The organism is Streptomyces sp. GLSS-08, from assembly GCF_056387915.1.
Window position 1 is genome coordinate 1 of record NZ_JBWJAQ010000021.1, and the last position, 56,275, is coordinate 56,275.

Consider the following 56,275-nt stretch of genomic DNA (forward strand, 5'->3'; position numbering starts at 1 on the left):
CCTCGACCACCGCGTCCCGCGGGGCGCGCAGCGCGGTGTGCAGCACCGCCCGGTCCTCGGTGACGTTGATCTTCTCACCGCGGAACATGGCGTCCCGCTGCCCGAACACGCCGGTGGCCGCGGCCAGTTCCTGGAGCAGCGCCAGGGTCTCGTCCGTGATCAGGTGCTTGGAGTAGTCGATGCGCAGGTCGCCGACGCGCACGGTGTAGCGGTCCGCACGTCCGGGATCCGCGGCGAACAGCTCACGCAGCTGCGGGTGGAGCAACTCCTGGGCGCGGTGGTCCTCCAGCGCCGTCCACTGCGGACGGTGCGTGAGCTTGGGAAAGTCAGACATGGGTGGGAATCTCCTCGGTGCCCTCGCCCCGCAGGGCGACGGCGTACATCTCGTCCGCGTCGAGGCGCCGCAGTTCCTCGGCGATCAGTTCGGAGGTGCTGCGCACCTTCAGCGCGAGGGTGCGCGGGGGCTGGCCGGGCAGTGTCAGGGTGGCCATCGGGCCCTCGGGCCGGTCGATGACAATCTCGCCGCTGTCGGTGCCCAGGCGGACGGCGGTGACGACGGGGCCCGCGCTGACGACACGCTCGACGGAGACCGCGAGGCGGGCCTCGAGCCAGCGGGCGAGCAGCTCGGCGCTCGGGTTCTCGGCCTCGCTCTCGACGGTGGCCGAGGTCACCTTCGTCCGGGCCTGGTCGAGCGCGGCGGCCAGCATCGAGCGCCACGGCGTCAGCCGGGTCCACGCCAGGTCGGTGTCGCCGGGCGCGTACGCGGCGGCACGGGCCTCCAGCGCGGTGAGCGGTGTCTCGACCGCGTACATGTCGGTGATCCGGCGCGCGGCGAGGGCGCCCAGCGGGTCCTTGACGGGGATCTGGGGCGCGTCCACCGGCCACCAGACGACGACCGGCGCGTCGGGCAGCAGCAGCGGCAGGACCACCGAGTCGGCGTGGTCGGACACCTCGCCGTACAGACGCAGCACGATGGTCTCGCCGGTGCCGGCGTCGGCGCCCACGCGGACCTCGGCGTCCAGGTGCGAGTTGGTGCGGTCGCGCGGCGTCCTGGCGTGCCGCTTGATGACGACCAGGGTGCGCGAGGGGTGCTCGCGCGACGCCTCCTCGGCCGCCTTGATGGAGTCGTAGGCGTTCTCCTCGTCGGTCACGATGACCATCGTGAGGACCATGCCCACGGCCGGGGTGCCGATGGCGCGGCGACCCTGCACGAGTGCCTTGTTGATCTTGCTTGCCGTGGTGTCGGTCAGGTCGATCTTCATGGCCTGCGCCAGCTCCGTCCGTCTCGTGCGAGCATCTCGTCGGCTTCCTTCGGGCCCCAGGTGCCCGAGGCGTACTGTGCGGGCCTGCCGTGCGTGGCCCAGTAGCCCTCGATCGGGTCGAGGATCTTCCAGGACTCCTCCACCTCCTGATGGCGGGGGAAGAGGTTGGCGTCGCCGAGCAGGACGTCCAGGATCAGCCGTTCGTACGCCTCCGGGCTGGACTCCGTGAAGGACTCGCCGTAGGCGAAGTCCATCGACACGTCCCGGATCTCCATCGACGTACCCGGCACCTTCGATCCGAAGCGCACCGTCATGCCCTCGTCGGGCTGGACGCGGAAGACGATCGCGTTCGCGCCGAGTTCCTCGGTGGCCGTCGAGTCGAACGGGGAGTGCGGGGCGCGCTGGAAGACCACCGCGATCTCCGTCACCCGGCGGCCGAGCCGTTTGCCGGTCCTGAGGTAGAAGGGGACGCCCGCCCAACGGCGGTTGTCGACCTGGAGTTTGACGGCCGCGTAGGTGTCGGTCGTCGACTTCGGGTCGATGCCGTCCTCCTGCAGATAGCCGGGCACCCGCTCACCGCCCTGCCAGCTGGCCGCGTACTGACCGCGCACGGTGTGCTCGCCCAGGTTTTCCGGCAGCTTGACGGCCCGAAGGACCTTCAGCTTCTCGGCGAGCAGCGACTCGGCGTCGAAGGCGGCCGGCTCCTCCATGGCGGTCAGCGCCATCAGCTGGAGCAGGTGGTTCTGGATCACGTCGCGGGCGGAGCCGATGCCGTCGTAGTAGCCGGCCCGTCCGCCGATGCCGATGTCCTCGGCCATCGTGATCTGCACGTGGTCGACGTAGCTGCGGTTCCAGACCGGCTCGTACATCTGGTTGGCGAAGCGCAGCGCCAGGATGTTCTGGACGGTCTCCTTGCCCAGGTAGTGGTCGATACGGAACACCTGGTCCGGGTCGAACACCTCGTGCACGATCGCGTTCAGCTCACGCGCGCTCGCCAGGTCGTGGCCGAACGGCTTCTCGATGACCGCGCGCCGCCAGGAACCCTCGGGTGCGTCCGCGAGCCCGTGCTTCTTCAGCTGCTTGACGACCTTCGGGAAGAACTTCGGCGGTACGGAGAGATAGAACGCGTAGTTGCCGCTGGTGCCGCGGGAGGCGTCCAACTCCGCGACGGCGGAGCGCAGTTGCTTGAACGCCGTGTCGTCGTCGAAGTCGCCCGGGATGAAGCGCATGCCCTCGGCGAGCTGCTGCCAGACCTCCTCGCGGAACTCCGTACGGGCGTGTTCACGCACGGAGTCGTGCACCACCTGCGCGAAGTCCTGGTCCTCCCACTCGCGCCGGGCGAACCCGAGGAGCGAGAAACCCGGCGGCAGCAGACCGCGGTTGGCGAGGTCGTAGACGGCCGGCATCAGCTTCTTGCGGGAGAGGTCGCCGGTGACGCCGAAGATGACCAGACCCGAAGGACCGGCGATGCGGGGCAGCCGGCGGTCCTGGGGATGGCGCAGCGGGTTCTCCCAGTCGGACTCGGCGCCGGACACGCCGAGGGCCCCGGCGAGGTCCGCCGACGCGTCGCCGTCGCCCCCGGCCCCGTCCGCGGCGGTCCCGTCCTTCGGCTTCGCCGTCGCGGCCCCGGCCCGCTTCGCCGGGGCATCCGGCTTCGCCGCGCCGCTCTTCGCGTCGTCGGCGGGAGAGGGCGACGTCCCGTCGGCCTCCCGGTCCGCCGTGCTACCGGTGGGCTTCTCGCTCATGACTTCTCAACTCCCCTGCGGTCCAGCGACGTCGCCACGGCCTCCAGCAGGTCCTGCCAGGCGGCCTCGAACTTCGCGACGCCCTCGTCCTCCAGCTGCCCGACGACCTCGTCGTAGGAGATGCCGAGGTTCTCGACGGCCGCCAGGTCGGCGCGCGCCCGGTCGTAGCCGCCGGTCACCGTGTCGCCGTGGATGTCACCGTGGTCGCCGGCCGCCCTGAGCGTGGCCTCCGGCATGGTGTTGACCGTGCCCGGCGCGACCAGCTCGTCGACGTACAGCGTGTCCTTGTACGCCGGGTCCTTGACCCCGGTCGAGGCCCACAGGGGGCGCTGCCTGTTGGCCCCCGCGGAGTCGAGAGCGGTCCAGCGGCCGCCGCCGAACACCTCCTCGTACGCCTCGTAGGCGAGACGCGCGTTGGCGAGCGCCGCCCGGCCCTTGAGGGCCAGGGCCTCGTCCGTGCCGACCTTCGCCAGCCGCTTGTCGATCTCGCTGTCCACGCGGGACACGAAGAAGGAGGCCACGGAGTGGATGCCGGACAGGTCGATGCCCGCGTCCCGCGCCTTCTCCAGGCCGGCCAGGTAGGCGTCCATGACCTTGCGGTAGCGCTCCAGAGAGAAGATCAGCGTCACGTTCACGCTGATGCCGAGGCCGATGACCTCGGTGATCGCCGGGAGGCCGGCCTCGGTCGCCGGAATCTTGATCATGACGTTCGGGCGGTCGACCAGCCAGGCGAGCTGCTTGGCCTCGGCGACGGTCGCCTCGGTGCGGTGCGCGAGGCGGGGGTCGACCTCGATGGACACCCGTCCGTCGCGGCCACCCGTCGCGTCGTACACGGGCCGCAGGACGTCGGCGGCGGCGCGTACGTCCTGCGTGGTCATCATGCGGACGGCCTCTTCGACCGTGACGCCGCGCACGGCGAGGTCGGCGAGCTGCTCCTCGTATCCCTCTCCGGAGCCGATGGCGGCCTGGAAGATCGAGGGGTTGGTGGTGACGCCCACCACATGCTGGTGTGCCACGAGTTCGGCGAGGTTGCCGGACGTGATCCGCTTGCGCGACAGGTCGTCCAGCCAGATGGAGACGCCCTCGCCGGAGAGGCGCTCCAGGGCTCCCGCGGCTGCGGTTGCTTCGGTCACAGTGATCATCTTCTTTCTTGCGCTCGGATCAACCACGCGCTGCGGCGAGGGATTCCCGCGCGGCGGAGGCGACGTTCTCGGCGGTGAAGCCGTACTCGGCGAAGAGGGTCTCGGCGTCGGCGGAGGCGCCGAAGTGCTCCAGGGAGACGATGCGTCCCGCGTCACCCACGTACCGGTACCAGGTCAGGCCGATGCCGGCCTCGACCGCCACGCGGGCCTTCACCGAGGGCGGCAGGACCCGCTCGCGGTACTCCGCGGGCTGCTCCTGGAACCACTCGACGCACGGCATCGACACCACCCGGGTGCCCACGCCCTCGGCCTCCAGCCGCTCGCGCGCCTCGACGGCCACGTGCACCTCGGACCCGGTGGCGATCAGGATGACGTCCGGCGTCCCCGTGGACGACTCCCGCAGGACGTAGCCGCCCCTGGCGGTGTCCTCGTCGGGCTCGTACACCGGCACGCCCTGGCGGGTGAGGGCGAGGCCGTGCGGGGCGGGACCGGTGGCGTGCCGCCTGAGGATCTCGCGCCAGGCGATCGTGGTCTCGTTGGCGTCCGCCGGGCGGACGACGTTCAGGCCGGGGATCGCGCGCAGCGACGCCAGGTGCTCGACCGGCTGGTGGGTGGGGCCGTCCTCGCCGAGGCCGATGGAGTCGTGCGTCCACACGTACGTCACCGGAAGCTGCATGAGGGCGGACAGGCGTACGGCGTTGCGCATGTAGTCGGAGAACACCAGGAAGGTGCCGCCGTAGACGCGGGTGTTGCCGTGCAGCGCGATGCCGTTCATCTCCGCGGCCATGGAGTGCTCGCGGATGCCGAAGTGCACCGTGCGGCCGTAGGGGTCGGCCTCCGGCAGCGGGTTGCCCGCCGGCAGGAAGGAACTGGTCTTGTCTATCGTGGTGTTGTTCGAGCCGGCGAGGTCGGCGGAGCCGCCCCACAGCTCGGGGATGACCGGGCCGAGTGCCTGGAGCACCTTGCCGGACGCGGCACGCGTGGCGACGGACGTGCCGGCCTCGAAGACCGGCAGCGCGCTCTCCCAGTCCTCGGGGAGCTGGCCCGAAAGGACCCGGTCGAAGAGCCTGGCGCGCTCGGGCTGCGCCCTACGCCATTCGGCGATCTGCTTGTCCCAGGCGGCGTGGGCCTCGGCGCCCCGGTCCAGGGCCTGACGGGCGTGGGCCAGGACCTCCGGTTCCACCTGGAACGTCTGCTCCGGGTCGAAGCCGAGGACGCGCTTGGTGGCCGCGACCTCCTCGGCGCCGAGCGCCGAGCCGTGCGCGGCCTCGGTGTTCTGCGCGTTCGGGGCGGGCCAGGCGATGATCGTGCGCATCGCGATGATCGAGGGGCGCCCGGTCTCGGCCTGCGCCTCCTCGAGCGCCGTGTGCAGCGCGTGGACGTCGATGTCGCCGTCCGCGCCGGGCTCGATCCGCCGCACGTGCCAGCCGTACGCCTCGTACCGCTTGAGGACGTCCTCGGAGAAGGCCGTGGCGGTGTCACCCTCGATCGAGATGTGGTTGTCGTCGTAGACGAAGACCAGATTGCCGAGCTTCTGGTGGCCCGCCAGGGATGACGCCTCCGCGGAGATGCCCTCCTGGAGGTCGCCGTCCGAGACGATCGCCCAGACGGTGTGGTCGAAGGGGGACTCGCCCTCCGGGGCCTCGGGGTCGAACAGTCCGCGCTCGTAGCGGGCGGCCATCGCCATGCCCACGGCGTTCGCGACACCCTGGCCGAGGGGGCCGGTGGTGGTCTCGACACCCGCCGTGTGCCCGTACTCCGGGTGACCGGGCGTCTTCGAACCGTGCGTGCGGAAGGCCTTCAGGTCGTCGAGGCCGAGCTCGTAGCCCGAGAGGAAGAGCTGGGTGTACAGGGTCAGCGACGTGTGACCGGGGGAGAGCACGAAGCGGTCGCGGCCCGTCCACTCCGGGTCGGCGGGGTCATGCCGCATCACCTTCTGAAAGAGGGTGTACGCCGCCGGAGCCAGGCTCATCGCGGTGCCGGGGTGTCCGTTTCCGACCTGCTGTACGGCATCGGCCGCCAGAATGCGGGCGGTGTCGACGGCACGCCGGTCGAGTTCGGTCCATTCGAGACTGTCGAACGTCTGCGTGCTCATCTTCAAGAAGTCCTTTGATGGGCGGAAAAACTGCTCGGACGTGTTCAACCTTAAAAGTCTGACTTTTGCTGGGGAAGGTGCCTCTGTGTCAGCCTTCGGTGAAAGTGGGACAGCGAGTGCGGGACCGAGTCGACGTGAGAGGGACATGGCGGACAGAACATCCCAGGGCGGCAGCCGGGGGCAGGAGGGGATCAAGACCTTTCCTTTCCCCGTCGACCTGAGCGTCTCCGGTGTCGGTATGCAGGTGGGACCGATGGGCACCTCTCGCACCTGGCACGCGGACGCACCGCTGGACCGCGTGCACCGCATCGATTTCCACGTCGTCATGCTGTTCCACGAAGGTCCCGTCCGACACATGATCGACTTCGCCGAGTACGAGGCCGCCGCGGGTGAGCTGCTCTGGATCCGTCCCGGCCAGGTCCACCGCTTCTCCCGTACCAACGGGTACCGCGGGACCGTGCTGACCATGCAACCGGGTTTTCTGCCGCGCGCCACGGTCGAGGCCACCGGGCTCTACCGCTACGACCAGCCCCCGCTGCTGCGGCCCGACGCGGCGCGGTTCGCCGCCCTTGAGCACTCCCTCGCCCAGCTGGAGCGCGAGTACGTCGACACCGTCACCCTGCCGCCTGGCCTGCGTACTTCGGTGCTGCGGCACTCCCTGACGGCGTTCCTGCTCCGGCTGGCCCACCTGGCGGAGACCTCGGCCGGGGCGGCGCAGGAGCGGGGCGACACCACGTTCACCCGGTTCCGGGACGCGGTGGAGCGGGGCTTCGCCACCAATCACAGCGTCAGCGCGTACGCCGACGCGCTCGGTTACTCCCGCCGCACCCTGGTGCGCGCGGTGCGGGCGGCGACCGGCGAGACACCGAAGGGCTTCATCGACAAGCGGGTGACGCTGGAGGCCAAGCGGCTCCTCGCCCACACGGACATGCCGATCGGCCGCGTCGGCGCCGCCGTCGGTTTCCCGGACGCCGCCAACTTCTCCAAGTTCTTCCACCAGCACACGGACCTGACCCCGGCGCAGTTCCGGCTGGAGCTGCGCTGAAGGGGCGGGCCTGCCGGCCCGCCCCTTCCCTGTCCGCCGGTGGTCTCCTCCCGTCAGTGGCCGAAGTCGAACCAGTTGACGTTCACGAAGTCGGCCGGCTGGCCGCTGCTGAAGGTCAGATAGACGTCGTGGGTGCCGGTGACGCCGGTGATGTTCGCCGGGACCGTCCGCCAGCTCTGCCAGCCGCCCGTGCTGCCCACCGCGAAGCTGCCGACGGGAGCGCTCGTACGGCTGTCCAGGCGCACCTCGACCAGGCCGCTGACGCCGCCCGCCGCACCGCTCGCCACCCGGCCGTAGAACTGCCTGGCCGCCGTGGAGCCGAAGTTGACTCCCTTGAAGAGCGCCCAGTCGCCGTTGCCGATCGCGCTGATGTTCTGCCCGCCGCCCGAGTCGGTGGTCGACTCGGTGCTCACGCCGCCCTGGCCGTCGTAGGACTCGGCCTGGATCGCGCTGTACGCGTCACGGCTGCCGGACGGCGGCGGCGTCGTGCCGCCCCCGCCCGCGGCCCGGAGGACCTGCACGTAGTCGACGACCATCGGGTGGCCCGGCTCGGTTCCGCCGTCCGGGCCGCCTCCGAAGGCGTCGGGGAAGCCGCCGCCCATGGCCACGTTCAGGATGATGAAGTAGCCGTGGTTCGTGGCGTTCGTCCAGGTCGTGGCGTCGACCTGATTCGCCTTGACCGTGTGGAAGTTGACGCCGTCGAGGTAGAAGCGCATCTCCTCGACGCTCGCGGACCTGTCCCACTCGACGGCGTACGTGTGGAACCCCGCCTGGCAGGTCGCCCCCGTGCACGGGGTGTTGCCGCCGATGCCCGAGGTCTCGTTGCACGGGCCGCCCGGCGAGGTGCCGCAGTGCATCGTGGCCCACTCGGTGTTGAGCCCCTGGACGTTCTCCATGATGTCCAGCTCGCCGACGCCCGGCCAGTTCCAGTAGTTGCCCCGGAAGGGGGAGCCGAGCATCCAGAACGCCGGCCAGTAACCCTTGGCGGCAGGGCCGGTCACGTTCGGCATCTGAATGCGGGCCTCGACACGCAGCTTGCCGCCCGCGGGCGGCTGGAAGTCGGTGCGTCTGGTCTCGACGCGGCCCGACGTCCAGTGGCCGGACGCGTCGCGCCGCGGGGTGATCCGCAGATTGCCGGAGCCGTCGAGCGAGACGTTGTCGGTGCTGCTGGTCATCGTCTCGATCTCGCCGGTACCGAAGTTGGCGGGACCGCCGGGGTAGCTGGTGCCCGTCGTGTACTGCCAGTCGGTCGTGTTGACGCCGCTGCCGGCGGGGCCGGTGAAGTCGTCGACGAAGACCTGGGACCAGCCGGAGGGGGGCGGCGGAGCGGACGCGTTCGCGGGAAGGGTGGCGGCCGTGGCGGCGGCGGCCGCCAGGCTGAGGGTGCTGAACACGGCGATGAGAGCGCGCCGCAGTGGGGCGCGTCTGCCGGGTGTGCCGGACGTTTCACTCATGGGGGTGCCCTCTTCGGGTGCGGAGTGAGGTGTGCGGGTGGTTTTTGAGAGCGCTCTCACAGCAGCTGCGCGGCCAATGTGCTCTCCGGCACCCCGGCCGTCAAGAGGTCAAGCCGAGAAAGTCCGTGCGGGGACCGGGAGTTCAGGGTGTGAAGGCGGAGGCCCGCCCGGCGGCGACGCGGTGCGCGGGAGGCGGGTTCAGTCCTTGTAGAGACCTTCCAGCGCCGCCGCGTACCTGTCGCGGATGACACGGCGGCGCATCTTCAAGGACGGGGTCAGCTCACCGGTCGCAGGACCCCACTCCTCGGCGAGCAGTTCGTACCGTTTGACCTGCTCGGTCCGGTTCAGGCGGGAGTTGGCGGCGGCGACCGCGCGGTCCACCTCGGCGCGCACGGCGGGATGTCCGGCGAGGGCGGCCGGGTCCGTCCCGGTGCCGATGCCGTGGGCCGCCGCCCAGGCCGGCGCCGCCTCCGGGTCCAGCACGAGCAGGGCCACCAGGTAGGAGTGGTGGTCGCCGTGCACGAGGGCCTGCCCGATCAACGGGTGCTCCTTGAGGGCGTTCTCCACCAGTGCGGGTGAGACGTTCTTCCCCGTCGAGGTGATGATCATCTCCTTCTTGCGGTCCGTGATCCAGACGTATCCGTCCTCGTCGACGCGGCCTATGTCACCGGTGCGCAGCCAGCCCTCGTCGTCCACGGCGGGCGCCACCGCCCCGTCCTCCCGGAGGTAGCCGGCGAAGACGGACTCCCCGCGCACCTCCAGCTCGCCGTCCTCGGCGACCCTGACCTCCACCGAAGGCACGGGGCGCCCCACGGAGCCCAGCCGGAAGCCGCTGTGCGGGCTGTTCGCGGTGGCCACGCCCGCCGTCTCGGTCATCCCCCAGGCGTCCATGACGACGATGCCGAAACCCGCCCAGAAACGCACCACGTCGATCGGCATGGGTGCCGAGGCGCTGGCCGCCCAGGTGACCCGGTCAAGACCGCCGGCGGCCAGCAGCGGCACCAGTACCCGCTCGCGGGCCTGCGCGTAGGCCGCGGCGAGTCCGGCGGGCGGCTCCTCGCCGCGCTCCCGGCAGGCGACGTGGTCCCGCGCCACCCGCATGGCCTGTGCGACGGCGTCCTGCTGCTCGCCGGGCAGGGCCGCGAGCCCGGTCCGCACGGTCGTGGCCAGCTTCTCCCAGATCCTCGGCACCCCGAAGAACTGGGCGGGACGCACCGCGCGCACGGCCTCGGCGACGCGCTGCGGATCGGGGCACAGGTAGACGTGGGAGACCCGGTGACAGGGCACGTAGATGCTCAGCATCCGTTCCGCGATGTGGGCGAACGGCAGATAGCTGATGTGCTCGACGTACGGCGGGAGTTCGACGACCCCGTCGATGGCGCGGGCGTTCGCCAGCACCTGCCGGTGGGTGAGCACCACGCCCTTGGGTTCGCCGGTGGTGCCGGAGGTGTACACGACGGTGACCGGGTCGTCGAGGCGCGACGCGTCGAGCGACGTGCCGAAGTGCTCCGGCGCCGGCTCCTCGGACAGGGCGGAGTACGGCAGGTGGGCGCCCTCGCCCCCGGGCTCCACCACGACCAGCCGGGTGAGCGGTGTGTCCTCGTCGTCCAGCAGCGCCGTCCACCGGGCGGCCTCGGCGGCGCCCTCCACGACGGCCACGGAGGCACGGCAGTTGCGGGCGATGTGCGCCAGCTGGGGCTCCGCGGAGGTGCCGTAGACCGTGACCGGCACCGCGCCCAGGCGCACCAGCGCGAGGTCGGACAGCCAGTGCTCGGGCCGGTTGGCCATCATCAGCAGCACGTGGTCGCCCCGGCCGACGCCCAGCGCGGCGTATCCCGCCGCGAGGCGCGTGGTGCGCTCCCGTACCCCGGCCCAGTCCAGGGTGTTCCACTCGTCGGCGCCGGGCTCCCGCCAGGACAGGGCCGGCCGGCCCGGATGGAGCCGGGCGTTGCGTTCCACGAGTTGGGGCAGGGTCCGCGGCTCGGCAGGATCCCCGGCTGCGGCTGCGGCTGTGCGCGTGGCGTGCGTCATGACGGCCTCCTGGCAGGCTGCGGCGGATCGTCGGCAACTCACTTGGCGCTCGCTCGGACAGTAGGAGCGGCGTCGGGGGCGGTCAACGAGCGGGGGGCCGAACCGCGTGGGGGAGAGGCCGGATGACGCCGGTCCCCGCCGCGCATTCCAGCGGGCGTCGTGTGTTCCGTGGCCGGGGCGGCGCAGAGGCCGGCCGGGTGTGTCCGGGGTGTCGCTGCGGGGCAGGGCCCGCGTGCTGTCACGCGCCGCGCGTTCCGCGGCCGGGGTGCGCGGGTCAGGGGCGTGTGTCCGGGACGGAGTGCCGCCCCAACGCCTCCTGGAAGGTCGTCGCCGTGCGCGAGGAGCGCGAGCCCGGCGCCCGTCGCGTGCAGCGGCCGGCGGGCGCCCACCCGAATGCGTACACCGACCGCGGAGCGTCCCGAGATCCTCTCGATCTGCACGACCTCCGAGCCGTCCCGGACTGGCGGCTGGACGTTCTCGTGCCTCGCTTCGTACAGGTCCCTCCGGCACCGTGCGCGGCGCGCGGCACCGCCCGCCCTGCGGTCCTGTGCCCGGCTGCCCCTGCCCGCCGACCAGTCACGTTCGCTGCGACGGACCGTGAGAAGCTCCGGGACCGGGAGGCGTCCGGCGTGATAGAGACGAACACGCCGGCCGACGCACCGACGCGGTACGCCGCGGCGACAGCGGGCGTACGGGAGATCGTGGCAGGACAGCCGGGGAAGGCAGGAGTGGCGTGAAGCTGACGATTCTGGGTGGCGGCGGGTTCCGGGTGCCGCTCGTGTACGGGGCGCTCCTCGCAGACCGGGCCGAGGGCCGCGTCACCCATGTCGTGCTGCACGACGTGGACGCGGAACGGCTCTCGGCGGTGGCCCGGGTCCTCGCCGAGCAGGCGGCAGGGCAGCCGGGCGCCCCCGTGGTGACCGTCACCACCGACCTCGACGACGCCCTGCGCGGCGCCGACTTCGTCTTCTCCGCGATCCGCGTCGGCGGCCTCGAAGGGCGGGCGGCGGACGAACGCGTCGCCCTCGGGGAGGGAGTCCTCGGCCAGGAGACGGTGGGCGCCGGGGGCATCGCGTACGGCCTGCGCACCGTGCCGGTCGCGGCCGACATCGCGCGGCGCGTGGCCCGGCTCGCCCCCGACGCCTGGGTCATCAACTTCACCAACCCCGCGGGACTGGTCACGGAGGCCATGTCACGGCACCTCGGCGACCGGGTGATCGGCATCTGCGACTCCCCGGTCGGCCTCGGCCGCCGTATCGCCCGCGTGCTCGGCGCGAACCCCCGCGAGGCCTGGATCGACTACGTCGGCCTCAACCACCTGGGCTGGGTACGGGGTCTGCGCGTCGCGGGCCGGGACGAGCTCCCGCGCCTGCTCGCCGACCCCGGGCTGCTCGGTTCCTTCGAGGAGGGCAGGCTCTTCGGCGCCGACTGGCTCCGGTCCCTGGGCGCCGTCCCGAACGAGTACCTGCACTACTACTACTTCAACCGCGAGACCGTACGGGCCTACCAGGCGGCGAAGAAGACCCGCGGCGCCTTCCTGCGCGACCAGCAGGCCGCCTTCTACGAGGAGATGCGGCGCCCCGGTGCCGCGGCGCTGACGGCCTGGGACCGCACGCGCGCCGAGCGCGAGGCGACGTACATGGCGGAGAACCGGGACGCGGCGGGCGCCGGCGAGCGCGAGGCGGACGACCTGTCGGGCGGCTACGAGAAGGTCGCCCTCGCCCTGATGCGGGCCGTCGCCCGCGACGAGCGCACCACGCTGATCCTGAACGTCCGCAACCGCGGCACCCTCGCCGTCCTGGACGCCGAGGCCGTCATCGAGGTGCCGTGCCTGGTCGACGCCAACGGCGCGCACCCCGTCGCCGTGGACCCGCTCCCGTACCACGCCACCGGTCTGGTGTGCGCGGTCAAGGCGGTCGAGCGCGAGGTCCTCGCCGCCGCGGAGTCGGGCTCCCGCACCACCGCCGTCAAGGCCTTCGCCCTGCACCCCCTGGTCGACTCGGTGAACGTCGCCCACCGGCTGGTCACGGGCTACACGGCGGCGCATCCGGGGCTCGCCTACCTGAAGTAGCCGTGGCCGGACGTGCGCGTGGGGGTACCGGCCGGCGGCTCGGTACCCCCACGAGGGGAGCGTCAGCCGGTGAACCCGGCCGTGATGGAGGTGAACTGCCAGTCGGTCTGGCTGATGCCCGAGCAGTTGCTCGTCACGCCGCCGCCGGGGCAGGGGCGGTCGCGGTTGACCGACCAGAAGGCGAGGCGGGCGATGTGGTGCGAGTTCGCCCAGTCGCGGATCTGACTCCACATCGCCGGAGTGGTGTTCTCCTGCTGGTCGCTCAGGCCGTTCATCCCGGAGATGCCGATGTGGGAGTAGGCCGTCGCGTCGTCCCAGCCGAAGGTCGACCTGAGCTTGGTCTTCAGGCCTTCGGCCGCGCCCACCGTGCTGCCGTACATGTCGGATCCGCCGCCGAAGTCGAACGGCATGATCGTGAAGACGTCGATCCCGGCGTCGAGCGCCTTGGCCTGCTCGATGAGCCGGTTGCCCCAGTACGTCGGACCGGTCGTCGTGGTGCCGAACGTGATGATCGTGCGCAGGCCCGGGTTGTTCGCCTTGACGGTCTTCAGGGCGGTGAGGATGCGGTCCTGGACAGCGGCGTTCTCGAACTCGTCGGTGTTCTCGATGTCCATGTCGATCGCCTTGAGGCTGTAGGCGTCGATCACCTTCTGCAGCGCCGCGGCGAGCGCGCTCGCCGAGGAGCAGTTGGCGCCGAGCTTGCTGCCCGACCAGCCGCCGAACGACGGGACGATGTCACCGCCCGCGGACCGGATGGAGTTGATGACGCTCTGGTCGTTGCCCCCGGTGAGGGGACGGCTGCCGTCCCAGGCGGGGTTGCAGCCGCCCTGGTCGAGCACGAACGCCATCGTGTACCACTTGATGCCCGTCGAGCTCATCACGGAGGTCGCGCTCGGCGGATCGCCCCAGCCGAGGTAGAGGTAGGGCGCCGCCTGCTTGAAGCCGGTGCCGCCGCCCCCGCCCGCGTCGGTCGTCACGCTCACCGCGTTGGACGCGCCCGAGGTGTTCCCCGCCGCGTCGCGCGCCTTGACCGTGAAGGTGTAGGCCGTGCTGGGCGAGAGCCCGCTGACCGTCGCGCTGGTGCCGGAGACGGTGAGCACCTGGTTCGAGCCGCTGTAGACGTCGTACGCCGTCACGCCGACGTTGTCCGTCGACGCGCTCCAGGCGAGGGACACGCTCGACGAGGTCTTGCCCGTGGACCGCAGGCTCGCCGGAGCCGACGGCGCCTGCGCGTCCGAGCCGCCGCCGCCGGGGCCGTCCAGGCTGATGTCGTCGGCGTAGTAGGTGCCCTGGCCGTACCAGCCGTGGGTGTAGATCTTGGCGCTGGTCTGCGAGGCGCCGGTGGTGAAGGACAGGGCCAGCTGGCTGTAGCCGGCGGCGGAGGACGTCCACGTCGAGGCGCCGCCGTCCACACCCAGATAGACGTAGCTGCCGCGCACCCACGCCGAGAGGCTGTACGTGGTGTTCGGCTGGACGGAGACGGTCTGGGTGCACTTGGCGTTGTCGCTCGAACTCGCGGCCCCCGCAAGGGCCTTGGAGCCGCCGTGCACGGGACTGGAGACGACCGAACCCAGGTTGCCCGTGCAGGTCCAGGGGGAGAGGCCGCCCGACTCGAAGCCGGGATTGGTCAGGACGTTGGCCGCCTGGGCCGTACCGGGCAGAGCGACCGCCCCGGTCATGGCCAGGGCGGCGGTGCCGAGCAGGGCGAGGAGGCGGCGTCTGGAACGCCGGAACAGTGTGATGCGCACGCGATCTCCCTGGGGAAATGGGGGTGTTCGGGAGTGCAGGGTGGTGCAGGGGAGTGCGCAACCAAGTTGGTATGGACCAATGCGACTGTCAAGGGGTGGGCCCGGAATTGGTCCAGACCGGTTGTTGCGGTTCGGTTTCGGTGCTGCCGGTTTCAGGACCAGGCGATCGCCCCGTGACGGGAAACGAGGCGTCCGGTGCCGGCGCCGGGCTCCTCGGTGGCGAGGGCGACGATCGCGTCCGTGCCCTCGGTGACGTCTGGGGGCCGCTGTGACCGTTGAGGTCGGTCGCGGTGAGCCGGCCCACGCGCCTCGATGATCTGGATCGAGGACCTCACCCGGACCACCCAAGGAGCACAACCACATACCTGCCTAGGCGGGCGCCGTCGCGGTGGTCGCCGCGTCCTGCGGGGCAGCCGGGGAGCCCAGGGAGGCCGGGGGCACCTGAGACGTCGGCGAAGGCACCGCGGGCAGTGGCTGAGCCGGGGTGTTCGTCCGCTGCCGCGGCAGCGAGAGCGGGCGCAACGGCCGCGGACCCGAGACCACCGTGTAGTCCTGCGCGAGCCGCGCGGGCATCAGGTCGCCCGGCTCCTCGCCGAGCGCCAACTGCACGGCCGCCCAGGGGGCGTTGACACCACACTGCGCGAGCTGGTGCAGCCCGCCCGCCGGACGTGTGTTGACGTCCATGAGGACGGGCTCGTCCCCGAACATCCGGAACTGGATGTTCGTCAGGTAGTGCAGTTCGAACGCCTCGGCGACCCGCCGGGCCGGTCCGGTCCACGACGGGTGGAGCGTGAAGCCGCGGCGCCGCCCGTTCTTGGTGCGGCCCACGGCCATCCGTACCCGGCCGTCGGGTCCGGTGAGGCAGTCCACGGACACCTCCGGCTCCCCCAGGAGCGGCATCACCAGCCAGTCCACCGGCTGCTCGGCCCGCCGCACCGCCTCCACGACCATGTCGAGCGGCACGTGCGCGCCGGGGAAGCCGTCGAGGTGCCTGAGCGAGAACGGTTCGCGGGTGACGACGCGGAAGCCCACCCCGCCCGCGCCCACCGCGGGCTTGAAGCACGCCTGGTGGCCGTCGGCCTCCAACGAGTCGACCGCCGCGAGGAGTTCCTCCGCCGTGCGCACCCGCCACCACGGCGGCACCGGCACCCCCTGCGCCTGTACGGCCTCGTACGCCGTCACCTTGTCGTGGAAGACGGACACGGCCTCGGCGGGCGGCGCGAGCAGGGCCGTACCGAGCGCCGCGAACTCCGCGCGGTGCGCCACGATCTCCGCCTGGTGCAGGACGGGCACGAACACGTCGATGCCGTGCCGCGCGCACTGGTCCAGCGCGTACTCGACGTACGCGGCCCGGGAGAGTCCCTCCGGCTCCAGCGCGGCGGTGTCGGCCGCGGCCAGGAGAGGGGAGTCGGCGTCGCCGTGCGTGACACGGATCTCGACCGGCCGGTCGTGCGGATTGCGCCGCAACTGATCCATGAAGAACACGTTCTCCGCGTACGTGCGGTTGAGCCAGACGCGTACGCGAGAGGCCATGCAGGCCACCTTTCAGGGTGCGCGGGCACGGCGGAGCGGGCCGGGCCCGGCCGAGGGTAGAGGGAGGTACACCGAGCGCCGTACGCCGAAGAGGCTCGTGGCAGTGGTGTTGGCCCGATCATAGGGGGCGCGGGGCCTCCGTGGCGCCACGGGCATGTTACGGATTGGCAGGCGGCCCGCGCGGCCCGCCCGCGCGGACTCCCGGAACGTGGACTCGGAACCCGGTCGAGCCGCTCTTGTCGGTGCCCGGCGGATGTGTTCTTGTGGTCCACAAGGATCTAGGAGGGAGCGGGAGTGGACGCGACGGCCGGCCGTGCCGGGCAACTGCTGGCCATCAGCGATCTGCACGTCGGATACGCCGAGAACCGCGCCCTGGTCGAGCGGATGCGCCCCACGACCGACGACGACTGGCTCCTGGTGGCCGGAGACGTCGCGGAGACCGTGGCCGACATCCGGTGGGTCCTCGAAACCCTCGCCGGACGCTTCCGCAAGGTGATCTGGACCCCCGGCAACCACGAGCTGTGGACCCACCCGAAGGACACCGTCACCCTGCGCGGCGTCGCCCGCTACGAACACCTCGTCGCGCTGTGCCGCGAGATCGGTGTCCTCACCCCCGAGGACCCCTACCCCGTGTGGGAGGGCCAGGGCGGCCCCGCGGTCGTGGCGCCCCTCTTCCTGCTCTACGACTACTCGTTCCTGCCGCAGGGCTGCGAGACCAAGGCGCAGGGTCTCGACTACGCGGAGTCGACCGGCATCGTCTGCACCGACGAGCATCTCCTGCACCCCGACCCGTACCCCAGCCGCGACGCCTGGTGCCGGGCCCGGGTCGCCGAGACCGAGAGCAGACTCGCCGAGCTGCCCGAAGAGCTCCCCACGGTGCTGGTCAACCACTACCCGCTGGACCGGCACCCGACGGACATCCTGCACTATCCCGAATTCGCGATGTGGTGCGGCACCGGGCTGACCGCCGACTGGCACCGCAGGTTCCGCACGGCCGTCATGGTCTACGGTCATCTCCACATCCCGCGGACCACCTATCACCAGGGCGTCCGCTTCGAAGAGGTGTCGGTGGGCTACCCCCGCGAGTGGAGCAGACGTCCGGGACCGCACGGTACGCTGCGCCGCATTCTGCCGATGGAGGGTCGGAGCCGGTGATCGAGGAAGTGCTCCCGGAGCCGGTCGTGGCCGTGGAGACGTTCGGTGACGACGAGGCCGGGCGCGCCGCGCTGTACCCCGAGGAAGAGGCGCTGATAGCGCGCGCCGTGGCGAAGCGCCGCCGGGAGTTCACCGCCGTGCGCGCGTGCGCCCGCCGCGCCATGGAGAAGCTCGGCGTGCCCCCGCGGGCGATCCTGCCCGGCGAGCGTGGAGCCCCCCGCTGGCCACAGGGCCTGACGGGCAGCATGACGCACTGCGAGGGCTACGGCGCCGCCGCGCTGGTCCGCACCGCCGACCTCGCCTCCCTCGGCATCGACGCCGAGCCCCATCTGGAACTCCCCGAGGGTGTCCTCGACGCCATCGCCCTGCCCACGGAGCGGGAGCGGCTGCGCCGGCTGGCGGCGGCCGTCCCCTCCGTCCACTGGGACCGGTTGCTGTTCAGCGCCAAGGAGTCCGTCTACAAGGCGTGGTTCCCCCTGACCGGGCAGTGGCTGGACTTCTCCGAGGCGGACATCGACCTCCTCCCGGATCCGCAGGCCGGGGACGCCGCGCCGCGCACCGGCCGCCTCCGCGCCGAACTCCTCGTGCCGGGGCCGCTGGTGGACGGCGCGCGCGTCCAGGTCTTCGAGGGACGCTGGACCGTCCAGCGGGGCCTGCTGGCGACGGCGCTCACCGTGCCGCGCTCCTGAAGGACCACCGCTCGGATCCGTCCCTGCCGGTCTCACCCCGATTGCGGGCACCAGCTGTGCAGCAGCCCGAAGAACTCCGCCTCGTTGCCCGCGAGGCCGGCCGCCGCCAGCGCGCGCTCCGCCTCGGCGAGCGCGGCCGGCGGCACCACGGGTGGGCGCCCGGCGTCCGGCAGGCCGTCGAACGCGGCGCGAACGGTCTGGAGGAGACGCAGATAGGCCTGCACGGCGGCGCGTTCGTGGTCGGTCAGTACGGCGGTCGGCATCGGACGGCTCTCCCCGGGTCGGCTGGTCGAAGCGGTACGTGACTCCAGCTTGCCGTCCCCCACTGACAATCCGGCTTCCGCAGCCGCGGGTTCGCCCGCCCGGCGGACGTGGGACATTCCGAATTCCCTGGCCGGACAACGGTCAGCGGGAGCGTTCTCCGGGGTCGGGGGTCTGCCCGGTCGTGGCCCGCCGCCGGACGGCCGCGACCACGGGTGACCGGCGCAGGGCGACCGACATCCGCACGAGGTCGCGGGGACCGTCGGCCGCCGCGGCCGCAGCCTCCGACGGCGCGGGGGCGCCGGAGGCCGCCGCCGAGCTGATGACCCTGCCCTCCGGGTCGGCGGCCCTCGCCCGTACGGCCGCCGACACCATCGCCGCGTCCGCCTCGGCCCGCGCCTGTGCGGGTTCCGCACCCGCCGCCACGGCGGCGTCGTAGGCGAAGGAGCGCACCTCGGGGTCGAAGTAGGGGTACAGGCCGAGCATCCCGTCGTGGATGTCGGACTCCCGCTGGGTGACCTGGAGTTCGGCGGGGGACCACCAGGCGATCCGCACCGCCCGTTCCCCGTGCCCGGCGACCGAGTTCAGCTCCCGCCACAGCGGCCCGAGCCTGCGGTACGTCGACCAGGTGCCCCAGATGTCCCCGACGCGCCGCCCGGCCAGCGGGAGGCAGAAGCCGACCGCGCTCAGCTGCGCCCCGAGCGAGGCGAGCACGGGTGCCACGTAGGTGCTCAGGCCGTCCAGGTCGCCGCCGTTCCACCGGGCGGCCACGGCGGTCAGTTTGGCCGCCGCGTACGGGATGTTGCACAGGAAGCCGGTCGCGATGGTGAGCAGCCCGGCACGCAGCCAGCCGCGCACCTGGAGCGCCCAGCGCCAGCACATGACGTTCACCGCGACGCCCGCGACCGTGAGCGCCACCAGATAGAGCACGATCATCTCGCGGACGAAGGGCGTGTTGGCATAGTGGGTGTCGAAGTCCCGCAGCCGTTCCTCGGGGGTTTCGCCGAGTACGAACAGGACGACCAGCGCCACGCTCACCACGGTGTACCCGGCCGTCCAGCGCCGGGAGACGCGGCGCGTCGACTCGGGGGGCCCGCCGCGCCAGTTGACGATCAGTACGAGGCAGGAGGCGCTGAAGGCGCTCAGCAGGCAGTAGACCAGCGGCGCCGAGATGTTCGGGACGCCGGTGAGTTCGTTGACCTCGGCGATGGTGGGCGGTGCGGCGAAGAGGAAGACGAGACCGGCCAGGGCGAGGAGCACGCCCACGGACCGCAGCAGCGGGTCACGCCAGCCCCGCACGAGCGCGGGCGCCTTCACGGCGAGGGAGACGCCCATGGCGACGGCGGGGATGTAGTAGCTGGATCCGTCCATGGTCCTCGGGGTCTTCCGGGGTGCTCAGTCCTGCGGCCCGCGGTAGCCCAGGGAGGCCTCGATCCGGCCCGCCAGGTCGTCCCGCCGCACCGGCCCGCGCAGCGGCGAACCTGTCAGCCACCTACGGCACTTGCTGGCGAGGAGCAGGCCGAAGCTCTCGGCGTCCTGCTCGTCGCCGAGGTCGAACCGGGTGCGGGCCGCCACCCTGAGCACGGTGGCCTGGAGGTCCGCGTCGTCGCGGAGCAGCCGGGCCGCGACGGCCGCGCCCTGCACATGATGGCCGCAGTGCCCGGCCTTCATGTGCCACAGCTCGTGCCCAAGGATCACCAACTGGTGGTCGGGCGCTGTGCGTTGCTCGATGACGACGAGGTCCTGGTCGGCCATGTCGAGCCACAGCCCGCTCGCGGTGCCGGGCGGGAAGGCGGCCGTGCGGTACTGGACGGGACGGCCGCGGCGCCTGCTCATGGCGTCGCACAGGGCGCCGTACAGGTCGGCGGGCTCCGCCGGCGCGGGCAGCGAGAGTTCCGCGACCAGCTCGCCGCACAAGCGGCGCATCTCCCTGCCAATGCCCACTGTTCTCCCCCGGATCACGACTCGGGCCGCTTGACGCTTTCCAGGAGCATGTCCAGCCATTCCGCGACCTTGTCCCGGTGCTGGTCCGTGGGCAGCTGCGCGGCCCGCCAGGCGATGCCGCGGACGCCGTGGTCCTGGAGCAGCCGCTCCAGCGGGTCGTCGGCGGCGAGGGCCGCCGCGCGTTCACGATCGGCGAGCTGCTGGAGGAGTTCCTGTTCGCAGCACTGGAGCGCGCTCGCGAGCGCCTCGGGATCCTCGGCCGTGAGGAATCCGGCGTGCACCCGGAAGAAGCGCTGGATCGCGTCGCAGTGCTCCATGGTGGGCCGCCGGTCGCCGTTGATGAGGGCTCCGGCCTGCTGCCGCGACATGCCCGCGCCGTCGGCGATCTCCTGCTGGGTGTACTTGCGCCCGTTGGGCTTGAGCCGCGTGCGGCGCAGCAGGTCGAACCGCTGCAGGAACCGCGTCTGCAGGTCGGGTTCGCCGGCGGGCCGGCCGCTCAGCAGGGCCCTGACCACCGGTTCGGGGACGCCGGACTCGGCCGACAGGCGTCGCACGTCGAAGATCTCGCCGTGCGGCACACCGAGCCGGTCGGCGAGTGCGGTGACCCGGGCCACGACGGCGGGCAGCAGAACCGTCGCCACGGCGCCCGGAACCTCGAAGCCATCCGTCACCGACAGATCTCCTACGTCTCTCTCAGGTCTCTCACAAGATACTCAGGAACCCCCCGGAGAGTAGCCGCTTGTTCGAACCCACAGCCAGGTCTCGCCACAACTGTGGCGAGATTCAGCCGTCAACAGGCGCCAAATGCCACGATAGTTGACACGACTCCGCTCCGGGCAGCAGGATCGGGGCGCCGCGTGAAGGCCGCATAGGCAAGAGGGGTGACCTCCCGATGGCGTACCAGGCAGGAGGGCAGCGGTCCCAGCCGCGGCCCGTCCCCGAGAGTCTCGAGGCTCAGGCGTATCTCCAGGACTACGCCACGCTTCTGGATGCTCTCCCCTTTCCGTCGGTCGTGCTCGACCACCGATGGGACGTCGTCCTGTCCAACGCCGCGTTCGAGAGGCTTTTCCGTGGTGTCGGCCCGCATCCGACGGCGATGCCGGGCGACAACTTCCTGCGGTTCGTCCTGTTCCACCCCGATGCGGCCATGGTCCTCGGTGAGCACGAGTCGAGCTGGTGCCTGCCGATGCTGGCCCACTTCGCGGCCGCCGTGGAGCTGCACGCGCAGGACCGCGGTCTGCAGTCGATCCGCCGGGACATCGCCCAGGACCCCCTCATGGAGGCCGCCTACCGGCAGGGGCTGCCGCACTGGATCCGGGCCGTGGGCCCGCAGGGCGTGGAGCAGGACGGAGCGGTGCGCCCGCTCGTGCACCCCGACCCGCGCTGGGGCCGTACGGACTGCCGGGTCGTCGGTGAGACCCCCAAGACCCTTCAGGACATGGGCTATACGCGCCTGACCCTGGTCCTGCGCGAGGCGCGCCGCGCGCCGCTGGTCCCGCGCAGGACCCGCGTGGTCCGGCACGGCGCCGCACACCTCCGCGTCGTGTAGCGGCTCCCGGCCCCCTCCCGCGTCACCGACGCCTCCCCGCCAGGCCCCGTTCGCCGCTCGGGCCGGACCCGAGCGACGGCACCCACGGGAGCCTGGTGGTCAGCGTCCCCGTCAGGACCGACGGCAAGGCCGTCGACGCCTCGGGCGCCCCTCATCGTCCTGGCGAACGCGATGGCAGGCCGGACTCCGACGTCGACCCGGGCGACTTCATCGAGTGGGTGGCCAGGTCACGGGCCACAAGAGGTGACCGTGGGAGGCGCATGCCATCGCACCGCGCGTGACATCGCACCGCCCCGCCCCACCCGTACGAGGAGGTCGCCCCGCGGCGCCGGGCGCCGTCGGCAGGCACCTCCGGACGACGACCTGCCCCCCCCCCGGGGGCGACGCTTCACAGCGCGCATCCAGGTCCTGGCGAGTTCACCCGTCAACGCAAGCCGCTTGCATATCTTGCGCTATTCTTGCGCGCATGACGCGACGACTTGCTCAGGTGGCCAAGAAGGTCGGGGTCAGCGAGGCCACGGTCAGCCGGGTGCTCAACGGCAAGCCCGGGGTCTCCGACGCCACCCGGCAGGCGGTGCTCTCGGCACTCGACGTCCTCGGTTACGAGAGGCCCACGCAACTGCGCGGCGAACGTGCGCGCCTGGTGGGCCTGGTACTGCCCGAGCTGCAGAACCCGATCTTCCCTGCCTTCGCCGAGGTGATCGGCGGGGCGCTCGCCCAGCTCGGACTGACGCCCGTCCTGTGCACGCAGACCAAGGGCGGTGTCTCCGAGGCCGACTACGTGGAACTGCTGCTCCAGCAGCAGGTTTCCGGCGTGGTCTTCGCGGGCGGCCTGTACGCGCAGGCCGACGCGCCGCACGACCACTACCGCCGGCTCGCGGACCGCAGGATCCCGGTGGTCCTGGTCAACGCGTCCATCGAGCACCTCGGGTTCCCCGGCGTCTCCTGCGACGACGCCGTCGCCACCGAACAGGCCTGGCGGCACCTCGCCTCACTGGGGCACGAGCGGATCGGGCTCGTGCTCGGCCCCGCCGACCACATGCCCTCGCAGCGCAAACTGGCGGCGGCCCGCGCCTTCGGCGCCGACCTGCCCGACGAGCACATCGCCCGCGCCATGTTCTCCCTGGAGGGCGGACAGGCCGCCGCCACCCGGCTGCTGGACCGCGGGGTCACCGGCATCATCTGCGCCAGCGACCCGCTCGCCCTCGGCGCCGTGCGCGCGGCCCGGCGCAAGGGGCTTGCCGTCCCCGCGCAGATCTCCGTCGTCGGCTACGACGACTCCGCGTTCATGAACTGCACCGAACCCCCGCTGACCACCGTCCGCCAGCCCATCGAGGCCATGGGCCGGGCCGCCGTCGAACTGCTGAACGCCCAGATCGGCGGCAGCTCCGTACCGGCCGAGGAGCTCCTGTTCGAGCCGGAACTGGTGGTGCGCGGCTCGACCGCGCAGGCGCCGCGCGGCTGACAGCGGCACCCCTGCGAACCCCGGGGCGCGACATCCCGCGCACCCGGGGCGCCCGGCCGCTCGCCGCGTTCCGCAAACGCCGACGCACCGCTGTGCAAGCGCGACACCGGCCTCCGAAGACCCGGTGCAAGCGACGCGCCGCCGCGATCCACGTGTCTGTCAAATAATTACGGATTCTGCGCGAGATATTGCGGAGCGATGTCGGCGGTGCTTGAGTGTGCGGCGCCAGACACGGCCGCACGCCGCCCGGTGTGCCGCCGTGGGCCTTCCACGCACCTGCCCAAAGGGGTCCACCGATGAGAAGCACCGGGTTCCGCCGTACCTGCACCGCACTCGTGGCTTCGGCCCTCACGCTCAGCGCCGTGAGTGCCTGCGGTTCCGACGACGACAACGCCGCGGGCGGCAAGACCCGCATCACGGTCAACTGCATGCCGCCCAAGAGCGCCAAGGTCGACCGCTCGTTCTTCGAGGCCGACATCAAGGCCTTCGAGAAGCAGAACCCGGACATCGACGTCGTCGCCCATGACGCCTTCCCCTGCCAGGACCCCAAGACCTTCGACGCCAAACTCGCCGGCGGTCAGATGGAGGACGTGTTCTACACGTACTTCACGGACGCCAAGCACGTCGTGGACATCAACCAGGCCGCCGACCTCACGCCGTACGTGAAGGACCTCGACAGCTACGACACCATCCAGCAGCAGCTGCGCGACATCTACACCGTCGACGGCAAGATCTACGGCATCCCGCGCACCGGCTACTCGATGGGCCTGATCTACAACAAGAAGCTCTTCGAGAAGGCCGGTCTCGACCCCGACAAGCCCCCGGCGACCTGGGCGGAACTGCGTGCCGCGGCCAGGAGGATAGCCGCCCTCGGCGACGGCACCGTCGGCTACGCCGACTACAGCGCCCAGAACCAGGGCGGCTGGCACTTCACCGCCGAGATGTACTCCCAGGGCGGGAACGTGGTCAGCGAGGACGGCAAGAAGGCCGCCGTCGACACCCCCGAGGGCAAGGCCGTCCTGCAGAACCTCAAGGACATGCGCTGGAGCGACGACTCCATGGGCAGCAAGCAGCTCCTCGTCATCAACGACGTCCAGCAGCTGATGGGCTCCGGCAAACTCGGCATGTACCTCTCCGCGCCCGACAACATCCCGATCCTCGTGAAGGAGAAGGGCGGCGACTACAAGGACCTCGCGCTCGCCCCGATGCCCGGCGGCAAGGGCACGCTCATCGGCGGCGACGGCTACATGTTCAACAAGAAGGCCACCCCGGAACAGATCAGGGCCGGCCTCAAGTGGCTGGACGACATGTTCCTGACGCCCGGAGACGGCTTCCTCGGCGACTACGCCCGCGCCAAGAAGCACGACGCCCCGGTCGGCCTGCCCGAGCCCCGGCTCTTCACCGGCGCCGCCGACGCCAGGGACCAGGAGATCAAGAAGACCAACGCCAACGTGCCGGTGCGCAACTACCAGCCCTTCCTCGACGGCAACCAGAGCCTGGAGATGAAGATCGAGCCGCCGCACGCCCAGCAGATCTACTCGGTCCTGGACGGCGCCGTCTCCGCCGTGCTCACCAAGAAGGACGCCGACGTCGACCAGCTCCTGAAGGACGCCTCCGGCAAGATCGACTCCATTCTGGCCCGAGGCTGACACCGTTCATGAAGACCGCATCGAAGCCCCCCGCCCCGCCTCCGGCCACCGTCGGCATGCCGACGGCGGCGCGGCGGCCGGCCGGGCGCCGGACGGGGAGCCCGTGGCGCCGCCGCCTCGCCGACCAGTCACGCGCGTACGCCTTCCTGGCCGGCGGCGTGCTCTGCTTCGCGCTGTTCTCCTGGTACCCGGCGATCCGCGCCGTCGTGATCGCCTTCCAGAAGTACACGCCGGGGGCGGGCGCGGAGTGGGTCGGCACCGACAACTTCACCCGGGTCTTCCACGACCCCGAGTTCTCCGCAGCCTGGCGCAACACGCTCACCTTCACCGTGATCGCCCTGCTCATCGGCTTCGCCGTCCCGTTCGTCCTGGCGCTCGTCCTGAACGAACTGCGCCACGCCAAGGCCTTCTTCAGGGTCGTCGTCTACCTGCCGGTGATGATCCCGCCGGTGGTCAGCGCGCTGCTGTGGAAGTGGTTCTACGATCCCGGAGCGGGCCTCGCCAACGAGGCACTGCGCTTCCTGCACCTGCCGACCTCGAACTGGTCCAACGGCGCCGACACCGCGCTCGTCTCCCTGGTCGTCGTCGCCACCTGGGCCAACATGGGCGGCACCGTCCTGATCTACCTGGCCGCGCTCCAGGGCATCCCCGGCGAGCTGTACGAGGCCGCCGAACTCGACGGCGCCGGGCTCCTCCAGCGGATCCGGCACGTGACGATCCCGCAGACCCGCTTCATCATCCTCATGCTGATGCTGCTGCAGATCATCGCCACGATGCAGGTCTTCACCGAACCCTTCGTGATCACGGGCGGCGGCCCCGAGAACGCGACCGTCACCGTGCTGTACCTCATCTACAAGTACGCCTTCCTCTACAACGACTTCGGCGGCGCCTGCGCGCTCAGCGTCATGCTGCTCGTGCTGCTCAGCGTCTTCTCCGCCCTGTATCTGCGGCTCACCCGCTCGGGAGGCGAGGACGCATGAGCACCCGCACACTCATCTCCCCCCTGACGCTCGCCCGCCCCCGCGGCAGGGCCGTCTACTGGACCGTCTTCACGGGCGTGGTGCTGCTGTTCGCGGTCGCCTTCCTCTTCCCCGTCTACTGGATGGTGTCCGGCGCCATGAAGTCGCCGGACGAGGTCGTGCGCACCCCGCCCACGCTCGTGCCCGACCACTGGAGACTCAGCGGGTACACGGACGCCTGGGACCTGATGGACCTGCCCACCCACCTGTGGAACACCGTCGTCCAGGCCACCGGCGCCTGGGTGCTGCAACTCGTGTTCTGCACCGCCGCCGCCTACGCGCTCTCCAAACTGAAACCGGCCTTCGGCAACGTGATCCTCGGCGGCATCCTCGCCACGCTGATGGTCCCGGCGCAGGCACTGGTCGTACCGAAGTACCTCACCGTCGCCGACCTGCCGCTGATCCACACCAGCCTGCTCAACGACCCGCTCGGCATCTGGCTGCCCGCCGTGGCCAACGCCTTCAACCTGTATCTGCTCAAGCGCTTCTTCGACCAGATCCCGCGGGACGTCCTGGAGGCCGCCGAGATCGACGGCGCCGGCCGGCTGCGCACCCTCCGGTCGATCGTGCTGCCGATGTCCCGGCCGGTGCTGGGAGTCGTGTCGATCTTCGCCCTGGTGGCCGTCTGGCAGGACTTCCTCTGGCCGCTGATGGTCTTCTCCGACACCGACAAGCAGCCCATCAGCGTGGCCCTCGTCCAGCTGTCGCAGAACATCCCGCTGACCGTGCTGATCGCCTCCATGGTGATCGCCAGCATCCCCATGGTCGTGATGTTCCTGGTGTTCCAGCGGCACATCATCGCCGGGATCAGCGCGGGCAGCACCAAGGGCTGACGCCACCCCCTGAACGGCTTCACAGAAAGGTAGGCACAGTGGGACAGCCTTCCCCTGCCCGCACGCAGGACCAGTGGTGGCGCTCCGCCGTCATCTACCAGGTGTACGTCCGCAGCTTCGCGGACGGCGACGGCGACGGCACCGGCGACCTCGCGGGCGTCCGCGCCAGACTCCCGTACCTCGCCGAACTCGGCGTGGACGCCCTGTGGTTCAACCCCTGGTACCTGTCACCCCTGGCCGACGGCGGCTACGACGTCGCCGACTACCGGGTGATCGACCCCGCCTTCGGGACGCTCGCCGAGGCCGAGAAACTCATCGCCGAGGCACGCGAGCTGGGCATCCGCACCCTCGTCGACATCGTGCCCAACCACGTGTCCGACCAGCACCCCTGGTTCCGGGCCGCGCTCGCCGCCGGACCCGGCAGCCCCGAACGGGAGCTGTTCCACTTCCGGCCCGGCCGGGGGGACCGCGGCGAACTTCCGCCCAACGACTGGCCGTCCCAGTTCGCGGGCTCCGCCGAACCCGTGTGGACCCGGCTGCCCGACGGCGACTGGTACCTCCACCTGTTCACGCCCGAGCAGCCCGACCTCAACTGGGCGCACCCCGCCGTCCGCCAGGAGCACGAGGACGTCCTGCGCTTCTGGTTCGAACGGGGCGTCGAGGGCGTACGCATCGACTCGGCGGCGCTGCTCGCCAAGGACCCCGCGCTGCCCGACCACGTCGAGGGCCGGGAGCCGCACCCCTATGTCGACCGCGACGAACTCCACGACATCTACCGCTCCTGGCGCGCCGTCGCCGACGAGTACGGCGGCATCTTCGTGGGCGAGGTCTGGCTCCCCGACAGCGAGCGCTTCGCCCGTTACCTGCGCCCCGACGAACTGCACACCGCCTTCAACTTCTCTTTCCTCTCCTGCCCCTGGGACCCCGGACGGCTGCGCACCGCCATCGACGAGACCCTCGCCGAACACGCCCCGGTCGGCGCCCCCGCCACCTGGGTGCTGTGCAACCACGACGTGACCCGCACGGTCACCCGCTACGGCCGCGCCGACACCGGATTCGACTTCACCGCCAAGGCCTTCGGCACGCCCACCGACCTGGCACTCGGCACCCGCCGCGCCCGCGCCGCCGCCCTGCTCTCGCTCGCCCTGCCCGGTGCCGTCTACGTCTACCAGGGCGAGGAACTCGGCCTGCCCGAGGCGGAGATACCGCGCGAGCGGATCCAGGACCCGATGCACCACCGCTCCGGCGGGACGGACCCCGGCCGTGACGGGTGCCGCGTACCACTGCCGTGGACGGCCGACGGGCCCCACGCGGGATTCGGCGGCGAGCCCTGGCTCCCGCAGCCGTCCGGCTGGCCCGCGTACGCCGCCGACCGCCAGGCGGAGGACCCCGCCTCGATGCTGAGCCTGTACCGCGGAGCGCTGCGCATCCGCCGCGCCCGGCCCGGCTTCGGCGACGGCCCGCTCGCCTGGCTGCCCGCACCCGACGGCGTCCTCGCCTTCGCCCGCGCGGACGGCCCGCTCTGCGTGGTCAACCTCCGCGCCGCTCCGGCCGAACTCCCGTCGCACAGCGAGCTGTTGCTCACCAGCGGCCCGCTGGACGCCGACGGACGCCTTCCCCGGGACACGGCGGCCTGGCTGCGCGCCTGACGCCGCAGCCCGGCCGCCGCACCACCCGCTGTCCCGGCACCCCCACCACGAAAGGGATCAGCACATGTCCAGATCTGTCAGGCGCATGCCCGCCGCGGCGGCCGCCACGGCGGTCGCCCTCGCGGCAGGCCTGCTCAGCGCCACCACAGCGCAGTCCGCGGCCTCGGCCGCGGGCGCCGACCTGCCCTTCACCTCGGTCGAGGCCGAGTCCGCCCCCTCCACAGGCACGAAGATCGGCCCCGACCACACCCAGGGCACCCTCGCCTCCGAGGCGTCCGGGCGCCAGGCCGTACGCCTGGCCGCGGGACAGCGCGTCGAGCTCACCGTGCCCCGCGCGGCCAACGCCGTGAACGTCGCCTACAGCGTGCCCGACGGCCAGTCCGGCACCCTCGACGTCTACGTCAACGGCACCAGGCTCGCCAAGTCGATCCCCGTCACCTCCAAGTACTCCTACGTCGACACCTCCTGGATCGCCGGCGCCAAGACCCACCACTTCTACGACAACGCCCGGCTCCTCCTCGGCCGCGGCGTGCAGGCCGGTGACAAGGTCGCCCTCCGGGCCACGTCCACCCAAGTCACGGTGGACGTCGCCGACTTCGAGCAGGTGTCCGCGGCCGGCACACGGCCGGCCGGATCGGTGTCCGTCACCGACAAGGGCGCCGACCCCGGCGGCCAGGGCGACTCCACGCAGGCCTTCCGGGACGCGATCTCCGCCGCGCACGGCGGAGTCGTATGGATCCCGCCGGGCGACTACCGGATCACGTCCTCGCTCCAAGGCGTCGCCAACGTCACTCTGCAGGGTGCGGGCAGCTGGTACTCCGTCGTGCACACCTCGCGCTTCATCGACCAGAGCAACTCCTCCGGAGGGGTCCGCCTGAAGGACTTCGCGGTCCTCGGCGAGGTCACCGAACGGGTCGACTCCAACCCGGACAACTTCGTCAACGGCTCACTCGGACCCAACTCCAGCGTCTCCGGGATGTGGATCCAGCACCTCAAGGTCGGCCTCTGGCTGACCGGCAACAACGACAACCTCGTCGTCGAGAACAACCGCATCCTCGACACCACCGCCGACGGCCTCAACCTCAACGGGAACGCGCGCGGTGTCCGCGTCCGCAACAACTTCCTGCGCAACAACGGCGACGACGCACTCGCCATGTGGTCGCTGTACGCCCCCGACACCAACAGCAGCTTCGAGAACAACACCATCACCCAGCCGAACCTCGCCAACGGCATCGCCGTCTACGGCGGCACCGACATCGCGGTGAAGAACAACCTGATCGCCGACACCAACGCCCTCGGCAGCGGCATCGCCATCTCCAACCAGAAGTTCCTCGACCCCTTCTCGCCGCTCGCCGGGACCATCACCGTCTCCGGGAACACCCTCGTGCGCACCGGCGCGCTGAACCCCAACTGGGGCCATCCGATGGGCGCGCTGCGCGTCGACTCCTACGACAGCGCGATCGAGGCGACCGTCGGCATCACCAACACGACGATCACCGACAGCCCCTACAGCGCCTTCGAGTTCGTGTCGGGCGGCGGACGCGGCCACACCACCCGGAACATCACGGTCGACGGCGCCACGGTCGACAGGGTCGGCACGGTCGTGGTCCAGGCGGAGACACCGGGCGCGGCCCGCTTCAGCAACGTCCGGGCCACCGGGGTCGGCGCGGCGGGCGTCTACAACTGCCCCTACCCGGCGGGCTCCGGCACCTTCACGCTCACCGACGGCGGCGGCAACTCCGGCTGGGACAGCACCTGGTCCAACTGCAACGCCTGGCCGCAGCCCGGCTCCGGCAACCCCGATCCCGACCCGGCCCGCAACCTCGCCAAGGGCCGCACCGCCACCGCGAGCGGCTCCCAGGACGTCTACACACCGGGCAGAGCCGTCGACGGGGACGCGAACACCTACTGGGAGTCGTCCAACAACGCCTTCCCGCAGAACTGGACGGTCGACCTCGGCTCGACGCAGCCGGCCCGCCGGGTCGTGCTGAAGCTGCCGCCCGCCGCCGCCTGGCAGGCGCGCACCCAGACCCTGTCGGTCCAGGGCAGTACCGACGGCAGCAGCTACTCGACGGTGGTGGCGTCCAAGGACTACCGCTTCGACCCGGCGAGCGGGAACACGGTCACCGTGACCCTGCCCGGCGGCACGAACCTGCGCCACCTGCGACTTCACGTCACCGCCAACACCGGCTGGCCCGCCGCCCAGTTCAGCGAGGTGGAGGTGTACCTGTCCTGACCTTCGCCGGTGCCCCGCGCTTCACCGTCTGGATCCGCTCGTACACATGGGCCGGGTCCGCGACCCGGCGAAGCGCGGGGCGACCCGTGCGCATGGGGGTTCCCGTCCCTGTCGGCGGGACGGCGAATTCCCTGGCCGGGCCAAGTCGTCGCATCCTTGGAACGGGACAGCAGCTCCTGCGCCCGGTGAACCTTCCGGGCAGCGGCGCCACAGAAAGAGGACCTCTCATGACCGTCAGCGACAGCGGCTCCGCCACCGCTCCCCGGGTGCTTCTCGGCACCTGGCCGACACCCTTGGAGGCCGCCCCGCGGCTGAGCGCGCACCTCGGTCTCGGGCCCGAGGACCTGTGGCTCAAGCGCGACGACCTCAGCGGTCTCGGCGGTGGTGGCAACAAGGTGCGCAAGCTCGAGTTCAGCTGCGGCCGGGCGCTGAGCCGCGGCGCGACCGTCCTGGTGGCGAGCGGCGGCGCGCAGAGCAACTACGCGCGGCTGACGGCCGCGGCGAGCCGTCGGCTGGGACTGAAGGCCGTGCTGGTCCTGCGGGGGAACGGCCCGCAGGGGCGGACCGGGAATCTGAGTCTCGAGGGGCTGCTGGGGGCGCGCGTGGTGTGGGCCGGGGACGTCGACGCCGCCGGTCTCGACCTCGCGGTGGCCGCCACGGCCGAGGAGCTGACGGAGCAGGGGGAGCGCGTCGAGGTCCTGCCGTTCGGGGGCAGTGACCGCAACGGGGCGCTGGGATACCTCGAAGGGGGCCGGGAACTGCGGAACCAACTGCCCGACGTGGAGCACGTGGTCGTCGCGGGGGGCTCGGGCGGGACCATGGCCGGTCTGGTGGCCGCACTCGGCACGGAGCGGGTCCTCGGTGTCGACGTGGGTGCCGTGGACGACCTTCCCGCCCGCGTCGCCGCACTGGTGGGCGCGGTGTCGGACGGCCGTACGGAGGCTTCCGCGCTGCGTCTGCGCCGGGACCAGGCCGGCGCCGGGTACGGGATTCTCACGCCCGCCGCCTCGTCCGCGATGGAAGCGGCGGCGGTGTGCGAGGGCGTCATCCTGGACCCGGTCTACACCGCCAAGGCCCTGGCCGGGCTCGCGGCGGCCGTGGCGGACGGTGACATCCGGCCGGGCCGGCGCACGGTGTTCGTGCACACGGGCGGGCTGCCCGGACTGTTCGGCCACGAGATCGCCGGTGAACTGGCGGCCCGGGTGGCCCAGAGCACTGACGCCCGGGAGTCCTGACGTCCGTATGCCGGGAGTCCTGACGTCCGTACGGCCTGACGCCCTGCACAGGGCCCGTTGGCGGGGACCCTTCGGCTGCGATGGCCGAAACCGTTGGTCGCATGTACCGCCGTGTTTCACGTGGATGCCACGAGGCCCTTCCCTGACGTTTGGTGCTCTTGGAACACTCCTTTCGCGCGCCTTCCCTCAGCATCCGGGCCACCCGTGCCCCGTCAGGACAGAGGTCACCCACCCATGCCCCCAGTGAACCGGCGTCGTTTTCTGCAACTCGCGGGCGGCACCGCGGGATTCACCGCGTTGTCCGACAGCATCGCCAGGGCCGCCTCGATACCCGCCGGGTACCGCAGCGGCACGATCGACGACGTCGAGCACATCGTCGTCCTGATGCAGGAGAACCGTTCGTTCGACCACTACTTCGGTTCGCTGAGAGGTGTCCGCGGCTTCGGCGACCCACGGGTGGCCACCACGTCGGGAAGGAAGCCGGTCTGGTACCAGTCGGACGGCACCAAGGACGTGCTGCCCTTCCGGCCGGAGGCCGACGCCCTCGGGATGCAGTTCATCCAGGACCTCCCGCACGGCTGGAACGACGGACAGGCCGCGTTCAACAACGGCAGGTACGACAAGTGGGTGCCCAACAAGTCGTCCACGACGATGGCGTACCTGACGCGTGAGGACATCCCGTTCCACTACGCGCTCGCCGACTCGTTCACCATCTGCGACGCCTACCACTGCTCGTTCATCGGTTCCACCGACCCGAACCGCTACTACATGTGGACGGGTTACACCGGCAACGACGGCACCGGCGGCGGTCCGGTCCTCGGCAACGACGAGGCCGGCTACGGCTGGACGACGTACCCCGAGCGCCTGGAGAAGGCCGGCGTCTCCTGGAAGATCTACCAGGACGTCGGCGACGGCCTGGACGCGGCCGGCTCCTGGGGCTGGATCCAGGACGCCTACCGCGGCAACTACGGTGACAACTCGTTGCTGTACTTCGACAGGTACCGCAACGCCAAGCCCGGCGACCCGCTGTACGACAAGGCCCGCACCGGCACCGACGCGCGCAAGGGGGAGGGCTTCTTCGACCGGCTCAAGGCCGACGTCAAGGGCGGGAAGCTGCCGCAGATCTCCTGGATCGTGGCCCCGGAGGCCTTCACCGAGCATCCCAACTGGCCCGCGAACTACGGCGCCTGGTACATCTCCCAGGTCCTGGACGCGCTCACCTCCGATCCCCAGGTGTGGGGCAGGACCGCCCTGTTCATCACCTACGACGAGAACGACGGGTTCTTCGACCACGTCGTGCCGCCCTTCCCGCCGCAGTCCGCAGACCGGGGCAGGTCCACCGTCGACGTCGGCCCCGACCTGCACAAGGGGGACGCGGGGCACGTCGCCGGACCGTACGGGCTGGGCCAGCGGGTGCCGATGCTCGTCGTCTCACCCTGGAGCAGGGGCGGTTACGTCTGCTCCGAGACCCTCGACCACACCTCGATCCTCCGGTTCATGGAGCGCCGCTTCGGCGTGCACGAGCCGAACATCTCGCCCTGGCGGCGCGCGATCTGCGGCGACCTCAGCTCCGCGTTCGACTTCTCCCGCAAGGACACCGGCCCCGTCGCGCTGCCGGACACCGACGGCTACGAGCCGCCGGACCGCGAGCGTCACCCCGACTACGTGCCGACGCCTCCCGCCCATCCCGTCCTGCCCAGGCAGGAGCGCGGTTCCCGGCCCGCACGCCCCCTCAAGTACGCACCGCGGGTGGACGGTTCGGCGGACGCGGCCGCCGGGAGGTTCACCCTCACCTTCGCCTCGGGCGCCCACGCCGGCGCCGCCTTCCTCGTCACCTCGGGCAACCGCGACGACGGGCCGTGGAGTTACACCACCGAGGCGGGCAAGACCGTCTCGGACACCTGGAACTCGGCCTACTCCGGCGGCTCGTACGACCTCACGGTGCACGGGCCCAACGGCTTCCTGCGGACCTTCCGGGGTCCCGGCAAGGTGGCGGGCCCCGAGGTGAGTGCCCGGCACGTGGGGGACGACGTGGAACTCACCTTCACCAACAAGGGCTCCGGCGCAGTGAGTCTCCGGCTCACCAACGGCTACGGCGGCCGGGCGCGCACCTTCCGGGTGCGGGCCGGGGCAACGGTGAAGCACCGGGTCGACCTGCGGGCGAGCAGGCGCTGGTACGACCTGGAGGTCGTGTCCGAGGCGGATCCGGCCTTTGTGCGGCGCTTCGCCGGACATGTCGAGAACGGTCGACCGGGGGTCAGCGACCCGGCGATCGTCACCGCGTGACGGTTACCCGGGCGCCCGTCCCTTTCCGTCCCGAGCGAGGTAGTGTGCCCCGGTGACCACGCATTCGAACACACCTGCAGGTTGGTACCCGGATCCCCACGGGGCGGCCCAGACGCTGCGGTACTGGGACGGTTCCCAGTGGACCCAGCACACCAACACCGACCAGCAGGGGCAGAGCGCGCCCGCGGTTCCGCAGCAGGCGCAGGCGGTTCCGCAGCAGCCGGCCCAGCAGCCGGCGTACGGCGCCCAGCAGGCCCAGCAGGCGTACGGGGGCCAGCCCGTACAGCAGGCCCCCGCGGGTGCCGACCCGCGCGTGCAGCGTCAGGTGCAGCAGCAGGCCGGGGTGGCCGGTGGCGGCGCCGGGGGCGGCACCCTGTTCAGCGAGCCGGTCCTGGTGGTGAACCAGAAGGCCAAGCTGATCGAGCTGACCAACGAGTACAAGGTCATGGACCAGCAGGGCAACCAGCTCGGTTCGGTCGTCCAGGTCGGGCAGAGCGCCCTGAAGAAGATTCTGCGGTTCGTCGCCAGCATCGACCAGTTCATGACGCACAAGCTGGAGATCCGCGACGCGTACGGTCAGCCGCAACTGCTGCTGACACGGCCCCGCAAGTTCCTGAAGTCGCGGGTGCTCGTGGCGCGTCCGGACGGACAGCCCGTCGGCGAGATCGTGCAGCAGAACATGATCGGGAAGATCAACTTCGCGATCAACGCCGACGGCCGGCAGGTCGGCGCGATCAAGGCGGAGAACTGGCGCGCCTGGAACTTCGCGATCGTCGACCACGCGGACAACGAGGTCGCCCGGATCACCAAGACCTGGGAGGGCCTTGCGAAGACGCTGTTCACGACGGCCGACAACTACGTCCTGCAGATCCACTACCAGCTCCCCGAGCCCCTGTTGAGCCTGGTCGTGGCGACCGCGCTGACGGTCGACACGGCGCTCAAGCAGGACTCCCGCGGACTGGGCTGACCCGCACCACGCCGCTGACCCGCACGACGCCGACGGCGGCCGCACCGACGTGACGCGTCGGTGCGGCCGCCGTTCGCTGTTCCAGCGCCTCGCGGCAGCTACAGCCGGGTGAGGTGGCGCCTCGTGCGGCGGGCCGGCTGCCGGGGCACGAGCGCCGGCTCGCACGCCGCCGATCCGGGCTCCAGCGCCAGTACCGCGGCGACGGGGTGGTCGTCCGCCACGACGGGTTCGGGCGCCCAGCGCGACAGCGTCACGACACCCCAGGCCGCGACCGCGGCCCCCGTCGCGGCCAGCAGTACACCCATCGCGCCGTACTGGAGCCGTTCGCCGAGCAGGGTCAGGCCGATCGCCGCGGCGGCGACCGGGTTGGCCAGCGTCACCACGGCGAGCGGCGCGCCGAGTCCGCCCCGGTAGGCGGTCTGCGACAGCAGCAGCCCGCCCGTCGCGAAGGCGGCGACCAGGAGCGCCACCACCACGACCTCGACGCTGAGCAGCGGTCCGCTGCGGTCCGTCGCGGCCACGGTCACCGTCTGGGTGAGCGCCGAGGCGACACCCGACGCGAAGCCGGACGCGCCCGCGTGCCGCAGGCCGGGCCGGGCGCCCGGCCGGGACAGGCCGCCGATGACCACCGCGGTCGCGGCGGCCACGCCCAGCGCCTGCGGCACGCTCAGGATGTCGTCCGGCGCGGGGCCCGAGGCGGTGACCAGCAGGGCCGCCAGGCCGATCAGTGTGAGCGCCGTGCCACGCCACTCGACCGCGCTGACCCGGCGCCCGGCCACCCGGGCCCCCAGCGGCACCGCGGCCACCAGCGTGAGGGCGCCGAGCGGCTGGACGAGGGTGAGCGGTCCGTACTTGAGGGCCGCGACGTGCAGCAGCGCGGCGGCCGCGTTCAGGGTCACCGACCACCACCAGGCGCCGTCGCCGAGCAGCCGCAGGAGGCCGGTGCCGGCGCTCTTGGCGGCCAGCCGCTCCTGGGCCACCGCGGCGGCGGCATAGGCCACCGCGGAGAACAGCGACAGGACCACGGCGACGAGGGTGGCGCTCATCGTCCTGCCCCCACGAGCTCCGGCAGGGACTCCGCACTCTCGGCGTCCGCCGCGGGACGGGTACGACCCGTGGTCGTCAGCGTCCGGTGCGGCAGGTGGATCACGGCGAGCGCGATGCCGAGCAGCGCGGTGGCCACGATCGCGTCGAGCCAGTAGTGGTTCGCCGTGCCGACGATCACCAGCAGGGTGAACAGCGGATGGAGCAGCCACAGCCACCGCCACCGGGACCTGGTCGCCGCGATCAGGCCGACCGCGACCATCAGCGCCCAGCCGAAGTGCAGCGACGGCATCGCCGCGAACTGGTTCGCCACCGAGTCGGTCGCGGGCCGCGCCCCGTACACGGTCGGTCCGTAGACCTGCCCGGTGTCGACGAGTCCCGCCGTGGCGAGCATCCGGGGCGGGGCGAGGGGGAAGGTGAGGTGCAGCACGAGAGCGGCGGCGGTGACCACGGCGAGGACCCGGCGGGACCACACGTAGTGGGCGGGACGCCGCAGGTAGAGCCAGCTCAGGAACGCCGCGGTGGCCGGGAAGTGGACGGTCGCGTAGTAGGTGTTCGCGAGGTGCACGAGCGTGTCGCCGTGCAGCAGCGCGCCCTGCACGGCGCCCTCGCCCGGCAGGTGCGCGGCCCGCTCCCAGTCCCACACGTGACCGGCGTTGCGGAAGGCCTCGGCGGTGTGGCCGTCGGCCAGCTGCCGGCCGGCCTTGTAGACGACGAAGAGTCCGACGACGAGCAGGAGCTCACGGACGAGAGGCGGGCGCACGAGGGTGTCGCGCGTCGCCGACGGTGCCGGCCGCGCGGTGGTGTGCCGCTGAGTTGTCCGGCGTATGACCGCGTCGGGCGGCCGATCTGCAGGCTCGGTCTGGGAATTCATCCCCCGGCCCCTTCGCTGACGGTCTTGCGTGGGGTGGTGCGCGGTGAGCCCAGGGCAAGGTCCACTCCGGGGGAGTGGGTCCTGTCCAGGACTCATCGATACGCCAGTGTACCGATACGACGCTGTATCGATACGCCAGTGTACCGGTACACGCTCGTACCGGTACACTGGCGTATCGATACACTGGACGAGCGGGCGCAGCGGACCGCCGATCGAGCGAGGGGAAGAGCCATGACGTCGCAGGCAGCGGAGGGACCGGAGACGGTCGCCACCTCGCGCCGCTCCAAGATCACGCCGGAGCGTGAGCAGGAGTTCTACGACGCCGCGCTCGACCAGATCCGGGAATGCGGGTACGAGGCCCTGACCATGGAGGGCGTGGCCGCGAGCGCACGCTGCAGCAAGTCCACGCTGTACCGCCAGTGGAAGACCAAGCCCCAGTTCGTGGCCGCCGCGCTGCGGGCCAGCCGCTGTCCGCGGTTCCGCGGCATCGACACGGGCTCGCTCGCCGGGGACCTGCGCGCGGCGGCCCGCACCGCGGGGGACCGGTCGGGCGACACCCAGCTCCTCCAGGCGCTCGGCCACGCCGTGATGCAGGACGAGGAGCTGCAGAAGGCCCTGCGCGACGCGCTCGTCGAGCCCGAGGTGGCCGAGCTGAGGGAGATGATCGCCCGCGCGGTCGAGCGCGGTGAGATCGCCGCCGACCACCCGGCGCTGGAGTACATCCCCGCACAGCTGCTCGGCGTCCTGCGGGTCCGCCCCGTCCTCGAGGGCCGGTACGCGGACGGCGACTACCTCGAAGGCTTCGTGGAGGCGGTCGTGATTCCGGCCCTCGGCCTGACCTGAGACCCAGGCCGCCGTCCGCGGGATGACCGGACGGCGGCCTGACCGCGCCGCACCGTGGGGACGGGGGCGGCGCGCACCCCGGCCGGGTGGGGTTCCTCTTGAGCGGAGGGGCGCCCCACCCGGCCGCATCGTGTGCGGCCGGGTGGCGAGCCTGTCCTAGACGTTCTGGCCGCTGCCGCCGCCCGCCGCCCGCTTGATGCCCTTGGTGATCTCGTCGATCACGGCCGCCTTCGTGCCGACGTCGACGCCGAAGCGGACGACGACGAGCTGCTCGGAACCGGCCGGCGAGGGGAAGGCGAGCGACTCGACGTAGCCGTCGTCGCCCTTGCTCGTGACGACCTTCCAGCGGACCAGATAACCCTTCTGCCCGGCCACGGTGACCGATTCGGACGCGAGCTCCCGGTGCGAGGTGATCTTCCCGTAGGTCTTGCCGCCGTACGACTCCTCGGCGTTCTTGGAGATGTCCTCCTTGGCCGCCGCCTCCGCCGTGGTCGCCTTCAGCTTCAGCGCCACGGCGGGCGCCGAGTACGCCCCGCCCTTGGTGCAGGTCTGCGAGGTGTCGCCGGGGCACTTGTAGGAGTCGTCCGAGGTGACGGAGGCACCCAGGCCGCTCTTGCCGGTCCAGCCGTCGGGGACCGGGAGCGCGATGCCGCTCATGGCGTCGGTGGCGAAGCCGTCCTCCGTGGGCGGCTGCCCGGACGGGTCCGGGGCCGGTGACTGCCCGTCGGGCCCGCCCTGCCCGCCCTCGGACCCGCCCGTGCCACCGGGGCCGCCCCGGCCGTTCTGCCCGCCCGGCCCCTGGGAGCTGGCGCTGTTCCCGCCGTTGTCCTTCGTGAGCGCGTACACGCCGCCGCCTATGCCCGCGAGAACCGCGACAGCCACGGCGACGGCTATGCCCGTGCGCAGTCCGCGCCGCGCCGGTGGGGCCGGATAGCCCCCCGGCGGGTACGCCGGGGGACCCCAGGGGGCGGCCGGCCCGACGGCGCGGGTCTGGTCCGTCCATGCGTTGCCGTCCCACCAGCGCTCGGTGGGGGGACCGTCACTTGTCTGACCCGGATCGGGATACCAGCCGGGAGGAGTCGCCTGCGTCATGGGACCCACCGTATGAGCCCTGGGTGAAAGGCGGATGAGAGGGCTCCCGAAGCGTGACCCCGGGGCGACGTCGCCGATGCCGTCCCGTGACGGGCCGCGGGCGGTGTCACCGCACGACGAGCCGCACGGGTTCCAGGTCGGGGCGGGGCGGCAGCCGCAGGCCCTCCCGCCCCGGGGTGATCGAGCCGAGCACGCTGGGATGGCGGGCGCCGGTGGCGGCCGGGTCGCTGCCGGCGAGCCCGCGCGCGGTCAGGAGGCCCAGGACGGCGAACGCGTACGCCTCCCGGCGGCCGACGGCAGCCCCAGTTCGCCGGAGTCCCGCAACGTCACGTCCGGCAGTTCGGCGGCCGGCTTCGCCGCCCCGGCGCCGTCGAGGAGGCCCAGCGCGACGGTGAACGACTGCCACGACCCGTGGAGCGGCCGTACCGAAGCGGGCCGGTCCCGTCCACGCTGGAAAACAAGCTCCGTTTTTTACGGATTTGACTGTCAATCACTTCCACGGGCGCTGGTCGGGACCCTTGCGCGTCGCCTTCGGACACCCGCCGTCACCCGTGGAGGCAACAGCTGCCCGGACCGGCCTCCACTTCGGCCGCCGGACGGCTAGGCTCGATGCGTACGTCGTTTGGGCGACCTGGGGAGGTAGCGGGATGACGGAGGCACGGCCCCAGGTGGCCGCCTCGGCCTCCCTGTGGGAGCGCGACGAGGAAGTCGCAACGGTCCGGCGGGCGATCACCGCCCTGCGCGCGGACTCGGCGTCCTCGGGAAGCCTGCTGGTGTTCACCGGCGAGGCGGGTCTCGGCAAGACCGCCCTGCTCGCCGAGACCCGACGCCTCGCGGAGAGCAGCGGCTGCACCGTGTGGTCGGCACGCGGCGGCGAGACCGTCACGTCCGTCCCCTTCAACGTCGTACGCCAGTTGCTGCAGCCCGCCCTCGTCTCGCTGCTGCCCGAGGAGGCGCGCGAGTACCTGGGCGACTGGTACGACATCGCCGGACCCGCGCTCGGCGTGACCGATCCCGGCGACCGCCAGCCCGATCCGCAGGGCGTGTGCGACGGACTGGTCGCCGCGGTCCGGCGGCTGGCCCGGCGCGAATGGCCCCTCGTGCTGCTCATCGACGACGCGCACTGGGCCGACCAGGAGACGCTGCGCTGGCTTGCCGCGTTCGCCGAGCGTCTCGACGACCTGTCCGTCCTCGTCGTGGTCGCCCGCCGGCCCGGCGAGGTGAGCGGGGAGAGCGCCCGCCACCTCGACACGGTCGCCGCCGCGGCCCGCCCGGTCACCCGGCTGAGCGCACTGACCCCCGACGCGGCGGCCGGACTCACCCGCGCCACGCTCGGCGAGTACGCCGACGCGCCGTTCTGCCGGGAGGTCTGGGCGGTCACCGGCGGCAACCCGTACGAGACAGTGGAACTCCTCGCCAAGGTCCAGGACAGCGACCTCGACCCGGTCGAGGCCTCGGCCGCCGAACTGCGCGCCCTGAACCGCTCGGCGCGCGGCCGCGGTCTCGTCGCCCGGCTCGAAGGACTCGGCATCGACGCCACCCGCTTCGCCTGGGCGGCCGCCATCCTCGGCACCGGGATCTCCCTGGACCTCGCCGCCCAGCTCGCCGGGATGCCCCGCGAGGACGCGCTGCGCTGCGCCGAACTGCTCGGCGCAGCCCGCATCCTGACCGCCTCCGAATCCACGAACGGCCAACTTCCCGAAGGCGACCTGGAGTTCGTGCACCCACTGATCGCCAGCGCCGTCTACCGCTCGATCCCGGACGCCCTGCGCACCGCGATGCACGGGCAGGCCGCGTGGGCCGTCACGGACTCGGGACGCGGCGCCGCCGCTGCCTCCCGCCACCTCCTCGAAGTCCACCCGGACGACGACCCGGAGCTGGTCGAGCAGTTGCGCGAGGCCGCCCGTGAACACCTCGCGGTCGGCGCGCCCGACGCGGCCCGCAGGTGCCTGGAGCGCGCTCTCCTGGAGCCTCCGCTGCCGGACACCCACGCGCGCGTGCTCTACGAACTGGGCTGCGCCACGCTGCTGACCGCACCCGCCAGGACCATCGGTCATCTGCGTTCCGCGCTGCAGATGCGGGGTCTCGAGGGCGAGCTGCGTGTGGACGCCGTCTTCCGCCTCTCGCAGGCCCTGCTCCACAACGACCAGCTGGAGGAGGCCGTCCGCACGGTCGACGCCGAGGTCGCCCGGCTGGAGCCGGGGCCCGCCCGCATGCGGCTCCAGGCCGTGCACTACATGTGGGAAGGCATCCACGCGGGTGAGGACGGTTCCTCCGGCGGCTCCCGCGGCCTCGCCGAACTCGTCAGGACGTGCACCGGCCGGGACAACTCCGAGCGTGCACTGCTCATCCTGCGCGGCTTCGACGCGATGATGCACGGCGAGAACGCCGAGGAGGTCGTGGAACTCTGCGACCGCGCCCTCGTCAACGGCCGCCTCGCGCCCGGACTCGGCTGGACCGACACCGAGTGGGGCATCGAACTGCTCATGATGCTGAGCAGTTCGTACGCCTACGCGGACCGGCTCGACCGCGCCGAGAGCCTCTTCAGCGAGGCCCTGCGTGCCTACGAGACGGCCGGCTGGAGCGGCGGTCACCTCGCGCTGGCCCACGCCTACCTCGGCCTCGCGCACCGCAGGCGCGGCCGGCTGGCCGACGCCGAGGCCTCCCAGCGCGAATCCCTGCGCCTGGCCGAACGCGTCGGGCGCGGACTGCCCCTGTACTGGTCGGCGACCTGCGGCCTCATCGACACCCTGCTCGCCCGCGGCCATGTCGACGAGGCGGAGGAGATCGCCGAGCGCTACGGGTTCGCGCCTCCGTACCCGTCCACCATCGTGCTGCCCGACACCCGTTCCGTGCGCGGCCGGCTGCTGCTCGCCCTCGGCCGCACCAAGGAAGGCGTCAACGAACTGGAGGCCGCGGAGAAGGCGGCCACCTCGCGCGGTCACCACAACACGGTGCTGGCCCCGTGGGCCGTCGACCTCGCCAGGGCGCTGGCCACCGACGACCCGGTGCGTGCCGCCGCGCTGGCCGGCGAGGCCCGCCGGCAAGCCGAGCGCTTCGGCACGGACACCGCCATCGGCGAGGCCCTCCGCTGCGCGGCGTCCCTGGAGTCGGGCCAGCGCGCGGTACGGCTGGCGGCCCAGGCGGTCGCCTACCTCGAAGCCTCGCCCTGCCAGTTCGAGCACGCGGCGGCCCGCGTCGAGTACGGCATCGCGTCCCGCTCGGCCGCCGAACTCCACAAGGGCCTGACCCTGGCACGCTCCTGCGGGGCGGACGGCCTCGTGAGGAAGGCGGAACAGGCCCTGCGGGGGCGGTAGCCCACGGCACCCCGCGGCCCTCCGGTCCGAGGCACCCGCGGTGGTCCGGTCCATGGGCGTCCTGCGGCTCTCGGACCCCGGAACCCCCGCGGGGGTCCGGCCCGGGGCGTCCCGCTGCTCTCCGACCCGGTGTGCCCCGCGGTGGCGCGCCCGCCGGGTCCATGACGGGTCGGCCCCGTCCCTCCACGGGAACAGCGCCGCGGTCAGCAGGTCCCGTCCGCGTCCTCCTCCGCCAGTACCCGCTGGGCGACCGCGAAAGCCGCGTTGGCGGCCGGTACACCGCAGTACACCGCGCTCTGCAGCAGCACCGCCCCGATCTCCTGCGGGGTCAGCCCGTTGCGCCGTGCCGCGCGGACGTGCATCGCCAGCTCGTCGTGGTGGCCGTGCGCCACCAGGGCCGTCAGTGTGACCATGCTGCGCTCACGGCGGGTCAGTGTCGGGTCGGTCCAGATCTCGCCCCACGCGTAGCGCGAGATGAAGTCCTGGAAACGGGCGGTGAAGGGGGTCTGCCGGGCCTGGGCACGGTCGACGTGCGCATCGCCGAGGACCTGGCGGCGCACCTCCATACCGCGCGGGGCCGCACCCCCGAAGTGCCCGCGCAGGGCGGCCAGCACGGCCTCCGGACGCTCCGCCGGCGCCAGATGCGAGGCGCCCGCCAGCTCGGTGAGCGAGGAGCCGGGGACCGCGTCCGCGATCTCGCGCAGCTGCGCCGGCGGTGTCGCCGGGTCCTCGCGGCCCGCGATCAGCAGGGTCGGGACGCCGATCGACGCCAGCCGGTCGCGCAGGTCGAAGGCGGCGAGCGCGTCGCAGCAGGCCGCGTACGCCGACGGGTCCGCGTTCCGGTGGTCCTCGACGAGCCGCGGGACCGTGAACCCCGGGGTGAACCAGCGATCGCCCGCGGTCGCCGCGAGCTGCGCGAGGCCGTCCCGGCGGACCAGCTCGGCCCGCTCCCGCCACGGCTTCGCGCCGTTGAAGTGGGCCGAGGAGCAGATGACGGCGAGCGACGACACCCGTTCGGGGTGGTGCACGGCGAGGTGCAGTCCGACCGCGCCGCCCAGGGACACACCGGCGTACGCGAAGCGGTCGATGCCGAGGGAGTCGGCGAGCGCCAGCACCAGGGCGGCCAGGTCGGCGACCGTCGCGCCGGGAGCGATCAGCGCCGCGGGGGAGCCTCCGTGGCCCGGCAGGTCCCAGCGGATCACCCGGTGGCTGACGGACAGTTCGGGCGCGACCTGGTCCCACAGTGCGGTGGACGTGCCGAGCGACGGTCCGAGAAGCAGCGGGGGTGCCGTGCCGGGTCCCTCCGCGCGGTGGTGCAGCAGCGGCTCGGTCGGTTCGGTGGTCAAGATCGCTCCAGGGCACGGTCGGTGAGGGCTCCGGCGGCCCCGGAATAGCGGGCGGGGTCGGTGAGGTCCGCGAGGTCGAGGCCGAGGTCCGCGAGGTCGGGTTCCTCACGGAGGACGTCGAGCAGCGGCCGGTCCTCCGTGACGGTCCGTTCGGCGGCCCGGGTCAACAGCTCCTTGGCACGGGTCCGGCCGAGGACGGGGGCGAGTTCGGCGGCGAGCCGCTCGGAGACGATCAGGCCGTGGGTGAGTCCCAGGTGCGCGCGCATGGCGTCCGCGTTCACCTGGAGGCCCTCCGTCAGTTCGGCGGCGTCGCGGGCCGCGCCGCCGACCGCCCGCAGCAGGTCGCGCAGGGGCTCCCACTCGGCGTGCCACGCGCCCGCGGGACGCTCGTCCTCGGCGGCCATCGCCGCGTAGAGGGTGGCCGCGAGGTGCGGTGCCCGCCGGGCCGCGGCGGCCACCAGGGTCGCCCGCACGGGGTTCGCCTTGTGCGGCATGGCCGAGGAGCCGCCCCCGGTGCCCTCCGCCAGCTCACCGATCTCGGTACGGGACAGGGTGAGCACGTCGGCGGCGGTCTTGCCGAGCGCACCGGCCGTGAACGCCAGCGCCCCGGCCAGGTCCGCGACCGGCGTACGCAGGGTGTGCCACGGCAACAGCGGTTGCGCCAGCCCGAGTTCACGGGCGTACGCCGCGATCAGCGCCCGGGTGTCGACGGGCGCGCGTGCACCTCCGGCTTCCGCCGCCTCGGCCCCGAACGCCGTGAACGCGGCCAACGTGCCGGCAGCGCCCCCGAGTTGGGCGGGCAATGAGTCCCGCACGGCCGAGATCCGGTCCCTTGCGTCCAGCACCAGCGACCGCCACCCCGCGGCCTTCAGGCCGAAGGTCGTCGGCACCGCGTGCTGGGTGAGTGTCCGTCCGGGCAGCATGGTGTCCCGGTGCCGAGCGGCGAGCCGGCCCAGCGCCGACTGCGTACGTTCCAGGTCTGCCAGGACGCAACCCAGCGTGCGCGAGGCCACCAGCATGGTGGCCGTGTCGACGACGTCCTGGCTGGTCGCGCCGCGGTGGACGTACGGCCCGAACTCCTCGCCGACCGCCTTGGTCAGGTCCGCGACCAGGGGAATCACCGGGTTGCCGCCGGACCGGGCGCGCAGCGCGATCGACCGCACGTCGAAGCGCGCGGCGTCGGCCGCCGCGTCCACCGCGGCGGCCGCCCCCGCCGGGGCGAGCCCGAGGGACGCCTGGGCGCGGGTGAGCGCGGCCTCCGCGTCGAGCAGTGCCCGCAGGTACGCGGTGTCGCCGGTCGCGGCCTGGGCGGCCGACCCCGTCCACCCGGGGGCGAGCAGGCCGGCGTCGGACTCGACGGGGTCGACAGCTGTCACCGGAACTCCAGGAAGACGGTTTCGCCTTCGCCCTGAAGACGGATGTCGAAACGGTACGTCCGGTGCGCCCCTTCCGCCGCGATCAGCGTGGCGCGCCGCTCGGCCGGCAGCGAGTCGAGCAGTGGGTCCACGCCGTCGGTGAGATACGCGCGGGTGAAGAGGTGGTGCAGCAGTCCGCGGGCGAACACGCACACGCTGACGTACGGCAGCCCGCGGTTGCCGGGCGGCAGCGTGTGCAGGGCGTAGTGCCCGTCGGCGTCCGTGGCGACCCGGCCGAAGCCCGTGAAGTCGGTGCCGTTGCGGCCGAGGTGTCCGCCGGTCACCGGGTCGCGGCGCAGCGACCCGGGCGCACCTGTCAGTGAACCGTCGGGGGCCGCCTGCCAGAACTCCACGAGGGCGTCGGGGACCGGGCTGCCGGCGCCGTCGAGCACGTACCCGTGCAGCGTGATCGTGTCGGGGTGCCCCGGTGGCGCCACCTGCCCGCCGTCGGGGAACGGCAGCGCGTACCCGTAGAACGGGCCGACGGTGTGGGAGGGGGTGGGGAGCGGCATCTCGCCCCTGGCGGTCAACGACCTTCCTCGATCCAGGTGGCGGAGGGACCGTCGAGGACGATGTCCCACTCGTAGCCGAGCGAGAACTCGGGTCGGGACAGGTCGTGGCGGTACGTCGCGACCAGTCGGTCGCGCGCCGACTCGTCGGTCACGGACCGCAGGATCGGGTCGTAGCGGAACAGCGGGTCGTTCGGGAAGTACATCTGCGTGACCAGGCGCTGGGTGAACGCCGTGCCGAACAGAGAGAAGTGGATGTGCGCGGGCCGCCAGGCGTTGGTGTGGTTGCGCCACGGGTACGCGCCCGGCTTGATCGTCGTGAAGGAGTAGCATCCCTGTTGGTCCGTCAGGGTCCGTCCCACTCCGGTGAAGTTGGGGTCGAGCGGCGCCGGGTGCCGGTCGCGCGGATGGGCGTAGCGGCCGGAGGCGTTCGCCTGCCAGATCTCGACGAGCTGACCGCGTACGGGGCGGCCGCCGCTGTCGAGGAGGCGGCCGGAGACGGTGATGCGCTCACCGAGCGGTTCGCCCCGGTGCTGGACGGTGAGGTCGTCGTCGGTCTCGGTGGTGTCGGTCGGGCCGAAGACGGGACCCGACAGCTCGACCGTCTCGGGGTCCCCGCCGTCCACGGCGATCAGCGGCTGCTTGGGGTGGCGCACCACCGAGCTGCGGTACGGGGGGTACCCGCGCGGCGGGTGGTGCCGGGCCGGCGCACCGCCGGCGAGTGCCTTGTCGTAGGCGTCCTGGAGTGCGTCGACCTCGAGGTCGATGTCCGACTGGGTGAGAGCCATGGGGCGACTTCCTATCGTTCCAGGATGAGGGCGAGGCCCTGGCCCACGCCGATGCACAGGGCGGCGACGCCGACGCCGGAGCCGGCGGCCGCGAGCTGGTGGGCGACGGTGCCCGCGAGGCGGGCGCCGGACGCGCCGAGCGGGTGGCCGAGCGCGATCGCGCCGCCCCGCGGGTTGAGGATCGCCGGGTCGAACTCGGGCCATTCGGCGACGCAGCCGAGTACCTGCGCGGCGAAGGACTCGTTCAGTTCCAGTGTCGACAGGTCGCGAAATCCCCTGCCCGCCTTGGCGAGCGCGCGGTGGACGGCCTCGACGGGGGCGAGTCCGAAGTAGCGCGGGTCGACCGCGGAGACGCCGGAGGCGCTCACCCGTGCGAGGGGTTCGCGTCCGGTGGCCTTCAGGCCTTCCTCGTCGACCAGGAGCAAGGCGGCGGCACCGTCGTTGAGCGGGGAGGCGTTGCCCGCCGTCACGGTCCCGTTCTCCGTGCGGAACGAGGGCTTCAGCCGGGCCATCGCCTCCAGGGAGGCGTCCGCGCGGACGGACTCGTCCGCGGTGAAGGCGGCCGGGTCGCCCTTGCGGCGGGGGACCGGCACGGGCGCGATCTCGGTGTCGAACAGGCCCGCGGCCTGCGCTGCGGCGGCCTTGCGGTGACTGTTCAGGGCGAACTCGTCCTGCCGTTCACGCGTGATGCCGTGCTTCTCGGCGATGAGTTCGGCCGACTCGCCCAGCGGGACGGTCCACTGCGGTTCCATCCGCGGGTTGACCATGCGCCAGCCCAGCGTGGTGGAGTACAGCTCGGTGTGGGCGGCCGGGAAGGGCTCGTCGTTATTGGGCAGCACGTAGGGGGCGCGGGTCATCGACTCGACGCCGCCGGCCAGGGCGACGGAGGCGTCACCGAGCGCGATGGCGCGGGCGGCCTGGATGACCGCTTCGAGGCCGGAGGCGCACAGCCGGTTGACGGTGACGCCGGGCACGGAGGTGGGAAGTCCGGCGGGCAGGGCGGCCATGCGGCCGACGTTGCGGTTCTCCTCGCCCGCGCCGTTCGCGTTGCCGAAGTACACGTCCTCGATCCGCGAGGGGTCCAGGTCGGGTGTCCTGGCGAGGAGTTCGCGGATGGCGTGGGCGGCCAGGTCGTCCGGGCGGACGCCGGCCGGCGACCCGTTGTATTTGCCGACCGGTGTGCGGACCGCGTCGACGATGTAGACGTCCCTCATGACCTCTCCTCGGGCAGGCCTACCTCGGCGGCGGTCCTGGCGGCGATGTCCTCGGCGGTGACGCCCGGCGCACTCTCCACCAGCACCAGGCCGTCCTCGGTGACGTCCAGGACGCCGAGGTCGGTGATGACACGGTCGACGCACCGCCTGCCGGTCAGCGGCAGCGTGCACTCCTGAAGGATCTTGGGGGAGCCGTCCTTGGCGGTGTGGGTCATCACGACGATGACCGTGCGGGCGCCGTGCACCAGGTCCATGGCCCCGCCGATGCCGGTGATCAGCTTGCCGGGGACCGCCCAGTTGGCCAGGTCACCGTGGGCGGAGACCTGCATGGCGCCGAGCACGGCGACGTCGATGTGCCCGCCCCGGATCATCCCGAAGGAGAGCGCGGAGTCGAAGTAGGAGGCGCCGGGCAGGACCGTGACGGTCTCCTTGCCCGCGTTGATCAGGTCCGGGTCGACCTGCTCCTCGGTGGGGTAGGGCCCGGTGCCCAGGATGCCGTTCTCCGACTCCAGGATCACCTCCACGCCGGGCGGGAGGTGGCTGGGGATCAGCGTGGGCAGGCCGATGCCCAGGTTCACGTACTGGCCGTCCCGCAGCTCGCGGGCCGCCCGGGCGGCCATCTCCTCCCTGGTCCAGGCCATCATTCACCCGCCGTTGTGCCGGTCACGGGGGCCGAGACCGTCCGCTTCTCGATCAGCTTGGCGCTCGCCTGCTCGGGCGTGAGGGCGACGACGCGCTGGACGAAGACGCCCGGGAGGTGGACGGCGTCCGGGTCGATCGCGCCCGGCTCCACCAGCTCCTCCACCTCGGCTACGGTCACCCGCCCGGCCATCGCGGCAAGGGGGTTGAAGTTCCGCGCCGACCGGTTGAAGACGAGGTTGCCGTGCCGGTCGCCCCTCGCGGCTCTGACCAGCGCGAAGTCGGTGCGGATGCCGTGCTCCAGCACGTACTCCGTGCCGTCGAACTCCCGTACCTCCTTGGGCGGCGAGGCGAGCGCGACGCCGCCGGAGCCGTCGTAGCGCCAGGGCAGCCCGCCGTCCGCGACCTGTGTGCCCACTCCGGCCGGGGTGTAGAAGGCGGGGATCCCGGCGCCGCCGGCCCGCAGCCGCTCGGCGAGCGTCCCCTGCGGGATCATCTCGACCTCCAGCTCACCGGCCAGGTACTGCCGGGCGAACTCCTTGTTCGCGCCGATGTACGAGCCGGTGACGCGGGTGATCCGGCCCGCCGCGAGCAGGACCGCGAGCCCGGACTCCATCGCGCCGCAGTTGTTGGACACCACGCCCAGGTCGGACACACCGCGCTCGTACAGCGCCTCGATCAGTACCGCCGGCACCCCGCTGAGGCCGAAACCGCCGACCGCCAGGGTCGCGCCGTCCGGCACGTCGGCCACCGCCTCCAGCGCCGTGGCGACCACCTTGTCCATCCGTGAAGCTCCCTCTCTCCCGAGCATCCAGCACCGCAATTAGTCAGGGCACTGATTATCTGTGCGAGGTGTCCCACACGCTGCCATCGCATCCCCGAGCAGTCAAGACATCAAGTAGACGCGGAGATGTGCGTCGCAACGCGGCGCGGGCGGTCAAGGCGAGGGCAGGTATCGTTCAGTGCACCAATCAAAAAGACTCTCGTACGTCGCGGAAGCCCGCGGGTACGCGGACCGAGGAGCGCACATGGCCGCGGTGGACCTCTCCACCCATCCCGGGCACCTCGCCCGGCGGTTGCAGCAGGCGCACTACCTGCTGTGGAACACGATGGTCTCCGAGGAGATCACCTCGCCGCAGTTCGCGGTCCTGAACGCCCTCGTCGCGGAGCCGGGCCTCGACCAGCGCACGGTGGGGGAGCGGGTGGGGCTCGACCGGTCCACCATCGCCGAGGTCATCAGCCGGCTCGGCCGCCGCGGTCTGCTGGACAAGGTGCGCGACCCACAGGACGGCCGCCGCTTCCTGCTCCGCCTCACGGACGACGGCCTGCGCACCCACCGCAAGCTGACCGTGCGCACCGCCCGGATGAACCAGGTCTTCCTCAACCCGCTCTCCACCGAGGAGCAGGCCCAGTTCTTCGACCTCGTCCGGCGGGTCGCGGACGCCGCCGAGGGACTCCGCAACCCGGCGGAACCCCTCGCCGCGAACAGGGCCTGACCGGCGCCGCCCCCGGCGGCGCACCTCACTGCTGGGCGAACACCACCCAGACCTGGCCCTTTGCGAAGTTCATCCGCGTACCGTCCGCCGTCGTGAACCGCGTACCGTCCGCCGCCGAACGCCGGTGCCAGTCGACGTCGAACACCCGCCCGTCGCGCAGCACTTCGGCCTTGCCCGACCCGACGGTTCGCGTGTACGGCGTGTTGTTCCCCAGGACATCGTGGAACCGGGACGTCCGCACGGGCACGTGCTGCACGACCACGGTCGCGGGCGCCACCTGGGCGCCGTCCGCCGTCACGGTCGGCCTGCCGTCCGTGGTCACCAGCCAGCGCCCCCGCTCCGCGGACCAGGTGAAGGTGAAGCGGGCCGCCGGGAAGCGGACGGTGCGCTTATCCTGCGGGCTGCCGCCCGCCGGTGCCGCGCCGTAGCGGAAACCCGTCGTCGTCAGGGCGTCCGCGCCCGGCGCCGAGCCCATCAGTTTCCGCGGGCGAAGGTAGAGGTTGTGGGGCGCCGCCTTGTCGGTGCCGCGGAAGTAGGCGGCGGAGTTCTCCTCCGGGCGGACCGCGCGCAGCGGCGCCTTGTCGATCAGCGGCAGCAGCTTGTGCTGCGCGCCGGAGAAGGCGAGCGTCGGTTCGTCGAACTGGCGCAGCAGCTCCAGATCCGATTCGCGGGCACTGCGCACCGGACCCACGGCCTCGGGCAACTCGGTCGCGTACACGGCCATCAGCCGGCTCAGCCCGCCCTCGACCTGCTCCGCGTACACCACGTCCGCGGCGTTCAGGCCCGTCTGCGGCCGCGCGTCGCTCGCGTTGTCGATCTTCACCGCGAGCACCGGGTCGTGTGGCCCCTCGGTGGCCTCGGTGGCCTCGGGGGGCCTCGGCTTCTCGTGCCGCCCGCGCCCGTCGTCGGGCGGGCCGCCGGCGGTGCAGCCCGCCAGCAGGGAACCCGTCACCGCGGCGGCCACCAGCGCCGCCGTCGTCATGCCGCGCCGCATCCGTGTCCTCTGTCCCATGCCCACCGTGGCCACCATGTCCTGTGCTGTCGATTGTGCGCTTATACGTTCATCGGTGGCCATACCCGATCTCTACCGCATGTGCGCGCCGGATGGGCCGAACGGCCCTGCGGATGACAGTGGGGGCGCGGCGCCCCGAAAGGCCGCGCCCCTCAGGCGTCCGGGCCAAGAATCTCCGAGAGGTCGTAGGTCACCGGCTCCTCCAACTGGCCGTAGGTGCAGCTCTCCGCCGCACGGTCCGGGCGCCAGCGGCGGAAGCGCGCCGTGTGCCGGAACCGCGCGCCGTTCTCCATGTGGTCGTACGCCACCTCCGCCACCCACTCGGGCCGCAGCGGCACCCAGGAGAGGTCCTTCTTCGACGACCACCGGCTCGGCGCTCCGGGAAGGCGCGCGGATTCGTGCGCCGCCTCGTCCGCCCAGGCCGCCCAGGGGTGCTCGCCGACGTCCGCCATCCGCAGCGGCTCCAGTTCCCCCACCAGCTCCGCACGGCGCTTCATCGGGAAGGCGGCGGACACCCCCACGTGCTGGAGCGCGCCCCGGTCGTCGTACAGCCCCAGCAGCAGTGAGCCCACGACCGGCCCGCTCTTGTGGAGGCGGTAGCCCGCGACCACGACGTCCGCCGTGCGCTCGTGCTTGATCTTGAACATGGCGCGCTCGTCCTGCCGGTAGGTGACCGTCAGCGGCTTGGCGATCACCCCGTCGAGACCCGCCCCCTCGTACTGCTCGAACCACTGCCGGGCGACCTCGATGTCCGTCGTCGCCGGCGCGACGTGGACCGGGGCGCCGGCTCCGGACAGCGCCGTCGTCAGGAGGGTGCGCCGGTCCGTGAGCGGCACGCCGAGCAGTGACTCGTCCGCCAGCGCCAGCAGGTCGAAGACCACCAGGGAGGCCGGGGTCCGCTCGGCCAGCATCCGCACCCGCGAGTCCGCCGGGTGGATCCGCTCCGTCAGCGCGTCGAAGTCGAGGCGCCCGCCCCTGGCGATCACGATCTCGCCGTCCACCACGCAGCGCGTCGGCAACCGCTCCCGCAACGCCGCCGCCAGCTCGGGGAAGTACCTGGTCAGCGGCTTGCCGGTGCGGCTGCCGAGCTCGATATCTCCACCGTCGCGGAACACGATGGCCCGGAACCCGTCCCATTTCGCCTCGTACTGCATGCCCGGCGGAATCGTCGCCACGGACTTGGCGAGCATCGGCTTCACGGGGGGCATCACCGGCAGGTCCATGCTCCGATTCTGCGGGCAACCCCAGCGGTTCGCCCGGTGTGCGAGGTATGTACGCCAGGCCTACCGTGGCTCGCATGGGCGATGCGGTGGAACTCGAGGCGGCGGGCAGGACGGTGCGCCTGTCCAGCCCCGACAAGATCTTCTTTCCCGAGCGCGGCTTCACGAAGCTGGACCTCGCGCGCTACTACCTCGCCGTCGGCGACGGCATCCTCCGCGCGCTCCGCGACCGCCCCACCACCCTGGAGCGCTACCCCGACGGTGTGACCGGCGAGTCGTTCTTCCAGAAGCGGGCCCCCAAGAACATGCCCGGCTGGATCCCGACCGCGCACATCGCCTTCCCCAGCGGCCGCACCGCCGACGAGATGTGCCCCACGGAGGTCGGCGCGGTCCTGTGGGCCGCGCAGTTCGGCACGCTCACCTTCCATCCCTGGCCGGTGCGCGGCGGTGACGTCGACCACCCCGACGAACTACGGCTCGACCTGGACCCGCAGCCCGGCACGGACTACGCCGACGCCGTGCGCGCCGCCCACGAACTGCGCGAGGTGCTCCACGAGTACGGCGGCCTGCGCGGCTGGCCCAAGACGTCCGGCGGCCGGGGCCTGCACGTCTTCGTGCCGATCGAGCCGCGCTGGACGTTCACCCAGGTGCGCCGGGCCGCCATCGCCGCCGGGCGCGAACTGGAACGCCGCATGCCCGAGCAGGTGACCACGGCCTGGTGGAAGGAGCAGCGCGGCGAGAAGATCTTCGTCGACTACAACCAGACCGCACGGGACCGCACGATCGCCTCCGCCTACTCCGTACGCCCCCGCCCGCACGCCCCGGTCTCCGCGCCGCTGCGCTGGGACGAGGTGGGCACGGCCGTGCCGCGCGACTTCGACCTGGCGACCATGCCGGGACGCTTCGCCGAACTCGGCGACGTGCACGCCGACATGGACGACCACGCCTTCTCCCTGGAGGCCCTGCTCGAACTCGCCAGCCGGGACGAACACGACCACGGCCTCGGTGATCTGCCGTATCCCCCCGAGTACCCGAAGATGCCGGGCGAGCCGAAGCGCGTGCAGCCGAGCCGCGCCAAGCACACGGACGGCTAGGCCGATCCGTTCGGGCGGTTCTCACGCCCGTGCGGATCGGGTGGCGGTGCGGGCGGGGGCAGGCCCGGCGTCGGGGCGGCGAGGCTATCCTGATCGGCAACCGCCGAGGAGGAGCCCTGAGGTGACCGAGCCGACGACAGAGTCGCGCCCCACACTGGAGGCCGTGGCCGCCCGGGCCGGGGTCTCCCGGGCCACCGTGTCGCGCGTCGTCAACGGCGGTGACGGCGTGCGCGAACCGCTGGTCGAGCGGGTCAGACGGGCCGTCGACGAACTCGGTTACGTACCCAACCAGGCCGCCCGCAGCCTCGTCACCCGCCGCCACGACGCCGTCGCCGTGGTCATCGCCGAACCGGAGACCCGCGTCTTCGCCGACCCCTTCTTCGGGCTCCAGCTCCGCGGCATCAGCAAGGAACTGACGGCACACGACACGCAGCTCGTCCTGCTGCTCACGGAGGGACGCGACGACCACACACGCGTCGGCCGCTATCTCGCCGGAGGCCATGTCGACGGCGCGCTCGTCTTCTCGCTGCACCTCGACGACCCGCTGCCCGAGCTGATCCTCGGCGCCGGCGTGCCGACCGTCTTCGGCGGGCGGCCCGGCTGGGGCGACGGGACGCCGGGCTCGGCGTCCCCCCTCTACGTCGACAGCGACAACCGGGGCGGGGCACGGCAGGCCGTACGTCACCTGGTGGCGCTGGGGCGGACCCGGATCGCGCACATCACCGGCCCCCTCGACCAGACCTCGGCGGTGGACCGGCTCGACGGGTTCCGGGACGGCCGGGTCGACACCGATCCCCGGCTGGTCGCGGAGGGCGACTTCACGTCCGGCGGCGGCGAGCGCGCGATGCGGGAACTGCTGGAGCGCCGCCCCGACCTGGACGCGGTGTTCGCCGCCAACGACCTGACTGGGTCAGGTGCGTTGCGTGCCCTGCGGGAACAGGGGCGCCGCGTGCCCGAGGACGTCGCCGTGATCGGTTTCGACGACATGGAGCCCGTCGCCGAACAGACGGACCCACCGCTGACGACGGTCCGTCAGGACATAGAGGAGATGGGCCGGCTGATGGCACGGATGCTGCTGCGGAACCTGGACCGCGGCGGCGGCAGGGATGCGGAGGGCGCGGCGTCGAGCGTGGTCCTGCCGACGACGCTGGTACGCAGGTCCTCCGCGTAGACGGCACGCTGGATCGGCCCGGGCACCGCCGGCTCCCGGCAGTTGGTCCCTTTTCGTCGGCACCCGGCACCCCGGCGTCCGGAGGCGGGCCGCGACGCCGGTCCCGCCCGGCAGTGGGCCCGCGACGTCACCGGTACCCCGCAGTCGGCCCGTGACGCCAGCCCACGATGTCGCCCCCGCGTTCCGCCGGCACCCGGCACCCCGGTGCCCGGGGGCGGCCCACGACGCCGGTCCCGCCCGGCAGTTGTCCCGCGCCGCCGGCGCCGCGCCAGCTCATGCCGCCGCGCCGGCCCACGCTGCCGCCGAGCCCCAACAGTCGGTGGCGCGACGTCGCCCGCCTCGACGGCGCGCCTACGTGGAGAGCGCCGCCCCGTCCCGGACTCAGCCCTGCTGCGGTGTCGCGCTCTTGATCACCGCGAAGCGGGCTCCGTACGGATCGGCGAGCTTCGCCAGGCGGCCCACGCCCGCCATGTCCGCGGCGGGCGCGCGGACCTCGCCGCCCAGCTCCAGAGCCCTGGCGACGACGGCATCCGTGTCCGTGACCTCGAAGTACGGCAGCCAGTACGCGGCGGACCCGGCCTCCGTCGGATCGTCGGCCAGCGGGACGACGCCGCCGAACATGGCGTCCTCCTCGGTGTCGGCGGGGTTGACGCAGGTGTAGGTGCCGCCGGGGAAGGGCACCGCCGACGTGTTCCAGCCGAAGGCCGAGTGGTAGAACGCGGCCGCCGCGGGGACGTCCTGGGTGTAGAGCTCGATCCAGCACAGCGAGCCGGGGTCTCCCGCCACGTCCAGTCCGTCGAGCCGGGCCGGCTGCCAGATGCCGAAGGGCACCCCCGCCTTGTCCGCGAGGATGGCCATGCGACCCTCGCCCATCACGTCCATGGGCTGCATGAGAACGGTGCCGCCCGCCTGCTCGACCGCCTGGGCGGTGGCCTGTGCGTCGGGACTTTGGAAGTACACCGTCCACGACGGCGGGCCCTGCTCGGGAGTGGTCTGCATACCGCCGGCGGCGGTCCTGCCGTCCTGCTGGAAGAAGCCGTAGCCGCCGGCCTCCGGGCCCGCCGACAGGAACTGCCAGCCGAAGAGGCCTCCGTAGAAGGACGTGGCACCGTCGATGTCGGGCGTCCCGACATCGAGCCAGTTCGGAGCGCCGTTGACGAAACGGGTGGTGAGCATGATGTGCCCTCCTCTGCGGGATCCCGTTGCCTGCACTGCCGAGTCTTGCACCGCCCACTGACAACCGCTGCCGGGACGCCTCCGCGCGCCGCCGTGCGCAGGTGTGCCGGACCGGGCCATCATCAGGGGCCCCCTTGGGCTCCGGAACGACCGTCGATCCGCCGGGCTCCGGAACAGCCGTTGATCCGGCGTTGATCGAACGTTTTTCATCGCGCGGCACGATGTCGTCATGCACATCGACACGATCATCGAGCCCCGCACGGCATGGCGGGAGCAGGCGCTCTGCGCGCAGACCGGGGCGGACTTCTTCTTTCCCGAGCCGGGCAGCTCGGTGCGGGAGGCGAAGCGCATCTGCGGCATGTGCGAGATGCGCTCCGCCTGTCTCGACTACGCGCTGAACAACGACGAGCGCTTCGGAGTCTGGGGCGGCCTCTCCGAGAAGGAGCGGCTCGGCCTCCGGCGCGCCCGGGAGTGACCGGGAGCAGGCCGCGGGGGTGGCCGCCCCAGGTATGCCGAACGGGGCCCGGTGTCCGGACCCCGTCGGTGGAGGTGGAGGTGGAGCTGGTGGTGGACGCCGGCTGCGGGGAGCGCGGCCTCCGGGGGCGTCAGCCGGCCGCGCGCGCCAGCATCCGCGCCTTGCGGGCCGCGAGCTTCTCGTCGAACTTCGAGGCCTCCGAGTCCAGGCCGCGCATGTAGAGGCCGAGCTCCTCCTGGGCGCGCACACCCTCCGGGCCGAGCCCGTCGATCTCCAGGACCCCGAGGTGGCGCAGCACCGGCTGGAGCACGTCGTCGTGGTGGATGCGCATGTTGTAGACCTCGCCGATGGCCATCTGGGCGGCGGCGCGCTCGAAGCCCGGCATGCCGTGACCGGGCATCCGGAAGTTGACGACGACGTCGCGGACGGCCTGCATGGTCAGGTCGGGGGCGAGCTCGAAGGCGGCCTTCAGCAGGTTCCGGTAGAA

Annotated in this window: 46 protein-coding genes and 4 pseudogenes (1 of these 50 cut by a window edge); 20 read left to right on the forward strand and 30 right to left on the reverse strand. The window is 72.1% G+C overall.

What is annotated here, in order from left to right; genetic code table 11:
• The 5 genes and pseudogenes from AC0ZLC_RS28560 to tkt all read right to left on the reverse strand — a co-directional run.
• A pseudogene (locus AC0ZLC_RS28560) lies at positions 1-334 on the reverse strand (glucose-6-phosphate isomerase); the annotation flags it as partial.
• A complete protein-coding gene (gene opcA / locus AC0ZLC_RS28565; RefSeq protein ID WP_476754838.1) occupies positions 327-1,262 on the reverse strand; it encodes a glucose-6-phosphate dehydrogenase assembly protein OpcA in 936 nt (311 codons plus the stop codon). The gene opcA and the pseudogene AC0ZLC_RS28560, both read right to left, overlap by 8 nt.
• A complete protein-coding gene (zwf, locus tag AC0ZLC_RS28570) occupies positions 1,259-3,007 on the reverse strand; it encodes a glucose-6-phosphate dehydrogenase (RefSeq protein ID WP_476754839.1) in 1,749 nt (582 codons plus the stop codon). The genes opcA and zwf overlap by 4 nt, the downstream gene beginning before the upstream one ends.
• The gene (gene tal, locus AC0ZLC_RS28575; RefSeq protein WP_476754840.1) at positions 3,004-4,149 is read right to left on the reverse strand and encodes a transaldolase; all 1,146 of its coding nucleotides are present in this window, start codon (positions 4,147-4,149) and stop codon (positions 3,004-3,006) included. The genes zwf and tal overlap by 4 nt, the downstream gene beginning before the upstream one ends.
• A 19-nt stretch (positions 4,150-4,168) precedes the next feature.
• Positions 4,169-6,244, reverse strand: a complete 2,076-nt coding sequence (tkt, locus tag AC0ZLC_RS28580) for a transketolase (RefSeq protein WP_476754841.1) — start codon at positions 6,242-6,244, stop codon at positions 4,169-4,171.
• A gap of 145 nt (positions 6,245-6,389) precedes the next feature.
• Here tkt and AC0ZLC_RS28585 point away from each other — a divergent pair, with 145 nt between their 5' ends.
• Positions 6,390-7,289, forward strand: coding sequence for a helix-turn-helix transcriptional regulator (locus AC0ZLC_RS28585; protein ID WP_476754842.1), 900 nt, complete (start codon positions 6,390-6,392; stop codon positions 7,287-7,289).
• Positions 7,290-7,342: 53 nt separating this feature from the next.
• Here AC0ZLC_RS28585 and AC0ZLC_RS28590 read toward each other — a convergent pair whose 3' ends face one another.
• The 3 genes and pseudogenes from AC0ZLC_RS28590 to AC0ZLC_RS28600 form a co-directional block, all read right to left on the reverse strand.
• Positions 7,343-8,743: a glycoside hydrolase family 16 protein gene (locus AC0ZLC_RS28590; RefSeq protein WP_476754843.1), complete on the reverse strand. Its 1,401-nt coding sequence runs from the start codon at positions 8,741-8,743 to the stop codon at positions 7,343-7,345.
• 198 nt (positions 8,744-8,941) lie between these two features.
• A complete protein-coding gene (locus tag AC0ZLC_RS28595; RefSeq protein WP_476754844.1) occupies positions 8,942-10,774 on the reverse strand; it encodes an AMP-dependent synthetase/ligase in 1,833 nt (610 codons plus the stop codon).
• 326 nt (positions 10,775-11,100) lie between these two features.
• Positions 11,101-11,274 (reverse strand): annotated as a pseudogene (locus tag AC0ZLC_RS28600) (IclR family transcriptional regulator domain-containing protein); the annotation flags it as partial.
• Between the two features lie 233 nt (positions 11,275-11,507).
• On the opposite strand from AC0ZLC_RS28600, the gene AC0ZLC_RS28605 reads away from it, so the two are divergent.
• Positions 11,508-12,845: a 6-phospho-beta-glucosidase gene (locus AC0ZLC_RS28605; RefSeq protein ID WP_476754845.1), complete on the forward strand. Its 1,338-nt coding sequence runs from the start codon at positions 11,508-11,510 to the stop codon at positions 12,843-12,845.
• A 62-nt stretch (positions 12,846-12,907) separates the two neighbouring features.
• Here AC0ZLC_RS28605 and AC0ZLC_RS28610 read toward each other — a convergent pair whose 3' ends face one another.
• From AC0ZLC_RS28610 to AC0ZLC_RS28620, 3 genes and pseudogenes are all read right to left on the reverse strand, one after another.
• Positions 12,908-14,593, reverse strand: coding sequence for a carbohydrate binding domain-containing protein (locus AC0ZLC_RS28610; protein WP_476754846.1), 1,686 nt, complete (start codon positions 14,591-14,593; stop codon positions 12,908-12,910).
• 152 nt (positions 14,594-14,745) lie between these two features.
• Positions 14,746-14,885: pseudogene (locus tag AC0ZLC_RS28615) on the reverse strand (short-chain dehydrogenase); the annotation flags it as partial.
• Between the two features lie 77 nt (positions 14,886-14,962).
• Positions 14,963-16,126 carry an ATP-grasp domain-containing protein gene (locus AC0ZLC_RS28620; protein ID WP_476754847.1) on the reverse strand — a complete coding sequence of 388 codons (1,164 nt, stop codon included), beginning with the start codon at positions 16,124-16,126 and terminating at the stop codon, positions 14,963-14,965.
• Between the two features lie 294 nt (positions 16,127-16,420).
• Between AC0ZLC_RS28620 and AC0ZLC_RS28625 the strand changes: the two genes are divergently transcribed.
• Positions 16,421-17,281 carry a metallophosphoesterase family protein gene (locus AC0ZLC_RS28625; protein ID WP_476754848.1) on the forward strand — a complete coding sequence of 287 codons (861 nt, stop codon included), beginning with the start codon at positions 16,421-16,423 and terminating at the stop codon, positions 17,279-17,281.
• Positions 17,278-17,970: a 4'-phosphopantetheinyl transferase family protein gene (locus AC0ZLC_RS28630; RefSeq protein ID WP_476754849.1), complete on the forward strand. Its 693-nt coding sequence runs from the start codon at positions 17,278-17,280 to the stop codon at positions 17,968-17,970. Before AC0ZLC_RS28625 ends, AC0ZLC_RS28630 begins: the two co-directional genes overlap by 4 nt.
• Before the next feature lie 32 nt (positions 17,971-18,002).
• On the opposite strand, the gene AC0ZLC_RS28635 is transcribed toward AC0ZLC_RS28630, so the two are convergent.
• The 4 genes from AC0ZLC_RS28635 to AC0ZLC_RS28650 form a co-directional block, all read right to left on the reverse strand.
• Positions 18,003-18,233, reverse strand: coding sequence for a hypothetical protein (locus AC0ZLC_RS28635; RefSeq protein ID WP_476754850.1), 231 nt, complete (start codon positions 18,231-18,233; stop codon positions 18,003-18,005).
• Between the two features lie 142 nt (positions 18,234-18,375).
• The gene (locus AC0ZLC_RS28640; RefSeq protein WP_476754851.1) at positions 18,376-19,602 is read right to left on the reverse strand and encodes an MAB_1171c family putative transporter; all 1,227 of its coding nucleotides are present in this window, start codon (positions 19,600-19,602) and stop codon (positions 18,376-18,378) included.
• Positions 19,603-19,626: 24 nt separating this feature from the next.
• Positions 19,627-20,157, reverse strand: coding sequence for a toxin-antitoxin system, toxin component (locus tag AC0ZLC_RS28645; protein WP_476754852.1), 531 nt, complete (start codon positions 20,155-20,157; stop codon positions 19,627-19,629).
• A gap of 32 nt (positions 20,158-20,189) precedes the next feature.
• Entirely contained in the window at positions 20,190-20,846 is a 657-nt protein-coding gene (locus tag AC0ZLC_RS28650) for a helix-turn-helix domain-containing protein (RefSeq protein WP_476754853.1), read from the reverse strand.
• A gap of 221 nt (positions 20,847-21,067) precedes the next feature.
• Between AC0ZLC_RS28650 and AC0ZLC_RS28655 the strand changes: the two genes are divergently transcribed.
• The 10 genes from AC0ZLC_RS28655 (at position 21,068) to AC0ZLC_RS28700 (ending at position 35,063) form a co-directional block, all read left to right on the forward strand.
• A complete protein-coding gene (locus tag AC0ZLC_RS28655) occupies positions 21,068-21,724 on the forward strand; it encodes an MmyB family transcriptional regulator (protein WP_476754854.1) in 657 nt (218 codons plus the stop codon).
• A gap of 466 nt (positions 21,725-22,190) precedes the next feature.
• Positions 22,191-23,189 carry a LacI family DNA-binding transcriptional regulator gene (locus AC0ZLC_RS28660; RefSeq protein ID WP_476754855.1) on the forward strand — a complete coding sequence of 333 codons (999 nt, stop codon included), beginning with the start codon at positions 22,191-22,193 and terminating at the stop codon, positions 23,187-23,189.
• Positions 23,190-23,485: 296 nt separating this feature from the next.
• The gene (locus AC0ZLC_RS28665; RefSeq protein WP_476754856.1) at positions 23,486-24,838 is read left to right on the forward strand and encodes an ABC transporter substrate-binding protein; all 1,353 of its coding nucleotides are present in this window, start codon (positions 23,486-23,488) and stop codon (positions 24,836-24,838) included.
• A gap of 8 nt (positions 24,839-24,846) precedes the next feature.
• Positions 24,847-25,818, forward strand: coding sequence for a carbohydrate ABC transporter permease (locus AC0ZLC_RS28670; protein WP_476754857.1), 972 nt, complete (start codon positions 24,847-24,849; stop codon positions 25,816-25,818).
• Positions 25,815-26,690 (forward strand): carbohydrate ABC transporter permease, encoded by an 876-nt coding sequence (locus tag AC0ZLC_RS28675; protein ID WP_476754858.1) that lies wholly within the window; start codon positions 25,815-25,817, stop codon positions 26,688-26,690. Before AC0ZLC_RS28670 ends, AC0ZLC_RS28675 begins: the two co-directional genes overlap by 4 nt.
• A 38-nt stretch (positions 26,691-26,728) precedes the next feature.
• Complete coding sequence (locus tag AC0ZLC_RS28680) at positions 26,729-28,339, forward strand: glycoside hydrolase family 13 protein (RefSeq protein WP_476754859.1); 1,611 nt, start codon at positions 26,729-26,731, stop codon at positions 28,337-28,339.
• A gap of 64 nt (positions 28,340-28,403) precedes the next feature.
• On the forward strand, positions 28,404-30,575 hold the full coding sequence (locus AC0ZLC_RS28685; RefSeq protein ID WP_476754860.1) for a discoidin domain-containing protein: 2,172 nt from the start codon (positions 28,404-28,406) through the stop codon (positions 30,573-30,575).
• Positions 30,576-30,802: 227 nt separating this feature from the next.
• Complete coding sequence (locus AC0ZLC_RS28690; protein WP_476754861.1) at positions 30,803-31,810, forward strand: pyridoxal-phosphate dependent enzyme; 1,008 nt, start codon at positions 30,803-30,805, stop codon at positions 31,808-31,810.
• Positions 31,811-32,044: 234 nt separating this feature from the next.
• On the forward strand, positions 32,045-34,096 hold the full coding sequence (locus AC0ZLC_RS28695; protein ID WP_476754862.1) for a phosphocholine-specific phospholipase C: 2,052 nt from the start codon (positions 32,045-32,047) through the stop codon (positions 34,094-34,096).
• A 52-nt stretch (positions 34,097-34,148) separates the two neighbouring features.
• The gene (locus tag AC0ZLC_RS28700) at positions 34,149-35,063 is read left to right on the forward strand and encodes an LURP-one-related family protein (RefSeq protein ID WP_476754863.1); all 915 of its coding nucleotides are present in this window, start codon (positions 34,149-34,151) and stop codon (positions 35,061-35,063) included.
• 98 nt (positions 35,064-35,161) lie between these two features.
• Here the strand turns inward: AC0ZLC_RS28700 and AC0ZLC_RS28705 are convergent, their stop codons facing one another.
• Together AC0ZLC_RS28705 and AC0ZLC_RS28710 are read right to left on the reverse strand one after the other, a co-directional pair.
• Positions 35,162-36,109 (reverse strand): DMT family protein, encoded by a 948-nt coding sequence (locus tag AC0ZLC_RS28705; RefSeq protein ID WP_476754864.1) that lies wholly within the window; start codon positions 36,107-36,109, stop codon positions 35,162-35,164.
• Entirely contained in the window at positions 36,106-36,981 is an 876-nt protein-coding gene (locus AC0ZLC_RS28710; protein ID WP_476754865.1) for a phosphatase PAP2 family protein, read from the reverse strand. Before AC0ZLC_RS28710 ends, AC0ZLC_RS28705 begins: the two co-directional genes overlap by 4 nt.
• Positions 36,982-37,212: 231 nt before the next feature.
• Between AC0ZLC_RS28710 and AC0ZLC_RS28715 the strand changes: the two genes are divergently transcribed.
• Positions 37,213-37,824 (forward strand): TetR/AcrR family transcriptional regulator, encoded by a 612-nt coding sequence (locus AC0ZLC_RS28715; RefSeq protein WP_358851942.1) that lies wholly within the window; start codon positions 37,213-37,215, stop codon positions 37,822-37,824.
• 156 nt (positions 37,825-37,980) lie between these two features.
• Here AC0ZLC_RS28715 and AC0ZLC_RS28720 read toward each other — a convergent pair whose 3' ends face one another.
• Both AC0ZLC_RS28720 and AC0ZLC_RS28725 read right to left on the reverse strand, forming a co-directional pair.
• Positions 37,981-38,916 carry a DUF2510 domain-containing protein gene (locus tag AC0ZLC_RS28720; protein ID WP_476754866.1) on the reverse strand — a complete coding sequence of 312 codons (936 nt, stop codon included), beginning with the start codon at positions 38,914-38,916 and terminating at the stop codon, positions 37,981-37,983.
• Positions 38,917-39,022: 106 nt separating this feature from the next.
• Positions 39,023-39,264, reverse strand: a pseudogene (locus AC0ZLC_RS28725) (anhydro-N-acetylmuramic acid kinase); the annotation flags it as partial.
• A gap of 299 nt (positions 39,265-39,563) precedes the next feature.
• Between AC0ZLC_RS28725 and AC0ZLC_RS28730 the strand changes: the two are divergent.
• The gene (locus AC0ZLC_RS28730) at positions 39,564-42,233 is read left to right on the forward strand and encodes an ATP-binding protein (RefSeq protein ID WP_476754867.1); all 2,670 of its coding nucleotides are present in this window, start codon (positions 39,564-39,566) and stop codon (positions 42,231-42,233) included.
• Positions 42,234-42,436: 203 nt separating this feature from the next.
• Here the strand turns inward: AC0ZLC_RS28730 and pcaDC are convergent, their stop codons facing one another.
• Genes pcaDC through AC0ZLC_RS28765 form a run of 7 tightly spaced genes read right to left on the reverse strand, consistent with a single transcriptional unit; the run spans position 42,437 to position 48,928 of the window.
• Complete coding sequence (pcaDC, locus tag AC0ZLC_RS28735) at positions 42,437-43,579, reverse strand: bifunctional 3-oxoadipate enol-lactonase/4-carboxymuconolactone decarboxylase PcaDC (protein WP_476754868.1); 1,143 nt, start codon at positions 43,577-43,579, stop codon at positions 42,437-42,439.
• On the reverse strand, positions 43,576-44,955 hold the full coding sequence (gene pcaB, locus AC0ZLC_RS28740) for a 3-carboxy-cis,cis-muconate cycloisomerase (protein WP_476754869.1): 1,380 nt from the start codon (positions 44,953-44,955) through the stop codon (positions 43,576-43,578). Before pcaB ends, pcaDC begins: the two co-directional genes overlap by 4 nt.
• Positions 44,952-45,506 carry a protocatechuate 3,4-dioxygenase subunit alpha gene (pcaG, locus tag AC0ZLC_RS28745; RefSeq protein WP_476754920.1) on the reverse strand — a complete coding sequence of 185 codons (555 nt, stop codon included), beginning with the start codon at positions 45,504-45,506 and terminating at the stop codon, positions 44,952-44,954. Before pcaG ends, pcaB begins: the two co-directional genes overlap by 4 nt.
• A 14-nt stretch (positions 45,507-45,520) precedes the next feature.
• On the reverse strand, positions 45,521-46,291 hold the full coding sequence (pcaH, locus tag AC0ZLC_RS28750; protein WP_476754870.1) for a protocatechuate 3,4-dioxygenase subunit beta: 771 nt from the start codon (positions 46,289-46,291) through the stop codon (positions 45,521-45,523).
• A gap of 11 nt (positions 46,292-46,302) precedes the next feature.
• A complete protein-coding gene (locus tag AC0ZLC_RS28755; protein WP_476754871.1) occupies positions 46,303-47,505 on the reverse strand; it encodes a thiolase family protein in 1,203 nt (400 codons plus the stop codon).
• Positions 47,502-48,146 carry a CoA transferase subunit B gene (locus AC0ZLC_RS28760; protein WP_476754872.1) on the reverse strand — a complete coding sequence of 215 codons (645 nt, stop codon included), beginning with the start codon at positions 48,144-48,146 and terminating at the stop codon, positions 47,502-47,504. The genes AC0ZLC_RS28755 and AC0ZLC_RS28760 overlap by 4 nt, the downstream gene beginning before the upstream one ends.
• The gene (locus tag AC0ZLC_RS28765; RefSeq protein WP_476754873.1) at positions 48,146-48,928 is read right to left on the reverse strand and encodes a CoA transferase subunit A; all 783 of its coding nucleotides are present in this window, start codon (positions 48,926-48,928) and stop codon (positions 48,146-48,148) included. The genes AC0ZLC_RS28760 and AC0ZLC_RS28765 overlap by 1 nt, the downstream gene beginning before the upstream one ends.
• Positions 48,929-49,172: 244 nt before the next feature.
• On the opposite strand from AC0ZLC_RS28765, the gene AC0ZLC_RS28770 reads away from it, so the two are divergent.
• Entirely contained in the window at positions 49,173-49,640 is a 468-nt protein-coding gene (locus AC0ZLC_RS28770; protein WP_476754874.1) for a MarR family winged helix-turn-helix transcriptional regulator, read from the forward strand.
• Between the two features lie 25 nt (positions 49,641-49,665).
• Here AC0ZLC_RS28770 and AC0ZLC_RS28775 read toward each other — a convergent pair whose 3' ends face one another.
• Together AC0ZLC_RS28775 and AC0ZLC_RS28780 are read right to left on the reverse strand one after the other, a co-directional pair.
• Complete coding sequence (locus tag AC0ZLC_RS28775) at positions 49,666-50,652, reverse strand: DUF3048 domain-containing protein (RefSeq protein WP_476754875.1); 987 nt, start codon at positions 50,650-50,652, stop codon at positions 49,666-49,668.
• 152 nt (positions 50,653-50,804) lie between these two features.
• Positions 50,805-51,875, reverse strand: coding sequence for an ATP-dependent DNA ligase (locus AC0ZLC_RS28780; protein ID WP_476754876.1), 1,071 nt, complete (start codon positions 51,873-51,875; stop codon positions 50,805-50,807).
• Between the two features lie 74 nt (positions 51,876-51,949).
• Here AC0ZLC_RS28780 and ligD point away from each other — a divergent pair, with 74 nt between their 5' ends.
• Positions 51,950-52,966, forward strand: coding sequence for a non-homologous end-joining DNA ligase (gene ligD / locus AC0ZLC_RS28785; RefSeq protein ID WP_476754877.1), 1,017 nt, complete (start codon positions 51,950-51,952; stop codon positions 52,964-52,966).
• 121 nt (positions 52,967-53,087) lie between these two features.
• Positions 53,088-54,137 carry a LacI family DNA-binding transcriptional regulator gene (locus AC0ZLC_RS28790; RefSeq protein ID WP_476754878.1) on the forward strand — a complete coding sequence of 350 codons (1,050 nt, stop codon included), beginning with the start codon at positions 53,088-53,090 and terminating at the stop codon, positions 54,135-54,137.
• 381 nt (positions 54,138-54,518) lie between these two features.
• Here AC0ZLC_RS28790 and AC0ZLC_RS28795 read toward each other — a convergent pair whose 3' ends face one another.
• Positions 54,519-55,313, reverse strand: a complete 795-nt coding sequence (locus AC0ZLC_RS28795; protein WP_476754879.1) for a VOC family protein — start codon at positions 55,311-55,313, stop codon at positions 54,519-54,521.
• 229 nt (positions 55,314-55,542) lie between these two features.
• On the opposite strand from AC0ZLC_RS28795, the gene AC0ZLC_RS28800 reads away from it, so the two are divergent.
• On the forward strand, positions 55,543-55,788 hold the full coding sequence (locus AC0ZLC_RS28800) for a WhiB family transcriptional regulator (protein ID WP_358851927.1): 246 nt from the start codon (positions 55,543-55,545) through the stop codon (positions 55,786-55,788).
• A gap of 130 nt (positions 55,789-55,918) precedes the next feature.
• Here AC0ZLC_RS28800 and AC0ZLC_RS28805 read toward each other — a convergent pair whose 3' ends face one another.
• Positions 55,919-56,275: the end of an acyl-ACP desaturase gene (locus tag AC0ZLC_RS28805; protein ID WP_476754880.1), read on the reverse strand. The gene runs 621 nt beyond the window's last position; 357 of the gene's 978 nt are visible here — the last part of the coding sequence; its start codon lies beyond the right edge, outside the window; its stop codon occupies positions 55,919-55,921.

Excerpts from the sequence above, each read along its gene's own strand:
- AC0ZLC_RS28685 (WP_476754860.1), top strand. The coding sequence starts at position 28,404 with ATGTCCAGATCTGTCAGGCGCATGCCCGCCGCGGCGGCCGCCACGGCG.
- AC0ZLC_RS28660 (WP_476754855.1), top strand. The coding sequence starts at position 22,191 with ATGACGCGACGACTTGCTCAGGTGGCCAAGAAGGTCGGGGTCAGCGAG.
- ligD (WP_476754877.1), top strand. The coding sequence starts at position 51,950 with ATGGGCGATGCGGTGGAACTCGAGGCGGCGGGCAGGACGGTGCGCCTG.
- AC0ZLC_RS28780 (WP_476754876.1), bottom strand. The coding sequence starts at position 51,875 with ATGGACCTGCCGGTGATGCCCCCCGTGAAGCCGATGCTCGCCAAGTCC.
- AC0ZLC_RS28710 (WP_476754865.1), bottom strand. The coding sequence starts at position 36,981 with ATGAATTCCCAGACCGAGCCTGCAGATCGGCCGCCCGACGCGGTCATA.
- AC0ZLC_RS28635 (WP_476754850.1), bottom strand. The coding sequence starts at position 18,233 with ATGCCGACCGCCGTACTGACCGACCACGAACGCGCCGCCGTGCAGGCC.
- AC0ZLC_RS28765 (WP_476754873.1), bottom strand. The coding sequence starts at position 48,928 with ATGGACAAGGTGGTCGCCACGGCGCTGGAGGCGGTGGCCGACGTGCCG.
- AC0ZLC_RS28775 (WP_476754875.1), bottom strand. The coding sequence starts at position 50,652 with ATGGGACAGAGGACACGGATGCGGCGCGGCATGACGACGGCGGCGCTG.
- AC0ZLC_RS28620 (WP_476754847.1), bottom strand. The coding sequence starts at position 16,126 with ATGGCCTCTCGCGTACGCGTCTGGCTCAACCGCACGTACGCGGAGAAC.
- AC0ZLC_RS28715 (WP_358851942.1), top strand. The coding sequence starts at position 37,213 with ATGACGTCGCAGGCAGCGGAGGGACCGGAGACGGTCGCCACCTCGCGC.
- tal (WP_476754840.1), bottom strand. The coding sequence starts at position 4,149 with ATGATCACTGTGACCGAAGCAACCGCAGCCGCGGGAGCCCTGGAGCGC.
- pcaH (WP_476754870.1), bottom strand. The coding sequence starts at position 46,291 with ATGGCTCTCACCCAGTCGGACATCGACCTCGAGGTCGACGCACTCCAG.
- AC0ZLC_RS28655 (WP_476754854.1), top strand. The coding sequence starts at position 21,068 with ATGGCGTACCAGGCAGGAGGGCAGCGGTCCCAGCCGCGGCCCGTCCCC.
- AC0ZLC_RS28720 (WP_476754866.1), bottom strand. The coding sequence starts at position 38,916 with ATGACGCAGGCGACTCCTCCCGGCTGGTATCCCGATCCGGGTCAGACA.
- AC0ZLC_RS28705 (WP_476754864.1), bottom strand. The coding sequence starts at position 36,109 with ATGAGCGCCACCCTCGTCGCCGTGGTCCTGTCGCTGTTCTCCGCGGTG.
- AC0ZLC_RS28695 (WP_476754862.1), top strand. The coding sequence starts at position 32,045 with ATGCCCCCAGTGAACCGGCGTCGTTTTCTGCAACTCGCGGGCGGCACC.
- AC0ZLC_RS28675 (WP_476754858.1), top strand. The coding sequence starts at position 25,815 with ATGAGCACCCGCACACTCATCTCCCCCCTGACGCTCGCCCGCCCCCGC.
- zwf (WP_476754839.1), bottom strand. The coding sequence starts at position 3,007 with ATGAGCGAGAAGCCCACCGGTAGCACGGCGGACCGGGAGGCCGACGGG.
- opcA (WP_476754838.1), bottom strand. The coding sequence starts at position 1,262 with ATGAAGATCGACCTGACCGACACCACGGCAAGCAAGATCAACAAGGCA.
- AC0ZLC_RS28665 (WP_476754856.1), top strand. The coding sequence starts at position 23,486 with ATGAGAAGCACCGGGTTCCGCCGTACCTGCACCGCACTCGTGGCTTCG.
- tkt (WP_476754841.1), bottom strand. The coding sequence starts at position 6,244 with ATGAGCACGCAGACGTTCGACAGTCTCGAATGGACCGAACTCGACCGG.
- AC0ZLC_RS28590 (WP_476754843.1), bottom strand. The coding sequence starts at position 8,743 with ATGAGTGAAACGTCCGGCACACCCGGCAGACGCGCCCCACTGCGGCGC.
- AC0ZLC_RS28595 (WP_476754844.1), bottom strand. The coding sequence starts at position 10,774 with ATGACGCACGCCACGCGCACAGCCGCAGCCGCAGCCGGGGATCCTGCC.
- AC0ZLC_RS28760 (WP_476754872.1), bottom strand. The coding sequence starts at position 48,146 with ATGGCCTGGACCAGGGAGGAGATGGCCGCCCGGGCGGCCCGCGAGCTG.
- AC0ZLC_RS28670 (WP_476754857.1), top strand. The coding sequence starts at position 24,847 with ATGAAGACCGCATCGAAGCCCCCCGCCCCGCCTCCGGCCACCGTCGGC.
- AC0ZLC_RS28585 (WP_476754842.1), top strand. The coding sequence starts at position 6,390 with ATGGCGGACAGAACATCCCAGGGCGGCAGCCGGGGGCAGGAGGGGATC.
- AC0ZLC_RS28690 (WP_476754861.1), top strand. The coding sequence starts at position 30,803 with ATGACCGTCAGCGACAGCGGCTCCGCCACCGCTCCCCGGGTGCTTCTC.
- AC0ZLC_RS28800 (WP_358851927.1), top strand. The coding sequence starts at position 55,543 with ATGCACATCGACACGATCATCGAGCCCCGCACGGCATGGCGGGAGCAG.
- AC0ZLC_RS28755 (WP_476754871.1), bottom strand. The coding sequence starts at position 47,505 with ATGAGGGACGTCTACATCGTCGACGCGGTCCGCACACCGGTCGGCAAA.
- AC0ZLC_RS28730 (WP_476754867.1), top strand. The coding sequence starts at position 39,564 with ATGACGGAGGCACGGCCCCAGGTGGCCGCCTCGGCCTCCCTGTGGGAG.
- AC0ZLC_RS28640 (WP_476754851.1), bottom strand. The coding sequence starts at position 19,602 with ATGGACGGATCCAGCTACTACATCCCCGCCGTCGCCATGGGCGTCTCC.
- pcaG (WP_476754920.1), bottom strand. The coding sequence starts at position 45,506 with ATGCCGCTCCCCACCCCCTCCCACACCGTCGGCCCGTTCTACGGGTAC.
- AC0ZLC_RS28645 (WP_476754852.1), bottom strand. The coding sequence starts at position 20,157 with ATGCGCCGCTTGTGCGGCGAGCTGGTCGCGGAACTCTCGCTGCCCGCG.
- AC0ZLC_RS28795 (WP_476754879.1), bottom strand. The coding sequence starts at position 55,313 with ATGCTCACCACCCGTTTCGTCAACGGCGCTCCGAACTGGCTCGATGTC.
- AC0ZLC_RS28770 (WP_476754874.1), top strand. The coding sequence starts at position 49,173 with ATGGCCGCGGTGGACCTCTCCACCCATCCCGGGCACCTCGCCCGGCGG.